Annotated in this window: 51 protein-coding genes, 1 pseudogene and 2 other annotated features (1 of these 54 running past the window's edge); of the genes and pseudogenes, 36 read left to right on the forward strand and 16 right to left on the reverse strand. The window is 30.7% G+C overall.

Annotated elements, in window-relative coordinates:
* Positions 1-164 precede the first annotated feature (164 nt).
* From KPL54_RS10520 to KPL54_RS10535, 4 genes are all read left to right on the forward strand, one after another.
* Positions 165-305, forward strand: coding sequence for a glycerate kinase (locus KPL54_RS10520; RefSeq protein WP_253203429.1), 141 nt, complete (start codon positions 165-167; stop codon positions 303-305).
* Between the two features lie 25 nt (positions 306-330).
* A complete protein-coding gene (locus tag KPL54_RS26495; protein WP_216106539.1) occupies positions 331-1179 on the forward strand; it encodes a methyl-accepting chemotaxis protein in 849 nt (282 codons plus the stop codon).
* Between the two features lie 391 nt (positions 1180-1570).
* The gene (locus KPL54_RS10530; protein ID WP_216106540.1) at positions 1571-2287 is read left to right on the forward strand and encodes a CoA transferase subunit A; all 717 of its coding nucleotides are present in this window, start codon (positions 1571-1573) and stop codon (positions 2285-2287) included.
* Between the two features lie 34 nt (positions 2288-2321).
* A complete protein-coding gene (locus KPL54_RS10535) occupies positions 2322-2981 on the forward strand; it encodes a 3-oxoacid CoA-transferase subunit B (protein WP_216106541.1) in 660 nt (219 codons plus the stop codon).
* A gap of 148 nt (positions 2982-3129) precedes the next feature.
* Here the strand turns inward: KPL54_RS10535 and KPL54_RS10540 are convergent, their stop codons facing one another.
* Positions 3130-4077 carry an L-lactate dehydrogenase gene (locus tag KPL54_RS10540; protein ID WP_216106542.1) on the reverse strand — a complete coding sequence of 316 codons (948 nt, stop codon included), beginning with the start codon at positions 4075-4077 and terminating at the stop codon, positions 3130-3132.
* 236 nt (positions 4078-4313) lie between these two features.
* Here KPL54_RS10540 and KPL54_RS10545 point away from each other — a divergent pair, with 236 nt between their 5' ends.
* The 6 genes from KPL54_RS10545 (at position 4314) to KPL54_RS10570 (ending at position 13642) form a co-directional block, all read left to right on the forward strand.
* On the forward strand, positions 4314-5909 hold the full coding sequence (locus KPL54_RS10545) for a DUF1430 domain-containing protein (RefSeq protein WP_216106543.1): 1596 nt from the start codon (positions 4314-4316) through the stop codon (positions 5907-5909).
* A gap of 3 nt (positions 5910-5912) precedes the next feature.
* A complete protein-coding gene (locus tag KPL54_RS10550) occupies positions 5913-6548 on the forward strand; it encodes a putative bacteriocin export ABC transporter (protein ID WP_216106544.1) in 636 nt (211 codons plus the stop codon).
* A 137-nt stretch (positions 6549-6685) separates the two neighbouring features.
* Complete coding sequence (locus KPL54_RS10555) at positions 6686-8320, forward strand: ABC transporter ATP-binding protein (RefSeq protein WP_216106545.1); 1635 nt, start codon at positions 6686-6688, stop codon at positions 8318-8320.
* A gap of 101 nt (positions 8321-8421) precedes the next feature.
* Positions 8422-8647: a binding site (T-box leader), on the forward strand.
* A gap of 62 nt (positions 8648-8709) precedes the next feature.
* Positions 8710-10479, forward strand: coding sequence for a threonine--tRNA ligase (gene thrS, locus KPL54_RS10560; protein WP_216106546.1), 1770 nt, complete (start codon positions 8710-8712; stop codon positions 10477-10479).
* A gap of 122 nt (positions 10480-10601) precedes the next feature.
* Positions 10602-10827, forward strand: a binding site (T-box leader).
* Between the two features lie 175 nt (positions 10828-11002).
* Positions 11003-12292 (forward strand): aspartate--tRNA(Asn) ligase, encoded by a 1290-nt coding sequence (gene aspS, locus KPL54_RS10565; protein ID WP_216106547.1) that lies wholly within the window; start codon positions 11003-11005, stop codon positions 12290-12292.
* Between the two features lie 300 nt (positions 12293-12592).
* Positions 12593-13642, forward strand: a complete 1050-nt coding sequence (locus tag KPL54_RS10570) for a PTS transporter subunit IIC (RefSeq protein ID WP_268038338.1) — start codon at positions 12593-12595, stop codon at positions 13640-13642.
* Between the two features lie 166 nt (positions 13643-13808).
* On the opposite strand, the gene KPL54_RS10575 is transcribed toward KPL54_RS10570, so the two are convergent.
* From KPL54_RS10575 to motA, 3 genes are read right to left on the reverse strand one after another with little or no spacing between them, the layout of a single operon-like run.
* The gene (locus tag KPL54_RS10575) at positions 13809-14129 is read right to left on the reverse strand and encodes a winged helix DNA-binding protein (protein WP_375372988.1); all 321 of its coding nucleotides are present in this window, start codon (positions 14127-14129) and stop codon (positions 13809-13811) included.
* A gap of 34 nt (positions 14130-14163) precedes the next feature.
* On the reverse strand, positions 14164-14901 hold the full coding sequence (locus tag KPL54_RS10580) for a flagellar motor protein MotB (RefSeq protein WP_216106550.1): 738 nt from the start codon (positions 14899-14901) through the stop codon (positions 14164-14166).
* The gene (gene motA / locus KPL54_RS10585) at positions 14876-15691 is read right to left on the reverse strand and encodes a flagellar motor stator protein MotA (protein ID WP_216106551.1); all 816 of its coding nucleotides are present in this window, start codon (positions 15689-15691) and stop codon (positions 14876-14878) included. Before motA ends, KPL54_RS10580 begins: the two co-directional genes overlap by 26 nt.
* Before the next feature lie 410 nt (positions 15692-16101).
* On the opposite strand from motA, the gene KPL54_RS10590 reads away from it, so the two are divergent.
* Positions 16102-16650 (forward strand): undecaprenyl-diphosphatase, encoded by a 549-nt coding sequence (locus tag KPL54_RS10590; RefSeq protein WP_253203430.1) that lies wholly within the window; start codon positions 16102-16104, stop codon positions 16648-16650.
* Between the two features lie 110 nt (positions 16651-16760).
* Here the strand turns inward: KPL54_RS10590 and KPL54_RS10595 are convergent, their stop codons facing one another.
* From KPL54_RS10595 to rpiB, 5 genes are all read right to left on the reverse strand, one after another.
* Entirely contained in the window at positions 16761-17492 is a 732-nt protein-coding gene (locus KPL54_RS10595; RefSeq protein ID WP_216106552.1) for an ABC transporter permease, read from the reverse strand.
* Positions 17485-18408: an ABC transporter ATP-binding protein gene (locus KPL54_RS10600; protein ID WP_216106553.1), complete on the reverse strand. Its 924-nt coding sequence runs from the start codon at positions 18406-18408 to the stop codon at positions 17485-17487. The genes KPL54_RS10595 and KPL54_RS10600 overlap by 8 nt, the downstream gene beginning before the upstream one ends.
* A 192-nt stretch (positions 18409-18600) precedes the next feature.
* Entirely contained in the window at positions 18601-19941 is a 1341-nt protein-coding gene (locus KPL54_RS10605) for a sensor histidine kinase (protein ID WP_216106554.1), read from the reverse strand.
* Positions 19938-20657 (reverse strand): LytR/AlgR family response regulator transcription factor, encoded by a 720-nt coding sequence (locus tag KPL54_RS10610; RefSeq protein ID WP_216106555.1) that lies wholly within the window; start codon positions 20655-20657, stop codon positions 19938-19940. The genes KPL54_RS10605 and KPL54_RS10610 overlap by 4 nt, the downstream gene beginning before the upstream one ends.
* Positions 20658-20875: 218 nt before the next feature.
* Positions 20876-21346: a ribose 5-phosphate isomerase B gene (gene rpiB / locus KPL54_RS10615; RefSeq protein WP_171295985.1), complete on the reverse strand. Its 471-nt coding sequence runs from the start codon at positions 21344-21346 to the stop codon at positions 20876-20878.
* A gap of 260 nt (positions 21347-21606) precedes the next feature.
* Here rpiB and sstT point away from each other — a divergent pair, with 260 nt between their 5' ends.
* The 12 genes from sstT (at position 21607) to ydjG (ending at position 36493) form a co-directional block, all read left to right on the forward strand.
* A complete protein-coding gene (gene sstT, locus KPL54_RS10620; protein WP_216106556.1) occupies positions 21607-22839 on the forward strand; it encodes a serine/threonine transporter SstT in 1233 nt (410 codons plus the stop codon).
* A 475-nt stretch (positions 22840-23314) separates the two neighbouring features.
* Positions 23315-24748, forward strand: coding sequence for an oligosaccharide flippase family protein (locus tag KPL54_RS10625; protein ID WP_216106557.1), 1434 nt, complete (start codon positions 23315-23317; stop codon positions 24746-24748).
* A 130-nt stretch (positions 24749-24878) separates the two neighbouring features.
* Complete coding sequence (locus tag KPL54_RS10630) at positions 24879-26753, forward strand: hypothetical protein (protein ID WP_216106558.1); 1875 nt, start codon at positions 24879-24881, stop codon at positions 26751-26753.
* A 286-nt stretch (positions 26754-27039) separates the two neighbouring features.
* Positions 27040-27798: a DeoR/GlpR family DNA-binding transcription regulator gene (locus KPL54_RS10635; RefSeq protein WP_216106559.1), complete on the forward strand. Its 759-nt coding sequence runs from the start codon at positions 27040-27042 to the stop codon at positions 27796-27798.
* Between the two features lie 116 nt (positions 27799-27914).
* Positions 27915-28082, forward strand: a complete 168-nt coding sequence (locus tag KPL54_RS10640) for a hypothetical protein (protein WP_216106560.1) — start codon at positions 27915-27917, stop codon at positions 28080-28082.
* Between the two features lie 204 nt (positions 28083-28286).
* Positions 28287-29657, forward strand: coding sequence for an MFS transporter (locus KPL54_RS10645; protein WP_216106561.1), 1371 nt, complete (start codon positions 28287-28289; stop codon positions 29655-29657).
* Positions 29658-29997: 340 nt separating this feature from the next.
* Positions 29998-31074 carry a zinc-binding dehydrogenase gene (locus KPL54_RS10650; RefSeq protein WP_216106562.1) on the forward strand — a complete coding sequence of 359 codons (1077 nt, stop codon included), beginning with the start codon at positions 29998-30000 and terminating at the stop codon, positions 31072-31074.
* Positions 31075-31201: 127 nt separating this feature from the next.
* Complete coding sequence (locus tag KPL54_RS10655; protein ID WP_216106563.1) at positions 31202-32572, forward strand: MFS transporter; 1371 nt, start codon at positions 31202-31204, stop codon at positions 32570-32572.
* Between the two features lie 42 nt (positions 32573-32614).
* Positions 32615-33667, forward strand: a complete 1053-nt coding sequence (locus KPL54_RS10660; RefSeq protein WP_216106564.1) for an NAD(P)-dependent alcohol dehydrogenase — start codon at positions 32615-32617, stop codon at positions 33665-33667.
* A gap of 19 nt (positions 33668-33686) precedes the next feature.
* Positions 33687-34532 (forward strand): class II fructose-bisphosphate aldolase, encoded by an 846-nt coding sequence (locus KPL54_RS10665; protein WP_216106565.1) that lies wholly within the window; start codon positions 33687-33689, stop codon positions 34530-34532.
* 2 nt (positions 34533-34534) lie between these two features.
* Entirely contained in the window at positions 34535-35500 is a 966-nt protein-coding gene (locus tag KPL54_RS10670; RefSeq protein WP_375372987.1) for a carbohydrate kinase family protein, read from the forward strand.
* Positions 35501-35512: 12 nt separating this feature from the next.
* On the forward strand, positions 35513-36493 hold the full coding sequence (gene ydjG / locus KPL54_RS10675; protein ID WP_216106567.1) for an NADH-dependent methylglyoxal reductase: 981 nt from the start codon (positions 35513-35515) through the stop codon (positions 36491-36493).
* Between the two features lie 228 nt (positions 36494-36721).
* Here the strand turns inward: ydjG and KPL54_RS10680 are convergent, their stop codons facing one another.
* Complete coding sequence (locus KPL54_RS10680) at positions 36722-38017, reverse strand: SH3 domain-containing protein (RefSeq protein ID WP_216106568.1); 1296 nt, start codon at positions 38015-38017, stop codon at positions 36722-36724.
* Between the two features lie 484 nt (positions 38018-38501).
* Between KPL54_RS10680 and KPL54_RS10685 the strand changes: the two genes are divergently transcribed.
* The 3 genes from KPL54_RS10685 (at position 38502) to KPL54_RS10695 (ending at position 42951) form a co-directional block, all read left to right on the forward strand.
* A complete protein-coding gene (locus KPL54_RS10685; RefSeq protein WP_216106569.1) occupies positions 38502-40280 on the forward strand; it encodes an ABC transporter ATP-binding protein in 1779 nt (592 codons plus the stop codon).
* Positions 40267-41925 (forward strand): ABC transporter ATP-binding protein, encoded by a 1659-nt coding sequence (locus KPL54_RS10690; protein ID WP_216106570.1) that lies wholly within the window; start codon positions 40267-40269, stop codon positions 41923-41925. Before KPL54_RS10685 ends, KPL54_RS10690 begins: the two co-directional genes overlap by 14 nt.
* Positions 41926-42150: 225 nt before the next feature.
* Entirely contained in the window at positions 42151-42951 is an 801-nt protein-coding gene (locus KPL54_RS10695; RefSeq protein WP_216106571.1) for a zinc ribbon domain-containing protein, read from the forward strand.
* 105 nt (positions 42952-43056) lie between these two features.
* Here the strand turns inward: KPL54_RS10695 and KPL54_RS10700 are convergent, their stop codons facing one another.
* Positions 43057-44460 carry a sensor histidine kinase gene (locus KPL54_RS10700; protein ID WP_216106572.1) on the reverse strand — a complete coding sequence of 468 codons (1404 nt, stop codon included), beginning with the start codon at positions 44458-44460 and terminating at the stop codon, positions 43057-43059.
* A 300-nt stretch (positions 44461-44760) separates the two neighbouring features.
* A complete protein-coding gene (locus KPL54_RS10705) occupies positions 44761-45582 on the reverse strand; it encodes an SH3 domain-containing protein (RefSeq protein WP_216106573.1) in 822 nt (273 codons plus the stop codon).
* Between the two features lie 274 nt (positions 45583-45856).
* Here KPL54_RS10705 and KPL54_RS10710 point away from each other — a divergent pair, with 274 nt between their 5' ends.
* The 6 genes from KPL54_RS10710 (at position 45857) to KPL54_RS10735 (ending at position 51667) form a co-directional block, all read left to right on the forward strand.
* The gene (locus tag KPL54_RS10710; RefSeq protein ID WP_216106574.1) at positions 45857-46861 is read left to right on the forward strand and encodes a potassium channel family protein; all 1005 of its coding nucleotides are present in this window, start codon (positions 45857-45859) and stop codon (positions 46859-46861) included.
* A gap of 134 nt (positions 46862-46995) precedes the next feature.
* On the forward strand, positions 46996-47586 hold the full coding sequence (locus tag KPL54_RS10715; RefSeq protein ID WP_216106575.1) for a sugar O-acetyltransferase: 591 nt from the start codon (positions 46996-46998) through the stop codon (positions 47584-47586).
* 169 nt (positions 47587-47755) lie between these two features.
* Positions 47756-48535, forward strand: a complete 780-nt coding sequence (locus KPL54_RS10720; protein WP_216106576.1) for a GDSL-type esterase/lipase family protein — start codon at positions 47756-47758, stop codon at positions 48533-48535.
* A 25-nt stretch (positions 48536-48560) separates the two neighbouring features.
* Positions 48561-49046, forward strand: coding sequence for a DUF4358 domain-containing protein (locus KPL54_RS10725; protein WP_216106577.1), 486 nt, complete (start codon positions 48561-48563; stop codon positions 49044-49046).
* A 29-nt stretch (positions 49047-49075) separates the two neighbouring features.
* Entirely contained in the window at positions 49076-50482 is a 1407-nt protein-coding gene (locus KPL54_RS10730; protein ID WP_216106578.1) for an MBOAT family O-acyltransferase, read from the forward strand.
* A gap of 21 nt (positions 50483-50503) precedes the next feature.
* On the forward strand, positions 50504-51667 hold the full coding sequence (locus KPL54_RS10735; RefSeq protein ID WP_216106579.1) for a DHHW family protein: 1164 nt from the start codon (positions 50504-50506) through the stop codon (positions 51665-51667).
* Between the two features lie 149 nt (positions 51668-51816).
* On the opposite strand, the gene KPL54_RS10740 is transcribed toward KPL54_RS10735, so the two are convergent.
* Both KPL54_RS10740 and KPL54_RS10745 read right to left on the reverse strand, forming a co-directional pair.
* The gene (locus KPL54_RS10740) at positions 51817-52737 is read right to left on the reverse strand and encodes an AEC family transporter (RefSeq protein ID WP_216106580.1); all 921 of its coding nucleotides are present in this window, start codon (positions 52735-52737) and stop codon (positions 51817-51819) included.
* A gap of 67 nt (positions 52738-52804) precedes the next feature.
* On the reverse strand, positions 52805-53011 hold the full coding sequence (locus KPL54_RS10745; RefSeq protein WP_216106581.1) for a hypothetical protein: 207 nt from the start codon (positions 53009-53011) through the stop codon (positions 52805-52807).
* Between the two features lie 650 nt (positions 53012-53661).
* Between KPL54_RS10745 and KPL54_RS10750 the strand changes: the two genes are divergently transcribed.
* From KPL54_RS10750 to KPL54_RS10765, 4 genes and pseudogenes are all read left to right on the forward strand, one after another.
* The gene (locus KPL54_RS10750; protein ID WP_216106582.1) at positions 53662-54876 is read left to right on the forward strand and encodes a hypothetical protein; all 1215 of its coding nucleotides are present in this window, start codon (positions 53662-53664) and stop codon (positions 54874-54876) included.
* 12 nt (positions 54877-54888) lie between these two features.
* Positions 54889-55218, forward strand: a pseudogene (locus KPL54_RS26830) (hypothetical protein); the annotation flags it as partial.
* A gap of 84 nt (positions 55219-55302) precedes the next feature.
* The gene (locus KPL54_RS10760) at positions 55303-56133 is read left to right on the forward strand and encodes a pyridoxamine kinase (protein ID WP_216106583.1); all 831 of its coding nucleotides are present in this window, start codon (positions 55303-55305) and stop codon (positions 56131-56133) included.
* 68 nt (positions 56134-56201) lie between these two features.
* On the forward strand, positions 56202-56855 hold the full coding sequence (locus tag KPL54_RS10765) for a TIGR04100 family radical SAM protein (RefSeq protein WP_216106584.1): 654 nt from the start codon (positions 56202-56204) through the stop codon (positions 56853-56855).
* Between the two features lie 68 nt (positions 56856-56923).
* Here KPL54_RS10765 and KPL54_RS10770 read toward each other — a convergent pair whose 3' ends face one another.
* Both KPL54_RS10770 and KPL54_RS10775 read right to left on the reverse strand, forming a co-directional pair.
* Positions 56924-57304, reverse strand: coding sequence for a YsnF/AvaK domain-containing protein (locus KPL54_RS10770; protein ID WP_253203431.1), 381 nt, complete (start codon positions 57302-57304; stop codon positions 56924-56926).
* A 70-nt stretch (positions 57305-57374) separates the two neighbouring features.
* Positions 57375-57671, reverse strand: the 3' portion of a protein-coding gene (locus KPL54_RS10775; protein WP_216106586.1) for a YsnF/AvaK domain-containing protein. 165 nt of this gene lie beyond the right edge of the window; only the last 297 of its 462 coding nucleotides appear in the window; its start codon lies off the right edge, out of view — the gene reads right to left on this strand; the stop codon is at positions 57375-57377.

Consider the following 57671-nt stretch of genomic DNA (forward strand, 5'->3'; position numbering starts at 1 on the left):
TAAAAATGAAAATTAAAGAACGTATGAAACTTATTCCATATGAATCTATGGTTGGTGGATCTATGATGATTACAGCAACTATAATATATGGGTTTTTAAAATAACAAGAAAATATGGATTTATACTTATTTATCCAATAAAAATATAGGTTAGGCGTGATATATATGAAACAGGATTTAGTTATTGTATTAGCATCAGATTCTTTTAAGGAAAGTATGACAGCTAAAAGAAGTTTGCACGGCAATGGAAAAGTATATTCTTTAAAAGTAGTTAGATTGCTTTGGAAAAAGGTATCGAATCAATAATGAAAATTTATACGAGGGGGCTAGTATGACAAATATTTTGCTAAGACTAATTGATTTTATTCGGGAGTTGGCATTTTCTATATCATCAGAGGTAGATTGCAATGTTAATATCATGGGTGATGGTGGAGAAATTATCGCATCAACTTCTATTGAGCGTATTGGAACAATTCATGAAGGGGCCAAAAGAATAATGTCTGGAGAAGTATTCGAGATTGCAATCTCAGCAGAGGATGCACATAAACTTCGAGGAGCTAAGCCGGGATATAATATGTCAATTATGTATGAGAATAAGGTAATAGGTGTTATTGGAATAAGTGGGGAACCTATCATTGTAAAACCTATTGCTAGAATAGCTTGTTCATTCATTGTTTCTCAAATTAAACAATATATGAAAAATGAATTGATAAATAAAACAATCGTTGAAATAATGTCTAGTATACAGCAAGTAGCAGAGGATGTCCAACAACAGGCAACTGCATCTCAAGAACAAGCATCTAAATTAAATATATTATCCGAAAATGCTGAAACTATAAAATCTAAACTAAATAATACTAATAAAATATTGTACTTTATAAAAGAAATTGCTGACCAAACGAATCTGTTAGGGCTTAATGCGGCGATTGAGGCGGCAAGAGCAGGCGAAAATGGAAGAGGATTTACTGTTGTTGCTAATGAAATAAGAAAGCTGTCAAAGGATAGCTCAAATTCTGTTGCTCAGATTAATGCTACCCTGAAAGATTTTAATAACTATATTACACTAATAACTAATACAATTGTTAATGTTTCTAAAAATTCATACAGTTTCTGGCAGTCAATGGAAGGTATTGCGAGAGAAATGGAAATAATTAAGAAAAATATGATAAATATTCACTGATAATAATGATCTTAAATGTGTGGGTTCTTAGTAGACTTTTAAAGTTGGATAAAATAAACATTATATACCGTGAAATCTTATTGATTAATATATAAGATTTTACGGTATTTTTTAGGACTATAATCTAAAGGTCTTTGTATAATTTATAAGTATATAACAAGTAGTTAATAATTCATATAATATAATATATTATGAAGATAGGGGAAATGCTAGAATAAATAAAATAATATTTTGAGGTAAGGTTGCAATGTAAACCTTTTAGGTATACAATAAAACTATACGGTTCAAGTATACATTTAAGAGCAATATTTCCAAGTATGGTTGATGGAGTAAAACGTATTAGGGAAGTTTAAGTTTATACAACAAGCTATTAATGAAAGGGGATAATTTCATGAATAAAGTTATGGGTTTAGATGAAGTGATGGAAAAGGTTCACGATGGAGCGACGATTATGTTTGGTGGCTTTCTAGGGGTGGGAGCACCACTTAAAGCAATTGACAAATTGGTAGAAAAAGGTGTTAAGGATTTAACTATAATATCAGCAGTTAATGCCTATCCTGGTCAAGATTTTGATATTGCGAGGCTTTACAAAAACAAGCAAGTTAAAAAATTAATTACTGCTCATTCTGGTACATGTCAGCTTGCACTGGAACAATTTAAGAACGGAGATATTGAAATTGAATACTTTCCAATGGGTAGTCTTGTTGAAAAAATTAGGGCAGCGGGTTCTGGATTAGGTGGAGTACTTACTCCTACAGGTGTAGGTACATTAGTTGAAGAAGGAAAACAAAAACTTATAATAGAGGGTAAAATGTATTTAATTGAATTGCCACTGAAGGCTGATTTTGCATTTATTAAAGGTTATAAAGGCGATAGATTAGGAAATATACAATATCGTGGCTTAGCCATTAATACTAATCCAATTATGGCAATGGGTGCGGACTATACAGTAGCAGAAGTGAATGAAATAGTTGATGTTGGTGGTATTGAACCTGAATGTGTAGGTACACCAAGCGTATTTGTACAGGCTGTTGTACAAGGATATTCATTTGATGAGCATAAACAAGTATATACTGATTTGTGGGTTAATTCTAAGCAATTAAAATAATTGATTATTTATAAATCTAAGGAGGTAATTGAATATGGAAGCAAGAGAAATAATTGCTCGCAGGGCAGCTAAGGAACTAAGTAATGGTCAAGTGGTTAATTTAGGGTTTGGAATGCCTACAGCAGTTGCCAATTATTTAGCTGAAGGTGTGGAAGTAATATTGCAATCAGAAAATGGTGGTTTACTGTTTGGGCCTACGCCAAAACTTGGTAAGGAAGATCCGGATGTTGCAAACGCTGGTGGTCAACCGATTAGCTTATTACCTGGAGCTGCAGTTTTTGACTTGGCTACATCATTTTGTATTATTCGTGGAGGGCATGTTGATGCCACAGTACTCGGAGCACTTGAAGTAGACCAAGAAGGTAATATTGCCAACTGGGCTATGCCACTTGCTCCAGAAAAATTTGCACCAGGTATGGGTGGCGCAATGGATTTAGTAAATGGAGCTCGAAAAGTTATTGCTACATTAAAGCATTCTAGTAAGAGTGGATCTAAGATATTAAAAAAATGTCTTCTTCCAATTACAGGCAAGGGAGTAGTTGATATTATCGTTACTGAAAAAGCAGTATTTGATGTAACACCTACTGGGCTTGTACTTATTGAGATGTTTGAAGGCCTAACTGTTGAAGACATTCGGAGCATTACAGATGCTGATTTTACAGTTTCTGATAAGGTAACCGTATATAGGGTATAGATGTAAAAAGCAGATAATATAACAGACAAGCAAGTTAAATATTCCAAACTGTAAAATGAGGTGTCTCAAAATGATTTTTTAATCATTTTGAGACACCTCATTTACATATATACAAATATTTAATTGTGAAGTAAGTAGAGTATAGTAATTATATTTTTGATTCTTTTATAATTGCTTTGAGTACCTTGGCAGATTCGACAAGTTGATTGTTTTCATCTTCATTGAGGTTAACTTGTAATATTTTCTTTGCTCCTTCTCTACCTAGAATTGTTGGAACTCCCATATAAACGTCCTCTATTCCATATTCACCTTTTAGTAGAGAGGACACTGTAAGAATAGAGTTTTCATTACTTAATATTGCCTCAACTATCCTTTTTACAGCTAGAGCGACAGCATAATAAGTTGCACCTTTTTTTTCAAGCACCTTATATCCTGCTCTTTTTACATCATTATGTATAGTAGACTTCATATCACCATTACATGTTTTAGAACTAATAGCACAGTACTCATCAATATTCATACCTGCAATACTAGTTAAACTCCAAGTAGCTATTTCTGAATCGCCATGCTCACCCATTATATAGGTATGAATATTCCTAGCGTCAACTTCAAAACGCTGACTAAGAAGATATTTAAGTCTTGAAGTATCGAGAACCGTACCTGATCCAATTACTCTATTACTTGGAAAGCCTGAAAGCTTATAGGCTATATAAGTTAATATATCCACAGGGTTTGATACGATTACTAATATAGAATCAGGGCTGTATTTTACAACCTCTGGAATTATACTTTGGAATACTTTAAAATTATTCGCTATACAATTAAGTCTTGTTTCTCCTGGTTTCAAACTAATTCCTGCTGTAATAATTACTATATCTGAATCTTTTGTATCGGAATATTCTCCGGAAGTTATATCTATAGGTTTTACGAAGGAAGCACCATGTGATAAATCCATCGCCTCGCCTTCAGCTTTATCCTTATTTATATCTACAATTACAATTTCAGATGCAAGTCCACTAGTCATTAGAGCAAAAGCTGTAGTAGAACCTACAAAACCTGCTCCAATTATAGAAATTTTATTTCCTTTTGTTCTCATATAAAAACGTCCCTTCTTTAGTTAATAGTATATAAATATTATATACTAATTAATAGCTATTATCAATATTCTCAATAAATGGTGAAAATTCTATTTTAGGCTTCTGTTTATGCCTGAATAATGACATTTAAGGAATTTAGTGTTGAATTGTAATTGGATACTATATATAATTGTAGTATCAAATTTTGAAACCAAGTAGATTTATTTACTTGGTTTTTATTTAAGGAGAGATTACATTGAAAAAAATATTTGTAATAATCTTGTCAATTATTTCAATAAGCTCATTTTTTATATTGTTAAATATTCAAGATAAAAGTGCTAATTGTATGCAAGTTTATATAGTAATAATAATGTATGCTATTCTAATTTTAATTATTTTTTATAAATTGCTAAACTCTTATAAAGAGTTTGGAATAAAGAAAATGTTGGGCTTTACAACCGTAGATATTTGGATTAAAGATATTACATGCTTAATAAAATTGCAATTAATAATAAATGTAATAATAGACATTTCAATGTTTATTATTATGTTAAAGGGATCATCTAATTATTTAAATTCTTTTATATTTAAAGTTTGTATGAGCTTAATTATTCAATTAATAATTTCATTTGTGTTTTTATCTATTCCATATATATACATATCTAAAATTACCATTTCTAATATGATAAAGGATAAAAAAAACATGAAAGCGATTGTGACTTTTAATAGTATTATAAAGACTATATTGATAATTAGTTTTATATTAGTTTCATCAATAGCATTAAATGAATATGATTCAATCCATTCATTTTATAATATGTCTTTTGAAAAATGGGAAAAAACAAAGGACTATGCATTTATAGGTGGTCTTAAAGCAAAAGACTATGAAGAACTCCAATCAGACGCATTTAATTTGAAATTAAAAAAATTATATCTTTATTTGAATGCTAAAGGCAGTATATTGGCAGATTTTAATGACTTTACTCAACAAAGTATGAAAATGAATAAAAATAATGATATACCTAATGAGGTTAAAGCATTCGCAACTGTTAATCCTAATTACTTAATAAATAATAAATTTTATGATAGTAAAAATAAAAAAATAAATATTTTAGAATCAGAAAGAGACAGTATAATAATTATTCCACATAGATATATAAACTCAGAAAAAGAAATAAAAAATTTCTTCTCACATTTAGGAAAAGATATAAAAATAATATGGAGCAAAGATAATCAAAAGTTGTTTTCTTATGATATAGATGTAAACTCTAAATATGGGAATATGGTAACAGATCCACTTTTAATGGTAATAACAGAAAGTAACGGAGACTTGCATGATTATGCTAAGGTAGCTGGGGAAGAAGGGGCTCCATTTAAATTTAAAAGTAATAATAGAGATAATCCTCAAGGGACATTTAAAAATAAAGCTAAGGAATTAGGTATTTATAATAAATTAGTTAATGTCTATTCTGTATATGATGAAGTATCACTTGAAATTTATAAATTAAAACAAAAACTTTTTGTAATTTCAGTTGTAATGTTTTTGTGTGTAATAATAATTATTTTTATTATACTGCAAAATATATTTAATTACTTTGAAAAAAATAAACAATTATTAGCTATTGAAACTTTTCATGGATACAAACATTATGATAAGTACAGAGACTATTATTTGAAAATCTTATATTCATGGATTATAATAGCCATTTTTATAATCGCTAAAAATGGTGTTAAACCTGATAATAGTTGGAGTATTTTTATGGGGGCATTAGTTATGGAGATAATGATTTCATCCATAAGCATTAAAAAAATTGAAAAAAGGAATATTATTAAGGTTATAAAGAGGGGATAATAGATGAATATTATAGAACTTAAGAACGTCACAAAATGTTACGAAGAAAAAATGATATTAAATAAATTTAATTTAAGTGTTAAAGCTGGTGAGATTATTGCTATAAAGGGAGTCAGTGGAAAAGGTAAAAGTACGTTGCTTAACATAATTGGCTTAATAGAAAATTTTGATAATGGTGAATTAATTATCCATGGTGTTTCAGGATTAACTCCTACAAATAAGAAAACACCAAAGATGATTCGTGAAAAAATAGGGTATTTATTTCAGAATTTTGCTTTAATAGATAATTCTACTGTTGAATATAACCTTAATATAGCTATGAAATATATTAAAATTAGTTCTGCGCAGAAACATGAAAAAGTAATTAAAGCTTTAGATGATGTTGGATTACAAGGATATGAAAAGAGAAAAGTATATGAGCTAAGTGGAGGGGAGCAACAAAGAGTTTCAATTGCAAGAATAATGGTAAAACCTTGCGATATTATTTTAGCTGATGAACCCACGGGATCCCTTGATGAAGAAAACAAAAATAGGATACTAGGTTTATTAAAATCGCTAAATGAACAGGGGAAAACTATAGTTATAGTCACCCATGATGAATCTGTGACCCATATTTGTACGAGAGTAAAAGTAATTTAGGGGGAAACATGAAATTTAAACTAAAAAAACATGGTCACTAGTATTTATTTAGTTGTATATTATGTATTAAACTACCTAGAAGAGTATTTCAACTGAATAAAGTATATAATCAATAATAAATATTTAAAGGAGATATGATGGGCAAAATTAGTAGCTTATTAAAATTAACACCGTTTATAAAAAAACATAGGTTGGTTTTTATAGCAGGAATTATAGGTATGTTATTAGGTTCAATTATCGCTACCCCAATTCCATATATAATAGGAATTATTATGGATAAGGTGCTAATAGCGAAAAAGGGATATAATCAGCTCTATTATTATATTGGTATAATAGCTGTATTTTATGTTTTGCGTTATTTTATTTCAATCTTTTCAAACTACATGTTTGTAAAGATTAACAATTTAGTGGTTAATGAGCTTAGATGTACTGTAATGGATAAAGTTATGGAACTACCTATGAGTTATCTTGCAAATACTGAGAAAGGATATGTGCAGAGTCGAATAGCGGAATGTAGCACTGTTGGTAGTATATTTTCACCATCTTATGTTGGCATAGTTTTAAGTCTAACAGATGCTGTACTTGCATTGGTAACAATGTTTGCTATAAACTATAAACTATCTATAGTAATTCTTATTTTGACACCATTATTTTTCTTTTCATCTAAGATGTCTATGGGCAATTTCATGAAGAATACAAAAGAAATGTTAGAATATAATGCAACTCTAAATGGAGAGTGTTTTGAAATAATCAATGGAATCGAGGACATAAAAATACTTAATGGAAAAAGCAATCATCTTAAAAAGTTTAATGATAAATTATCTATGCTTGTAAAGAGTAGCTTAAAGCAAAGCAAATCTATGATTATATTTATGGGAAATATAACGTTTATTAATAATTTTGGATCTCTTTTGGTATTACTTATTGCAGGAATTTTGATTTTAAAGGGACAATTTACAGTAGGATTATATACATCTTTTTCTTTATATATAACTAAGGTTTTTAGTAGCATTCAAGGAATAGGTACTATGGGAACTATGATAAAGCCAGTATGTCTAAGTATTGAGAGGGTTTACGAACTTTTAGATATGGATGATGAGAATAGTGGTAAAAACCAAAACTTAAATGAAGAAATTAAGAGTATTAAACTTGAAAATGTGGCTTTTAAATATAAAAATAATATAAAAAATGTGCTTAATAATATAAATTTTGAAATAATCAAAGGTGAAAAAGTTCTTATTAAAGGGGAAAATGGTTCTGGTAAATCTACAATTATAAAATTACTGCTAGGCTTATATAATCCAGTAGAGGGAAGAATATTATGCAACAATATAGATCTGTCTATGATTAATACAAAAAGTTTAAGGGAAAGAATAGGAATTGTTTCTCAGAGTATATTTCTATTTAAGGGAACTGTTTTAGCTAATATATTGTATGGACAAACTAAAAAGAAACTTAAAGATGTGGAAGAACTTATAAAGAAATTAGGACTTCAGGAATATATTAATCGATTATCTAAAGGTTTGGACACTGAAATAACTCAGAACAATTCTGGAATTTCAGGTGGACAAGCACAGGTAATAGCTTTTATAAGGGTTATTCTTTCTAATAAGGATGTAATAATTTTAGATGAACCAATTTCAAATGTAGATGTTGAGACAAGAGATTTAATTCTAGGTATTTTAAGGAACAAGAATTTTGAGGGAATATTAATTGTTGTTTCTCACGTCATAGAAGGTATGAATTTTCTTAATAGAGTTATTGAAATATGATAATGATTTGAAAATTAATAATTTATAGGTTTAATATACATATTTATTTAATTAAAACACATATTGACAATGGAGGCGATTTAGAATATACTAATTTTAAATTAAAAACTGTGAAGAGGAAAAGTAAATATTATGCTGTTCTAAGAGAGAGAAACTCATCGGCTGTAAAGTTTCTTGAGCAAGCAATATTGAAAACCACCTCTGAGTTGATTACTGAACTTAAGTAGGTAATTCCGCTAGCCGGCGTTAATGGTGTTGCGTGATAGAAGTGTTTTTTTATTATGCTTTTGTAATTTGGGTGGAATTGGGACAAAAGATGTCCCTAAATCGCGATAAAACTCGTCCCTTACTTTGGGACGGGTTTATTATTTTTTGAAGGAGGAATATTTATGTTAAAAATTGTAATGAAAGATGGCACTGTAATAAATTCTAATGAAGAAGAAGGAAGAAGGGCACTTAGACACACCGCCTCTCATATACTTGCTCAAGCAGTAAAGAGATTATATCCAAATGCTAAATTAGCTATTGGTCCTGCAATAGATAGTGGATTTTATTACGATTTTGATGTAGTAGAACCCTTTACGATGGATATACTCGAAAAAATAGAAGTAGAAATGAGAAAAATAGTTAAAGAAGACTTAAGATTAGAAAGATCAGTAGTTTCTAGAAAAGAAGCTTTGAAAATCATGGAAGATAAGGGGGAAATCTATAAAATAGAACTTATTAATGATTTGCCAGAAGGCGAAGAATTAGTTTTTTTTAAGCAAGGAGATTTTATAGAACTTTGCGCAGGACCTCATGTTTTATCAACTTCAAAAGTAAAAGCTTTTAAACTATTATCAGTTGCAGGGGCTTACTTTCGGGGCAATGAAAAAAACAAAATGCTTCAAAGAATATATGGAACGGCATTTGCGAAGAAAAGCGAACTTGATGAATATTTGAATATGCTTGAAGAGGCAAAGAAAAGGGATCATAGAAAACTTGGGAAAGAGCTGAAGTTATTTGCTTTAATGGATGAGGGACCAGGTTTTCCATTCTTTTTACCCAATGGCGTAGTTTTAAAAAACAAGTTAATTGAGTACTGGAGAGAAATTCATAAAAAGGCTGGTTATGTTGAGATAGAAACTCCTATGATATTAAACAAAGAACTCTGGGAAACATCAGGGCATTGGTCTCACTATAAAGAAAATATGTATACTGTAAATATAGATAAAGAAGAATTTGCTATTAAACCAATGAACTGTCCAGGAGGAATGCTTGTATACAAATCAGAAACTCACTCCTATAGGGATTTACCAATAAGAGCTGGAGAACTAGGCAAGGTGCATCGTCATGAGCTATCTGGAGCTTTGCACGGCCTTATGAGAGTTAGAGCATTTACACAGGACGATGCTCATATATTCATGTTACCTGGCCAGATAAAAGATGAGATAAAAGGTGTTGTAAAACTTATAGATGAAGTGTATGGAAGGTTTGGTTTTAAATATAAAGTGGAACTTTCAACAAGACCAGAAAATTCTATGGGTAGTAATGAAGAGTGGCAATTAGCAGAAAGTTCACTTCAAGGAGCTCTCGAGGAAATGAACATGGACTTTAAGATAAATGAAGGAGATGGAGCATTCTACGGTCCTAAAATTGATTTTCATATACAGGATAGTATAGGAAGAGAATGGCAATGTGGAACTATACAACTAGATTTACAGCTTCCACAAAGATTTGACTTGAAATATATCGGCAGTGATGGAGAAAAGCATAGACCTATTGTTATACACAGAGTAATTTTTGGTAGTATAGAAAGATTTATTGGTATTTTAATAGAACATTTTGCAGGCAAGTTTCCAACATGGATATCACCTGTTCAGGTTAAAATACTACCTATATCTGAGTTGTACAACAATTATGCAGAGGTCGTAAAAAACAAGTTAGAGAGGAGTAATATTAGAGTTAGTTTAGATTGCAGGGCAGAAAAAATAGGGTATAAAGTTAGGGAGGCTCGAATTGAAAGATTGCCTTATATCATAGTCATTGGTGAAAAAGAACAAAACTCAGAAAGTATTTCCCTCAGAAGTAGAAAAAATGGTGATGAGGGCAATTGTTCACTAGAAGCCTTTATTGCAAGGATAACACAGGAGATTGATGGTAAAATGTTAGATAATTAGTTGTATAATATGAGTTATAAATAGGAGAAAAAGCATACAGCATAATTTTTGTTGAATTATGTTTTTTCTTCCATTTACCTATTGATTTAATATACAATAAGTAATATAATGTAATAAATATTCATAATTCTGTGAAGAGAAGAGTAAATGTTATCTGAGTATCTAAAGCGAGTGGGGAAGGGTGGAAGCTCCATGAGAAAAGTAATATTGAAAGACATCTCTGAGAAGTTTATCTGAAATTTAAAGTAAGATAAATCGGATTCCTCCGTTATAGGGAGTTGAGATGGCGTAGTTTAATAAACTTTGTCAAAGTAGGATGGTACCGTGAAAAAAGTTTTCACTTCTATATATAAGAAGTTAAGGCTTTTATTTTTTTATTCAGAATAGGGCCCATTCTGAAGGGTTCATTACTATTTTGCAAATTTTATTAAAGTAGGTTAATTAGGGTGGCACCACGAATTCCGTCCCTTGGGTTTATTACTCAAGGGACTTTTTAATATCAATTTTAAAGGAGAGCTGGTATATGAAAAGATTTATGATAAATGAAATAGGTAATTTAATAGGTGAAAAAATACAAATTAAAGGTTGGGTTTATCGAGTAAGGAAATTAAAAACTATAACATTCATTGTAATGAGGGATAGGACTGGTTTTGTACAATGCATCGCAGAGAATAAGGCTATTGATATGAGTACAATAAAGTTAGAATCCGTAATATCCATCGTTGGAGAAGTAAAAGAAGATAAAAACACATTAAATCCTTATGAGATAGTAATTGAAGAATTTGAAATAATTAATAGTGTAACAGAAGAATTACCAATAGAAATAAATAAAGCTACCTTAGATATTAATTTAGATACCATGTTAGATAATAGAGTTTTGAGCCTACGCCATGAAAAAATTAATTCAATATTTAAAATACAAAACCTGATTGCACAAGGGTTTAGAGAGTTCTTATCTAGGGAAGGTTTTACAGAGATTTTCACACCTAAAATTGTAGCTGAAGGTGCGGAGGGTGGGACTGAAGTATTTGAATTAAAATATTTTGAAAATAAAGCATACTTAGCTCAAAGTCCTCAGTTTTATAAACAGATGATGGTAGGTGCAGGATTTGAAAGAGTTTTTGAGGTTGCTCATGTATATAGGGCAGAAGAGCATAATACTAGCAGGCATCTTAATGAGTATATTAGCATGGACTGTGAGATGGGATTTATTGAGGATGAAAAAGATATTATGGATTTGGAAGAAAACTTAATAATATTTATAATAAACAAAATATCTCAAGAGGGGGAAAAATATTTAAAAATATTAAATGTAGATTTGCCTAAATTAAATACAAAAATTCCAAGAATAAAATTTAGTGAAGCATTAGAAATATTGAGCACTGAATATAATAAATCAGATTTAGATGGAGATTTAGATCCTGATGCAGAAAAATTGATTTGTAAATATTCAAAAGAGAAACTTGGGTGTGATTTTATTTTTTTAACTCATTATCCCAGAAAAAAAAGGCCAATGTATACAATGCCTTTAGGTGAAACTGAAACCCATAGCTTTGACTTATTATTTAGAGGTGTAGAAATTACAACAGGTGGTCAAAGAATTCACGATTATAACATGTTAATTGAAAATATTAAATATAAAGGATTAACGCCAGAGGTTTATCACAATTACACTTCTGCTTTCAAATACGGAATGCCACCACACGGAGGGCTTGCAATTGGACTTGAGAGAATCACAGCGCAATTACTAGGATTAGAAAATGTAAGAGAAGCATCTTTATTTCCAAGGGACAGAACAAGATTAGCACCATAAGTGTAAGGAGCGCATAGCCAATACCCCTTAATATAACAGATTATATTAAGGGGTATTGGCTATTTATGTTTTTTAAGTATTGTGAATTTAAAACTAATTGACTATAAAAATATATATTATTTCAATTATCTGCTAAATAACTTTACAAAATTGGTTTATTTCTGTATAATTCATAATCACAACATAATTACCTAATTTTATATTTTAGAACTAATTATTTCAATATAAGTGTAGTTCAAATTTATGAATGTGATTTTGATGTTTGTAATATAGTTTTTAAATTATAAGGAGATGACTAAAGTGGAAACTTCCCAAACCACTATAAAGGTGGTAGAAAATAAAGAATCAGTAAGAGAAATGGCTAATAAAGTAGCAGCAGGGATTGCAAATGCAGTACTTGTTATGCTTGGAATTGGACTTCTTTGTGAAACCATAGGGAAATTTATGCATTGGCAAGCATTTGTTGGAATAGGAACTATTGCAAAATCGATGCTTGCACCTGCCCTTGGAGCTGGAGTTGCATATCAGCTTAAGGGAAACACACTTGTTATATTTAGTGCTATGATTGCAGCTACAGTTGGAGCTAATGCAGTCCACTTTACTACTCTTGGACTTACTTTTGTATCTGGACAACCCATAAGTGCAGTAATAGCAGCCATTATAGCTGTATATGTAGGAAAAAAGGTAGCCGGAAAAACAAAACTTGATATGATGGCCATACCATTTTGTGCAGTTGTAGTTGGAGGTGTTGCGGGCCTTGGTCTTGCAGCTGTAGTAACACCAGCACTTAATTGGCTTAGTACTCAAATTGCATATACAATAAACATATCTCCATTAATTGGATCAGTATTAGTATCTCTTAGTTGGAGTATTTTATTAATGACACCTGCATCTTCTGTAGCAATTGCAATTGCACTTAAACTTGATCCTGTATCAAGTGGAGCAGCACTTATAGGATGCACCATCCAGTTTGTAGGCTTTACAATAATGTCTTTTAAGGAAAATGATTCTGGAGCTAATATAGCACAAGGACTAGTAACGCCAAAAATACAATTTCCTAATGTTATAAAAAATCCGAGGCTTTTAATACCTCCATTTATTGCCGCAATTATATGTGCACCTATAGCAACGGTTTTATTTAAATTTACTACTACATATGAACTTGCAGGGCTTGGACTTAATTCATTAATTGCACCACTTAATATTTTAGCGACAAGAGGGATAAAAGGAATTTTAATTTATATATTTACTGGTATAATTTTGCCTTCAGCTATAATAATGCCTATTTATCTTGCAATGAAAAAATCAGGACTTATAAAGACTGGGGATATGCATATGACAATACAGTAAACATTAATAAACCAGATAGGATGGTAATAGTCATTACAGTAGCAAGTATCTTTTTATTCATTAGTTTTATGCTTAATATTAATGATGCAATTGTAAAGGCTACTCCAACTACCTGGCTAATTAATTCTCCTCTATTTAGAAAAATGTCTTATTTTCTGTTTACACTTCATTCTTTAATTCTATTTTTAAACAAAGACATTAAGATTAAAAAAGATTCTGAAATCTTTGCTAATTCACCCGAATTAAGAACTTCTACTTTTTTGAGCATTGATTCATCCATGTGATTAAAGGAGCTTTGCGCCAAATCTATTCCTTTTAAAGATAATTCTATATGTGTTATTCTTTTATCAACTTTGTCCTTTACTTTTATTACATATACCATTTTTGTAAGACTATGCAGGCATCTGCTGGTATTAGGTATTGTGATAGATAATCGTTTGCTTAAGACAGAAGGTGTGATATATTCATCAAGATAAATCTCATGCAGAGCGTTAAAAAGAAGCGGACTTAGCTCTGAAGTATTACTTTGTAGCTACAGGATATTTACGGGCAACGAAAATTTCTACTCTTCTGTTCTTAGCTCTGTTAGCCTCTGTAGAATTGTTATATTTAGGATTATATTCACCATATGCTTGAATCGAAACATTTTTAGGATTAAGTCCTCCTGAATTAACCATATATGTCATAACATTTATAGCGCGAATTGAACTTAAATCCCAATTTGAACGGAATTTCGAATTGTTTATAGGTTTATTATCTGTATATCCTGCAATTTTAATATCGTTATCCAAATTTTTAAGCATGGCTGAAATTTTTAAAAGCAAAGGAGTTACATTTTTTAATACTGATGCATCACCAGAAGCGAAAAGAGCAATGGCTTCTATTGAAATATCTAGTCCATCTTTATTTACAGCAACTTTAATATGACCTGAGTAACCATTTTTACTGATTTCTTTATCAAGTGTACTTTTCAATGAATTCATAGTATTCTGCTCAAGGGAACTAGCTGATGAGGCAGGTGAGGCAGATGAGCTTGGGTCGATAGAAGCAATTGTGCCACTATCTTTTTGCAAAATTCCACTACCGCCTGAAAAAATTATGTTAAATTGTGAACTTAATTTCTGAAGTTTTGCTTTATCAACCTGACTCATAGCAAACATTACAATGAAAAGTGCAACTAGAAGTGTGAGCATATCAGAGTATGGGAGAAGCCATGACTCATCAACATGCTCATCAAAGTGTTCCTTTTTCTTTCTCATTACTATTCTCCTCTACGCTAATTTGTTGGAACTTTAATCGGTCCTTAGGCTCTAACATACATACTAATTTATTTTCAATATTTTTTGGATTTTCTCCTAACTGGATACATAAAACTCCCTCAAGCACTATATTCATAGTATTCACTTCTTCACTAGACTTTCTTTTTAATCTAGATGCAAAAGGATGGAATATTACATATCCAAAGAAAATACCATAAAGGGTAGCAACAAAGGCCGATGCGATACTTTCACCAAGTTTTTGAGTATCAGCTAAATTGCCTAGTGCACCAATTAGGCCTATAACCGCCCCTAAAACTCCTAATGTAGGAGAAGATGCTCCTGCCGTTGTAAGAATTGAGGCCCCCAAACGGTGTCTTTCTTCTAGACCGTCAATTTCAATTTCTAAAATCTCACGTACGGTTTCTGGATCTACACCATCTACTACCATTTCCAAGCCTTTTTTCATGAATTTATCATTAATATCTTTAATCGTTTCTTCAAGTGATAATAATCCGTTTTTTCTTGTTACTTGTGACATTTGAACAATTTTTTCTATTGTTTCAGCAGAGTTGTCTCTTTTTTTTTCTTTAAAAAGAACACCTAAAAGACTTGGGATTTTAAGAAACTCTTTCTTAGGAAAAGAATTCATTACGGCGGCAGTAGTACCAACAAGAATTATAATTGCTGCTTCTGGATTTAGTAATACTGAAATGCTTGAACCCTTTAGAGTCATTCCGGTAACAATTGCACCGAGACCTGTAATAATACCTATAATTAAAAAAATATCCATTGTATACCCCCAAAAAAATGTTTTATAAATACTAAAAAGGTGGTTCTTAAACATAAATTCACATATATTATCTAATATCTTGTTTAAGATAAAATATAAATTGATTTTTAATAATAACCACTATAGTAATATAATAACATAATAGTTATCATTTTATAATTATATTTATTTAATTATACAGTGAATTTTGTATAAATACTTCAAATTAAGGGCATATGTTTTAAAAATAGGGTATATATACACTAAATATAGAATGTCATAATTAACAAGTAAACGATATATAGCAAATTTACGGTAATAATAGTATAATTTAGTAAAGGTAAAATGATATATTAAAAAACATAAAAAGGAATTTTAATATATGAGGGTACAAGCTCTTTATTTTTTACTAAAGATGGGAGATTGAAAACATGAATTTGACTTTATTTAGACTAATAAACAATTTAGCAGATAAAAACGCATTTTTAGATACTGTTATGATTGTATCTTCAAAGTATGTTATCTATTTATATGCACTATTATTAGGAGTATATCTAATAATAGGTTATGCGGGTAAAAATAAAAAAGCAAAGGAGATTGTGACTCCAATTATAGTATTGATTACAATAAACTTTATATTAACATTTATAATCGGGATTATGTGGCATGAACAAAGACCATTTAGTGAGCATACAGTAAACCTATTATATACGCATAAAAATAATGCTTCATTTCCAAGTACTCACGCAATAGGGGTAATGACTATAGCATTAGGAGTTAATAATAAAACAAAAAAACTAGGAAAACTTTTAATTATCCTAGCAATTATTGTTGGTATATCAAGAGTTTATGTAGGCCAACATTATCCGTTCGATGTTTTAGGAGGATTTTTGTTAGCTATAATTAGTAATTATATATATATAAAAGGCTTTAGTAAAAGAAGTATTTACAATAACAAAAATAGAAAATACTTAGGATGAGAATGAAAAGTTAAACTATGAACATGGGATTTCTATGTTTATAGTTTAACTAAAAAGTATAATAATATCACCAATGTAGTATGAAGCAATTCCTAATGAATCTGAAGCTACTACTGTACTATATCTTTTTTGTTTATAACCAATGAACTTATAAAAGAAAATACTATTATATATATAACAGCAACTATTGCAAATGAAAATATACTGTGTGGACCGCTCTTATTTATGTAGGATGCAGCATACATTCCTCCACCTGGCATAAAGTAAATTACATTTTCTTGTACGGATATAAGCGTACTTAATATAACAATAATTCCAATTCCTAAACCAATCATAGCACCACTATTATTAATAAGCAAAGCAAGTAAACTTATCATTGCACAAAAGGATAGTAAGGGAAGTATTAAAACACCATAACATTTAATATTGTAAACAAGATTTTTTATAGTCTCTTCTTTTCCACCCAGTCCAAATATAGTAGTCCCTACAATATAGCTAAAAATAAAACTAATAGCCATAAATATCAATGCATATAAAGCTATAAATAAAAGCTTTCCAATTATAAAATCACTTTTCTTTATAGTTGTCATCAAAGAAAATTTCATAGTTCCAAGGCTGTAGTCATCTGTTAAAACTTCTACTATAACCAGTACCATAAATATTGGTACTATAGGTTTCATCACCATACCATCTAGAGTTGATAGCATAAAGTTATTTGCATTAATTCTAGGATTTTTTACTGTGCCCATGAGGATTATACTGAAGATTAATATAGCGCACAGTAAATAAAACTTTTTACTACTAACCATTTTTATTATCTCATTTTTAAAAATCTTAAGCATATTTTCTATCTCCTTCCATTAGATTTAAAAAGTAATCCTCCAGAGAGTTTTCCTTGCAGCATATATTTTCAATATTTATTTCATTTGAAACTAGTAGCTTATTTATCTTCTGGAAATTACCCTTTTTAAGCCTAATTCTTATACCACTCTCAAATTTCTCGATTTTCATTGAAATGTCCATGGCCGTGAGAAGCCTTACAGTCTTTTCCTCTTCCCTAGTATGAATCTCTATTATTTCCTCGTCAGTATTTAATAATTCCTCTACATAACCTTGAACCCTTAGACAACCGTTTTCTATAATTCCTATTCTGTTACATACGGCTTGAATTTCACTCAATATATGAGATGATATCAGAAAGGTTACTCCATATTTTTCGGATAAATCGTGTATTAATTTTCTTATGTCTTTTATGCCATGAGGATCTAATCCATTGGTAGGTTCATCTAGTATAACTATATTGGGATTGTTTAAAAAAGCTCTTGCAATTCCAAGTCTCTGTTTCATACCTAATGAATATTTTGAAACCTTTTTATTTGCGGCATCAGTCATATCCACCATTTCAAGCACTTCATTCACCCTCTCCTTTGGAAGTTCATAAAGATTAGCCATAAGAAGAAGATTTTTGTAACCTGATAATCCACCATAAAAACTTGGTGCTTCTACCATGGCACCTATCCTTTCAATAGCCTTTTCTCTTTGACTATGAACGTCATACCCGTTTATAATAACCTTTCCTGATGTAGGCTTTATGAGACCCATAATACTCTTTATAGTCGTACTTTTCCCCGCCCCATTTGGTCCAAGAAATCCATAAACATCTCCCTCGTATACTGTAATACTTAGATTATTCACCACTTTTTTACCCTTATATTCTTTAGTTAAACCCTCTGTTTCTAATAAATGTTTTTGCGTCATATATAATCAGCTCCATTTCTACTTGATGATTATATATTACCAATATTTTAGTACTATATTGATTAGCTCTTCCTAAGTGACATTTAATCCTTCATAAAAAAGCTTATTTTTACTATAAGGCTTAAAAAATTAACGTTTATGAAAATTGAATAAATTCTCCTGCGCAAAAAAAACATCCACATAGGATGCTTTTTAAATATATTTTATCCACAATTCTTGAACAAACATCTTACCTTCAATGCTTGTATTTAAGAATGCATTATGATATTTTTTATCTAAAATCTGTTTTACGCTATATAAACCTAATCCTCGTCTTTTACCATTTGTGGAATAGCCTTCTTCATATATCTTATAAATCTTAGGTTTTTGACCAAAAAAATTATTTCCAATAACTATGGTCACATAATTATCTTTGTTTACCAAGCAAACATAAAGCTTAGGATATTCACTTTTTTGTGCAGCTTCAATAGCATTATCTAGCAATATTCCTATGATTCTGCATAAATCCATTATATTCATAGCTATATTCTTTATATCTTCAATTATTTCCACTTTTATATCAATGTTAAGTCCTGCTGCCTTTATTAGCTTTGTAGATAGGATGGCTTTAAGGCCATCTACCTTGATATATTTTAATTTATCAATATTGCTATTACTCCACTTTATGTCCTTGTCCATGTCAATAATATTATCATAAAAAAACTCCCTTAATCCTTCTATATCAGCATTATCTATGTATTCTTTAAGAGGGGTCAGCATATTCATATAATCGTGCTTAAATCTTCTGGTTTCTCCGTACATTTCCTCTATCATATTAGAATATTCCATTATTTCTTTTTTTTCCTCAATCTCTCTTTTAAGCTTAACACTATATTCTAAGCTCTTGTCATAGTTATACACAATTATAGTTATAAGAATAATAGCTATTAAAGGCAATACTGCTGGTATAAAGTTACCTTTAATAAAATCTACTTTCCCCTTATCTATTATGTGATAGCTCAAAATATACCACAGTCCAAATATCATCAAAGTTAAGGGTAGGCTAATAATTAATATAATTCTAAATCTTAATTTATCCGCTGTATGCTTCTTATAGCATTTTTTCCTTTTTACAATACTCTTTATTATTAAACAGCTTAAAATAACTACTGGCAACAATATAATAAATTCTAAAAAGTTGTATCTTGTTGGTGGTATATTATATAAGCTTTTACCTGAAAAAGTATATACGAAAATGTATAGCGTATGCAATAAATAAACCACATAAATTGTTAGCAATGCTTTTATATTACTTCTATTATTTTTTAGCTGAAAAATAGTAATTATACAAAATGCAGGAAGAATGATTAAATAAGAACCAGTACTAATGAATATTCCTATTATAAAAGATATAAAAAAATATTTTCTTATCTCTTCTTTCCTTATTAATTCCTTATTTAAAATATATATAGAAATGCAACATAAAATGCTAATAAGTATGGAAGGTATAATCAGAGAACTTAAAATTACCATTATAAAAGTTTCAAAGCTCATGCTAAAAGCCCCTTCATGTATCTAAAGGAAACATAACATTCTTCTCCATTTTCCATTATTATTTTATTGTTTTTCTTGTCCACTTCTTTTATTTTATCCTTATTAACAATATAAGACTTATGACACCTGTAAAAGTTTGGGGTAAGCTTTTCATTAATATTTTTTAGATTACCATAAAAGGCAAATTGCCTATCTTCCTCATGAACACATATCTTATGAGCTACTACTGTAGTTTCAATAAATAAAATGTCAAAAAGCTTTATATTTATTATTCTTGATTCATCTTTTATGGATATGTATCCATTTTTATTTTCTGATTTATAATAAGTGTTATAAGCCTTTAAAATGCAGCTGTTAACCCTATGCTTAAAATCTTCATCATCCTTTATTACATAATCCATAGCCTCCACCTTATATTTGAATGCCAAATAGCTCATCTCTAAATGAGTTGTGACAAATATGATAAAGCCTAGTGAATCCATTTCCCGTATCGTCTCGCCTAGCCTTATGCCATTTATATTGTTTTTCAAATCTACATCTAAAAAATATATACTTGTGTTTTGATTTTTTTGTACATAGCTTATCACTTCTTCAGGACTCGCCGTGCAAACGGCTACTTCCAAACTTAACTCTTCTCTTAAAATAGTATTTTCTATAAGATTGTTTAGCTTGCCTCTATGGACCGCATTATCTTCACAAATTATTACCTTAAGCATAACATTTCTCCTTAAGGTCATTGATATATTTCATACATCACGCCTTTTACCTTTATTATATCATTAGCAGATATAAACTTCCAGTTTATGTTATGACCTCAATGGACCTAACAATACGAATTTTATAAGTATTCTTGCTGCAGCCTTTCTTATCTTAGTTGATAAAGGGAGCCCACAAAATGGACTCCCTTTACTTATATATAAATATTTTAATTATGTTATATTTCGGAGAGCTTTTTCAAATGCTTTTCAGAAATTTCGTTTATTTTGTCCACTCGTAATTTATATTTTTTAGTGTCAACAAGAAAATCTGTAGTTAACCATGTATTTACGATTTCAAGTGCTATCCCTGAACCAATTATTTTTGCACCAATACAAAGGACATTTGTATTAGAATGTAAACGTGCTAATTTTGCACAAAATGGATCTTGACAAACAGCAGCATATAAACCATATATTTTATTAGCAATTAAAGCACTTCCGTACCCAACTCCGTCAATAAAGATTCCTCTATCAGCTTCACCATTAGCAACAGCTAAGGATGCAGGATAGACAAAATCGGATAAATCACTGGCTTCTTCATTATATGTTCCATAATCTTGAACCTCATATCCTTTTGTTTCTAAAAATGTTTTTATCTCTTGTTTTAAAGCAAATCCAGAATGGTCACTTGCAATAGCAATTTTCATATTTAATATAACCTCCGTTATTTTTCTAGTTTAATTAATATTAACATTTGTGAACTTCAAAAGTAAAGTAATCATTTAGAACTTAAAATTTTTACCATTATATGTTGCTACTTAACAAGGTCTTTATATTAAATTTTACGAATAGTGTGATAAAAGCTAATTTTGTGTTGAATTAATATATTATAAATGTTAAAATGAATTATTATATACACTAAACTTGCACTATTTCGTTATTATTAATTATTGGAGGGGAAATTATTTTGAAAAATCTATTCAAACAGTGGAATCAAGTAAGCCTAGTATTACGAATAATTATAGGGTTAGCTGTTGGTATTTTCTTGGCTTTAGCGATTCCACAACAAGCAAAATTCGTCATTATTTTTGGTTCTTTATTTGTTGGTGCATTGAAATCAATTGCACCTATATTGGTATTTTTCTTGATCATGTCTGCCATATCCAAACATAAAAGTGGTCATCAAACTAATATGAAATCAATTATCGTTCTTTATCTTTTAGGAACATTTTTAGCTGGACTTACAGCTGTTGTTGTAAGCTTTATGTTCCCAGTAACACTTACACTTGCAATTGCTAAAGAGGGTTTGACACCACCTGGAGGTGTTGTAGAGGTTCTTAAAGCATTGTTAATGAACGTTGTTGATAACCCAGTAAAAGCGCTTTTTAATGCCAACTACATTGGTATATTGTCTTGGGCGTTAGTTCTTGGCGCTGCATTAAAAAATGCACCGGATACCACAAAAACGATGATTACTAACTTTTCAGATGCAGTAACTCAAATAGTTAAATGGGTTATAGACTTTGCGCCACTTGGAATAATGGGGCTTGTATTTGAGGCGATTTCTACAACTGGAATGAAGGTTTTAGCTAGCTATGGGCATTTACTTGCAGTTTTGATTGGATGTATGCTTTTTGTGGCTCTTGTTGTCAATCCAATTATTGTTTACATTTATATTCGAAAGAACCCATTCCCACTTGTGTTGATGTGCTTAAGGGAAAGTGGTATTACAGCATTCTTTACACGTAGCTCAGCTGCAAATATTCCTGTAAATATGAGCTTGTGTGAAAAACTAGGTTTAGATAAGGATACGTATTCTGTATCTATTCCATTAGGATCTACAATTAATATGGCTGGAGCAGCAGTTACGATTTCTGTTTTAACACTTGCAGCAGTTACAACACTTGGAATTAAAGTGGATCTGCCTACAGCACTTATCCTTAGTGTATTGTCAGCAGTATGTGCTTGCGGTGCTTCAGGAGTGGCTGGTGGTTCGCTATTGCTGATTCCTCTAGCATGTAGCTTGTTTGGTATCCCAAATGATATTGCTATGAAGGTAGTTGGTGTAGGTTTTATCGTAGGTGTTTTACAAGACTCTTGCGAAACGGCACTTAATTCATCTACGGATGTACTTTTCACAGCATCAGCTGAATTTGCGAAGATGCGTAAAGAAGGAAAAGAGATCATTATTAATAAATAAAAACACTATATGAAGTCTGAGTTGTTGTAAGGTAAGGTTTTAATTAATTAAACCTTATAATATAATTTGAAGAGTATAAAACAATATAGTGCAAAAAAAATAGCTAGATAATTTTTAAATTATCTAGCTGTTTTTTTGTTTTTATACTATTATGCTGAGAATTATTAATAAAACTTAACAAATTTTCCAACAGGCTTTCTATAACATTATTATTATGAGAATAACTAAAAATAAAAAATAATTATGTGAATTTTTCATTGAAAGATTGACCATTTTAACTAATTTGTGTAACATTATATAAGTATTTGTAATTATATACAGGAGTTACTAAGTTTTTGGAAATGGATCCCTAAAATATTGAGAAAATTATTTATTTAAGATAAAGAATCTAAAGGAGATAAGTTATGCAAATATATAAACAATCAACATATGGAAATATAAGAGAAATTTCTATGATATTAAAGGAAGGTAATTTATGATTTCAGTAAAAAAGGTTATTAAAAATGCAGGGATATATGGTACTGTTCAGGTTTTGCAGGGAGCTATAGGATTTTTCATGCTTCGTGTATACACAGAGTATCTAACTCCTAATGATTATGGAATATTTTCTATAGTTACATCTATAACGGGTTTTCTTGGGGTGTTTTATTTGCTTGGATTAAATGGTGCTATTTCTAAATATTATTATGAGTATGAAGATGATGAGGCTTTATTTAAAAAATTTATAGGAACAATAATCACGACAATTTTAATGATTTCATTAATCTTAACTATATTTTTATTTGTTACTCATAAATTTATATTGGATAAATTTATAAAGGGAATAGACTTTTATCCATATATGGCAATTGGATTATTAACAGTAGGTCTTTCAACGCTATTTCCTATATACCAAAGTATATTACAAATGCAACATAAAGCCGAAAAATATGCGGTGCAACAATTCTCAGTGTATTTAGTAACATTGTTACTAAATATAGTTTTTATTGTGGTTATAAAGTTAGGAGTTACAGGACAATTATTAAGCCCATTTATAGTGTCTATAATAACTTTCATCTATGCATTTATAGTATTTACTAAGTTTACAAAATGGAAAATTGATAAAAAGATAATAGTGAGAAGCATGAAGTATGCTATGCCTCTGGTGCCACATTCACTAGCAGGATGGACATCGACAATGGCTGATAGATTAATACTAAATAATATTAAAGATCCTTCTGTGGTAGGGATTTACAATGCGGGATATCAATATGGAAATATAATTAACCTGGTTGCTACGGCTGTTAATAGTGCTTTTATACCATGGTTCTTTGGTATTATGAAAGACAGCAAAAATGATAAAAATCAAATTTATAGGTTTGGAACTGCTTTTATTTTACTATATTCACTAGGAGCACTTTGGTTATCAATTCTGAGCCCTTACATTTTAAAATTTATGGTTCATAAAAGCTTTTATAGTGCAGTAGATTGTATACCTTATATTGCATTTGGTTATGTTTTTAATGGAGTTTATTATTTTTTCGTTGCTGGTCTATTTTATAATGAAACAGGAACTAAATATATATTTATAGCATCAACTCTATCAGCTGCTGTAAATGTAGCATTAAACTTTTTACTTATACCAAAATATGAAATAATAGGAGCAAGTGCAGCTACTCTAATTTCATTTGCACTGTCCTCTGTTATGGTTTTATGTTTATCAAGAAGAATTAATAAAAAAGATGATCTTAAGTGGAACTATAAAAAAATATATTCTATAGTTATAATTTCTATGATTATTACATTTATAATAAAAAAAATGATGTTAAATTTTATAAGTAACTTATGTTTATTACTAATATCTACTATAATATTATATTTTGTTTCCGGATTGAAATTTAAGGATATTGTAAATCTTAAAAATAAATAGTATAAACTACATATTACTTTAGTGAAATATTATCCCCTTTAAACAAAAGTTCTTATGTTGAAGGGGATGCATATAATTATATTATTAATGGAACTCTGTAAGCACTGTAATGAATTAGGGGGAAATAATAATGGTTGAAAATGAATATACTAATATTAGGCATATAGATCTTAATTACTGGTTTAAAGAATGGCCAGTAGAAATAATTAATGGTTCTTTATTTTATGATGCGGCATGCGACAATGTTGTTCTTCAATTAAAAATATGTAATATATCAAATGAAAACATCTCATCAGTATATATTTCAGTTGAATGTTTTGACGATGCCGGCAACCCAATGAATGAAGATGGTAATACCATTAAGCATTCTTATCAGGACTTGGATGTAAAACCAAATAATACTTTTGGTGATAATGTTGCTGTACATCTTACAAATAAAAATGTAAGAAAGGTTAAATTATATGTTGAAAAGGTAGTTTATAAAAATGGAGATATTAAGGAAATAAATATAGATGAGAAAGTAAATAAAATACCTGAAAGAACAAAAATAGATGTTTTAGGAAATGTGTTAATGGGAGAACTAGATAGAATTAAGTTAGAAGAGAATCCTTACAGTATCGAGTTTATTCCAAAAGTTGTAGAAGAATTAGGATGGATATGTTGCTGTGGGAGATTAAATAAAATTTCCGCTTTAAATTGCTGCAGATGTGGACGAGATAAAGTAGGGCAGTTTAATATTATAAGAAAAGAATATTTAGAAAAGTCCTACAATGATTATCAAATCTATCAAGAAAAAATCAAGGTTGAAGAAGATATGAAACAAAAACAAAAAGTTAAAAAGATACGAATAGCTAAAATTACTTTGGCATCAATATTATTAGTCTTTATTATATTTATATCTATTAGATATATAAAACCAGCAGTAATAAAAAAACAACAATATGGAAGTGCGATAAAATTATTAGGCAGTGGCAAATATGATGAAGCATTATTGCGGTTGCAGCAAATACCTGAATATAAAGACAGTAAAACATTAATAGAAAAGGCAAATTACCAATTTGGCATGAAATTAATGGATGATAAGGATTACTGGAGCAGCATAGAAAAATTTAAAAAAGTAACAAAAACAAATGTTGAATTTTATGCTAATGCACAAAAAAATATAGAGTTATGTACAAAACAATTTATAAAATTAAATGTAACATTAGCAAATAAGGCTATAAGTGGCAAGAGATATGAGGAGGCTAACAAGTATATAAAGGAAATTGTAAAGCTTGATAGTAACAGCAGTGAGGCTAAAAATTTGAAGAGTGTCATGACTAACAAAATTGCATATTTAACCGCAATTACTTTGAGTGCTGACCATAAATATAAAGAAGCTGCAGAAACTTATGCTACATGTAGTAAATATGACATTGACATGGTAAATAACACTGAGTATATTAATGCTCTTGGAAAATATGCAGATTCATTAGTTAAAAAAACATATATAAACCAAGAAGATCCATCTAATTATTATACACTGGGTGATATAGATAACGATGGATTGCTTGAAGTAGCGGTATATGAAAGAAACTCTTCATTATTTTCAGAAATATATATTCCAAATAGTATTAAATTATTTAAGTACATTAATGGTAAATATAGTTTAATGAGTGCTGTGCAAAATGATTCCGAGGATTGTATAAAAATGAATATTTCAAAAGCTAAAGGTGATGTTAACGGATTATTTGTATCCGGTGCTATAGGGTCACATAGCGGATCACAATCTCTTTATATAATAAAAGATGGAGAACTTGTTTCAGCTCTAGATAAAAGCATAAACTCAGTTTATCCTTCTCCTATTAAAGAAATTGATGGAGGTAAAATATTAGAACTTTCCTCTTTAGAGAGGGATCCTAAAGATCCAGATTCAAGTAATATAGATGGTTCTAAAATTTTAACTTGGTATAAGTGGGATGGAAAAAGAGGGGTAACTACAGCAAAAGTGGAACAAACACATTAGTTGAAAAAATGAAGAGGGTATACCATATAATGGTATTTTCTTCTTTATAGGTTGTATTCTAAAAGAAAATTATTTAGTATCGGAACTTACTTTAAATACGTTAATATTTCTGTATTTACAACATTTTTTATTTGTTTGAGTTATTTTTGATTATCTGATACAATGAATAAAAGAATAAGAGAATAAAAAAGATATACTGATATTTGTTGATTTAAAGAATACTTGGATATAAAAGAAATTATTAAAAAACAACAATTGTAATACTTATTAAAAAAGGAGAATAATAATGGCGGCTAGAGATAGATTGGATATTATAGAAGAAATGGTGATTAATGAAAAAAAAGTAACCGTATCAAAATTGAGTCACATGTTTGATGTTACGGAAGAAACAATAAGAAGAGATCTTGAAAAGTTGGATGGAAAAGGTATAGTTATAAGAACTTATGGAGGAGCAGTACTAAATATTGAAAATAAAAGTGAGGGTATACCGTTTTTTAAGAGGGCAAGTATTAACATTGAAAGTAAACAAGTCATAGCCCGCAAGGCGCTTGAACTTATAAAAGAGGGGGCAACGTTGTTTGCAGATTCAAGTTCTACAGTGATGGAGGTATTGAAATTAATTAAGGACAGAACTGACATTACTGTCATTACAAACTCTGTAGAGGTATTGCATGAATTAAATCAATCCGATTTGAAGATATTGTCTACTGGTGGAGCTTTTAAAAAAAGTTCATCATCATTAATAGGAATTATAGCAAAAAATGCTATTAAAAATTATCATGTTGAGATAGCTTTAGTCAGTTGCAAAGGTATGGATATAAATGAAGGTATTATGGATTCTAGTGATGAAGAAGTAGAAATTAAAAAACAAATGATTGAGCAAGCTAACAATGTTATATTGTTAATAGATCATACTAAATTTGATAAATTATCGCTAGTTAAACTTTTTGATTTTAATAATATAGATTATATAGTTACAGAAAAAGAGCCAGGAATTGAGTGGAGAGAATTTCTGAAAAGCAATAATATAAAAATACTATATTAATATTATGAAAAGAGTTTGTTTTTTTAAAAATACATATAGCTCAAACAAAAAAATGCTTCCCTTAAAGTAGAAAGATTAAATAATAAAAATCTTATACTAGAAAGGAAAGCATTTTTTTGTCTAAAAGAACTAAATATACAACAGAACAAAAGTATGAAACATTAGATGCTTATGGGAATGGAAAGGCGTTCGACATAGATACCAGTTTGAAAATAACAGCTTTCAACTATATATTTTTGAACCAAAACAATAAAAGTTGTCCTAAACAAATATTAAAATGTTGACATACAACAAAATAAATATTATTATATATATGCAAGTGATTTTTAACAAAAGGTGTATACGATTTCTTTTGAAAAATATATAAATGGATTAAGTTAATATGGGTAATCAATGAAAAAGTTATTTATCCTTAATGAAAACGATTATAAAAAAACATATTGGTTATAGTTATATATTATAAAAAAATTTGTGGGGGAGATGTTTGTATGAACATGCAAAGTAATATAGGTGCTAGGATTGATCGGTTACCTACTTCGAAATGGCATTATAAGATTTTTTGGTTGATTGGGCTAGGTCTATTAATTGATGGATTTGATAATTGTTTAGGTGGAATAGTTTTAGCCCAATTAGTAAAGAATGGTTGGTCTAACAATTATTTAAATGCAGCGTTTACTTCGTCTACTATGGCTGGACTTTTTATTGGATCTCTGTTTGCAGGCTTTTCAGGGGATCATCTTGGAAGAAAATTTGCTTATCAAGTTAACCTTCTTATATTTGGAATAGCTTCTATAGCAGCGGCATTTGCAACTAATATGACTATGCTGATTGTACTTCGTGGATTAACAGGTATTGGCCTGGGGGCGGAGATTGTCGTTGGGTTTGCTACGTTTACTGAATTTGTTCAGGCGAAAGAACGTGGTAAATGGGCTGCTACATTATCATTGGTGGGGAACTGTGCACCGCCACTCGCAACGTTGATTGGGGTTATAGCAATGCCCCTTTTAGGTCCCAATTATGGTTGGCGTGCAATGTTTATTATCGGTGGAGTTGCTGCACTAGCTCTATGGGTTGTACGTCACGGGTTCCCGGAATCACCACGATGGTATGTAGCACGTGGAATGGAAGAGAAAGCAGACAATATACTCACAAATATTGAAAAAGAAATAGAACTAGAGAAGGGAATTAAGCTACCACTAGTAGCGGAACAAAAATTAAACAAATCTCGTGATGATAAAAAAATGCCTTTTACAAGTCTATTTAAGGGAGCGTTATTAAAGAGAACAATACTAGGATGTTTTGTGCTTATAGGGATGAATACAGCGCTTTATAGTATTACAACTTGGATTCCAACAATATTTGTAAAATCTGGTATAACTGTTACCAAGTCAATTATTATGACTACTTTGATTATGTTTGGAGCACCACTGGGAGTATTTATTGCAACAAGGATAATAGACAAATTTCCACGTAAGTGGATGGGGGTTACACTGTTAATTGTAATTGCTGTACTTGGGTATATTTATGCAATTCAGAGGTCTGAAGTGCTGATTGTTATATTGGGGTTTTCACTTATTCTTTTTCTCTATATGTATGTTTGTTTTGCATCGGCAGTTTATGTTCCTGAATTATGGCCAACTGAAATTCGTCTTAGGGGTTCGGGACTATGCAATTCAGTTGGAAGAGGCGTAACGATTTTTACTCCATATGGAGTGGCATGGATTATGACGAACTATGGATCGGTTGCAGTTTTTATTACGCTTGGAGGGGTGCTCGGTCTCGTTGCTTTGGTAATTGCTACTATAGGTATTGAAACTAAGCAAAAATCACTTGAAGAGATATGTATGGAAATAAAGTAATCAACAAAATTATTATGTTTATTTCATGAGTTTTTCCTGTATTCTTATTTGAAAGTTTGAATGCCTGACATTTTAGTGTGGGTTTGAGGACTTTCAGTATGTTTATTAGGAATAACTCTTTTTTTATTTGGGTGAAACCGAATAAAAATGTACTATTTTAATTATTAAATGGAAATAATATTTAAATAAAATCATATTTTAGAATGAAAATATTTGTTTAAATAAAAAAATGTTTATAACAAAATAAATTTGTTGACAACAAAGATTTATAATAGTATTATATGCGTATAGACAAAAACAAAACAAATATGAAAACGTTATATTAATTAGGAGGGATCTTATGAAAGCATTAGCAAAGTATGGTACACCAAGTCAATTTGGAAGTTATAAATGGATCGATGTTCCAGAACCCGTTTGTGGTGATGACGATATCATCATTGAGGTAAAAGCAGCAGCAATTTGTGGTGCTGATATGAAACATTACAAAGTAGAAAATGGTTCAGATGAATTTGGATCAGTAAGAGGGCATGAATTATCAGGTGAGATTGTTAAAATAGGGAAAAATATTACTCAGTGGAAACTTGGACAAAGAGTTGTTTCTGATAACACAGCCCATGTATGTGGTGTTTGTCCATCATGTGAATCAGGTGACTTCTTAACATGTCCTGAAAAGGTAAATTTAGGATTAGGATATGGTACAAATGGTGGATTTACAAAGTATTGTAAAATACCTGGTGAAATTTTAAGTATTCATAAACATACAATATGGGAAATACCAGAAAATATAAGTTATGAAGAAGCAGCTATTTTAGATCCTATTTGTAATGCTTACAAAGCAATAGCTCAACGTTCTAAATTTCTACCAGGACAAAATATTATAGTATTTGGGACAGGTCCTTTAGGACTGTTTTCGGTACAAATTGCGAAAATAATGGGGGCTGTTAATATAGTTATGGTAGGTTTGGACGATGATACTAAAGTTAGATTTGGAGTTGCGAGTGATCTTGGTGCTACACATATAGTTAATGGTTCACAAGAAGATGTTGTTGCTCGATGTCAAGAAATTTGCGGCAAAGATGGCATAAGTCTGGTTGTTGATTGTGCAGGTGCTAACATAGTATTAAAACAAGCGATTGAAATGTGCAGACCTAATGGTGAAATTGTCAGAATTGGCATGGGATTCAAACCAGTTGATTTCTGTATAAATGATATTTCAATGAAAGCGATTTCTATTATTGGGCATATGGGTTATGACACAACTTCATGGAGAAATGCTATTAATTTGTTAAAATCGGGAAAAATTCAAGTTAAACCTATGATTACACATAGATTAGGTCTTTCAGAATGGGATAAAGGCTTCGCTTTAATGGAGAGTAAGGAAGCAATCAAAGTTATTCTAACATATGATTGTGATTAAAATGAAAAAATTAATGGTTGCACCTTAATTAGGCTGTTGTTATATGTTTAAAATGGAAGAACAAATTAAAATTATTGATGTAGTAAGCGATATTCTAAAATAATGTAAAACAAAAGGAGTGAACAAAGTGGAGACAATAAAAAAACCTAATTGTGGTGCACGACTTGACCGCCTGCCAAACAGCAAATGGCATTTGTCAATATTTTCAATTGTTGCTTTTTCATTATTGGTATGCTGGAGTAATGCTATTGGTGGTCTTGTTCTGGCACAATTGAAAGAGCTAGGTTGGACAAATAACAATATAAGTGCAATATTTACTTCGCTGACGGTAGCAGGCATGTTTTTTGGTGCTCTTTTAGGAGGAATTATTGGTGATAAAATAGGACGGCGTAAAAGTGTTTTAACTTTTGAGATTATTCACATTATTGCAATGATAATTGGATCATTCTCACCAAACATGACATTTTTAATTGTTTGCCGTTTTTTTATGGGAGTTGGACTTGGTGCTTTGCTTGTAACTTTGTTTGCAGGGTTCACAGAATATATGCCTGGGCGTAATCGTGGTACTTGGTCTAGTAGAGTTTCCTTTATTGGAAATTGGTCTTATCCAATCTGTTCACTGATTGCTATGAGCATTACTCCACTTATTGCTGCAAATATGAATTGGAGAGTACAGTTTCTTGTTCCAGCTATTTTATCTATAATAGCTACAGTTATTGCCTATAAAAAATTCCCGGAATCACCGCGTTGGTTAGAAGTCCAAGGAAGATACAAAGAAGCGGAAAAGATTATGTCTGAGATTGAGATGTTAGTGGAACATCAAACTGGTAAAAAGTTGGAACCAGTTACCGATGTTTCTGCGGACAAAAAAGAAAATGTTATTCCATACTCTGCTTTGTTCAAAGGGGAACTGCTCAAACGGGTTATACTTGGGTCTTCCGTTTTGATTGCAATGAATGTGGTTCAATATACACTAATTAATTGGCTTCCTACAATATTCATGTCACAGGGCATTAATTTGAAGAATTCTATTGTATTAAATACTATGAGTATGTTTGGTGCACCTTTTGGTATTTTTATAGCTGTTCTTGTTATTGATAAAATTCCACGTAAAGTGATGGGTGTCGGATTACTTTTGATGATCGCTGTGCTTGGATATGTGTATTCCCTACAAACTAGTATGGTTATGATTACATTAATGGGATTTTGCTTAATTACATTTGTTTATATGTTTGTCTGTTATGCATCAGCAGTATACGTTCCTGAAATTTGGCCAACGGAAGCAAAACTCCGTGGTTCGGGTCTTGCAAACGCTGTTGGACGTATCAGTGGCATTGTTGCACCATTTGCTGTTGCTTATTTACTTGATAAACAAGGTGTAAAAGGTGTATTTGTATTGCTAGGTTCTGTAGCAGTAATAGTTGCAATAGTAATTGCCACTATTGGTATTGAAACAAGAGGCGCTTCTGTTGAGGCTATTGGATCAAAAGCAGAATAGTAGATTGTAAGTTTGGTAAATTTTGAAAGGGGTCGAATTGAAATGAAAAATGAAAAAAAAAATACAGAAGCTATTTTAGTTGTTCCTGGAAAGATGGAGATAAAAGAATCACAAATACCTGATCCAAAGGATGATGAAGTTCTAATTAAAGTAGAATATGTAGGAGTTTGTGGATCGGATGTTCATGGATTCGAATCGGGCCCATTTATTCCTCCATCAGATCCAAATCAAAAGATTGGGTTAGGGCATGAGTGTGCTGGTGAAGTTGTAGGAATCGGTACTAAAGTGACTAAGTTCAAAATAGGGGATAGAGTTTGCATTGAACCAGGAGTTCCTTGTGGAAAATGTAGGTTCTGTCTAGAAGGAAAGTATAATATCTGCCCGGATGTAGATTTCTTGGCAACACAGCCGAATTACAAAGGAGCATTGACAAATTATATTTGCCATCCGGAAAGTTTTACATACAAACTCCCGGATAACATGAATACCATGGAAGGTGCGTTAGTAGAGCCTGCAGCAGTGGGTATGCATGCAGCAATGAGCGCAGGTGCAAAGCCTGGCAAAAAAATTATAATTTTAGGTTCAGGTTGTATTGGGCTAATGACTCTTCAGGCATGTAAAGTTATGGGTGCAACAGAAATTGTAGTAGTAGATGTACTTCCAAAGAGACTAGAAATGGCAAAGAAATTAGGGGCTATGGAAGTAGTCAATGGTATGGAAGATGATACGGTAGTAAAATGTAAAGAAATTTTGGGCGATTTGGGAGCTGACATTGTGTTTGAAACAGCGGGTTCGCAGGTAACAGCGAAACAGACACCATTGTTGGTAATGCGTGGCGGTAAGATTATGATTGTTGGTACTATTCCTGGTGCAACACCAATTGATTTTCTAAAAATTAACCGTGAAGTAACGATCCAAACCGTATTTCGTTATGCTAATCGTTATCCAGCTACAATAGACGCAATTTCATCTGGTCGTATTGATGTGAAATCAATGGTTACTAATATTTACGATTATAAAGATGTTCAAAAAGCATTCGAAGACTCTGTTAATTGCAAAAAAGATATTATCAAGTCCGTTATAAAAATTAATTAAAAATAAAGGAGAGATTATTATGTTTGTTTCAATGAAAGATATGTTACTAAAAGCTCAGAAGGAAGGTTATGCAGTACCAAATTTCTGCATTTGGAATACTGAAATGCTACAAGGAGTTATGGATGCTACTGAAGAGGCGCAAGCACCAATTATTTTATCTTTTGGTAGTGGATTCTTAGAAAACACAGATATAGATCACTTCATAAAAATGATGGTTTCTATGGCGGATAAAGCAACTGTACCCGCTTGTATTCACTGGGATCATGGCAGAAACTTTGAAATAGTAAGTCATGCTGTTGATATAGGATATACTTCTATTATGATTGATGCATCTGCAAATGATTTAGAAACTAACATTAAATTAACAAAAGAGGTAGTTGATAAGTTCAAACCATTAGGAATTCCAATTGAGGGTGAATTAGGACATGTTGGTGCTGAGACGATTTATGAAGAAGCTATGGCTGCATACGGATATACTGATCCATCAGAAGCTGCAGAATTTTGTGAAAGAACTGGCATAGATTGCTTGGCAACTGCTATAGGAAACCAACATGGAGTTTATACCTCTAAACCAAAAATTAATTATCCCGTATTAGAAGCTGTTAGAGCGGCTGTTGATATTCCATTGGTACTTCATGGTGCATCAGGGATTTGTGATGAAGATATTAGAAAATGTATTGCCATAGGAATTACAAAAATCAACATTCATACTGAGTTATGCCAGGCGGCAATGATCGCTATTGAAGCAAATCAAGAGAGGAAGCTTCCTTATTTGAAATTGCAGCAAGAAGTTAGAAAAGAAGTTGCAAAAAGAGCAATGGAAAAAATAAAATTATTCGGATGTTATGGAAAAGCGAGGAGTTAATTGTGAATAATAAATTAGATGTAATTTGTATTGGGGCTGCAATTGTTGATATACCTTTACATCCTGTAAGCAAAAATATATTTGATAGTGAATCTTATCCTTTAGAAAAAATATGTATGACTATAGGTGGAGATGCAATTAATGAAGCTACTATAATTTCAAGGTTAGGATATAAAGTTGCATTAATGAGTCGCATTGGGAAAGATGTAGTAGGAGATTACATTCTTAAATTCTGTGAACAAAATAATATTGATTGTTTTAGTGTAAATATTGATCCAGATATTGATACTTCTATCAATGTGGGTTTAGTAACTGAAGATGGTGAGCGAACATTTGTTACAAATCGTAATGGAAGCTTGTGGAAGACCAATATTGATGATGTTGATTTTAAACGATTTAAAGAAGCGAGATTACTTTCATTAGCAAGTATATTTAATAATCCATTAATTGATGGAGAGTCACTTGTAAAGATTTTTACAGAGGCAAAGAAGAACAATATGCTAATTTGTGCAGACATGATTAAAAGAAGATTTGGTGAGGGGTTTGAAGATATCCGTGAAGCTTTAGGATATGTTGATTACTTTTTTCCAAACTATGATGAGGCTTGTTTGATAACTGGCAAAACAAATTTGGATGAAATAGCAGATGTTTTTTTAGGCTGCGGCGTTAAAAATATAATTATAAAGACTGGCAAAGATGGATGTTTTGTAAAAAATTCAAATGAAACATTAATTGTTCCTATATATAAATATTCTAAATTAATTGATACTATTGGTGCAGGGGACAACTTTGCTGCTGGATTTATTACAGCTATTTTGGATGGAAAATCACTCAAGGAATGTGCCGAGTTCGCTAACGTGACAGCATCCATTTCCGTTGAATATCTAGGGGCAACAACTGGAGTGAAAAGCAAACAACAGGTAGCTGAAAGAATGAAAGAATATATTATTTCCAAAATAGAAAACTGAAGGAGTGTTGAAATGAAAACAATGAAATTAGGAAAAACTGATATAAATATTTCAAGAATGGGTCTAGGAACTTGGCCTATTGGTGGAGGTCCTGCATGGAACGGAGACCGAGAATTACAATCATCCATAGATACTATAAGAACTTGTCCGTCCATTGGGGTTAATGTAATTGATACAGCTCCAGGTTATAATTTTGGTAACAGCGAAGTAATTGTTGGCAAGGCTTTGAAAGGTATGAAAAGAGAGGATGTTTGTTTAATTACAAAATGTGGTATAACATGGAATAGAAAAGGAAGTTTGTTTAACAAAGTAGGTGACGTACAGCTTTATAAGAATCTTTCCAAAGAATCAATTATGGAAGAGATTGAAATGAGTTTGGAGCGGTTGGGAACGGATTATATTGATGTTTACATGACTCATTGGCAATCAGTAGAGCCTTACTTTACTCCAATCAAAGAAACAATGGAAGCATTAAATGAACTAAAGGCAGCCGGAAAGATAAAAACCATTGGTGCTGCAAACATGACACCTGAACATATAAAAGAATATTTAAAGTATGGACAATTAGATTTGGTGCAAGCTAAATACAGTATTTTGGATAGAGCAATTGAACAGGATTTGGTTCCAATTTGTAGAGAAAATAAAATTACTCTTCAAGCTTACTCTCCTTTGGAGCAAGGGTTATTGAGCGGGTGCCTTCCAAGAGATTATGTTCCAACAGGGGCGCAGTGTAATAAAAAGTGGTTCCAACCTGAAAATATGCAAAAGGCAATGAATATGATGGATAGTTGGAAAGAGTTGTGCAAAAAATACGATTGTACAATAGCCAATTTATCTCTTGCATGGGTTTTGGCACAGGGTGATTTCTTTAATCTGCTAAGTGGAGCAACTACCGTAGACCAAATTAAAGAGAATGTAAAATCTGCTGAAGTTGAACTTTCAAAATCGGATGCTAGATTAATGAGAGAAATGGCAGAAGCAATTGACGACTAAAGGAGCAAATGTAGTTTTGAATTGGTATAAGTGGAACAAACACATTAGTTAAAAAGTATGAAGAGGGTATACCATATATAATGGTACCTTCTTCTTTTTTTATGATCGAAAGCAATTTGCTAATAAATATTAATATGGTAACTTTACAGGCAATAGAGTAATTGTAAAATGTCCATAAATGTGATTTTTCGGAACTGAGATGGAAAGAGCATCTACTGCATATTTAGTTTATTGATAATGTACTGCAGAAGTGAATTTTTGTATAAAAGGGGTTCCGCTTGCTGATATCAGATCTATGGTCGAAATGGCAACCTGTAAAGCAGAACGTGTTTCGTAATTAGACCCATTTTTAACACTATATCCTGAAAAGCTGTGAATCATATAATGAGCATTCTTATATTTGCCAAGGTACATCATTACATGTCCCTCTAAAAATAGTGCAGCACCTGGTTTTAGTTTATCCATTAAGGTGTATCTATTTTTTAGTGAATCATCTTTTTTAAATTTAAAAGAATTATCTTTATTAAAAAAACTATTTTCTTGTTGGTCAGCATTGCGTGGAAGTAAGAGTCCGAAACATTTATAAATTGTTAGTATAAAGCTGGAACAGTCTTTTCCGGAAAATTTATCTCCCCAATCGTATGGTGTATCGATAAATTTAAGAGCCTGATTTATTATATTATACCTTGTATATGGAAGGTTTCCATATACAAGGTCTTCAGTGTTATCTATAGTAGCATTTTTAAATATAAGGTTGCCACTGATATCACTCGTTGGATATTTTATAATATAATTATCCACTAGATTAGATTCATTATGCTTTAATAAGAACAGCTTTGTACCCATTCCACATTTTATAGTTATTGAGGGTGAGTCTTTTTCATTAATAGTTAAAGTAGCTTCTTTTGCAATAACCATTAAAAATTCTTTGCTTTTAGAATAATTTGAAATTTGTTTTTTATTTTTGGCTAATGCTATATCACTGCTTTTAACCCAACCAAAATAATTGTAAAATTTTACGAAATACCACTTTTTATCTCGACTCTTATGGAGTATTAGAACTGGTTCATAGGGAAAGGAACTTGTCTCTTGAAACCTGTCAAAATTATTTATTTTACTATCTTCTAAAGACGAAAAAATAGGGTCTTCTATGGGGAAACTTCTCACTGAAGTCTTTTTTATGCTTATACCGTACTCAATAGTAGTATAATCTTTTATTTTATTTAAATTTGTATTGCGTATAATCTCTTCAAAGTAATCAGTGGGGATTAACTTTCCATTAGAATCAAACATATCTTTAGTGAATAGTTTATATGATTGTATGAGATCAATGAGAGGTTTAGAAGCTATAGTATCCTCTTCATTATCTAAATCATATAAAGAAGGTATTGTAGATTTAAGATTATTATTAAACTTTTTAATTTCATCTATAGAAAGTATTATTTTTGTAGCGTCAGTAAGATCACGCATCCAAAAGGAAGCGGAACACATAAAATTTGGGAATATATAATCATCTTTATACATAAATACACCTCACTAGTTACATAATTATTTACATTATAATACCAATTTTAAATATAATCCATATAAAAGATGTATCAAATTAGTGCTCTAAAAAGTTATGCTCCAGCTGTTATGATTCAGAATGGTAATTGACAATTACGTAATATTTAGGTATTATTAGAATAAATATTATATTTTACAAATATAAGGCATAATATTAAGGAAATTGTTAAAAAAGGAGCCTGACAAAAATCGGGTGCTTTTTAACTTTTTTGCAATCATATTAGCAACGTGATTATCTGTAATTTAAATTTTTCACCTATCTTGTAGATAGGTGATTTTTTACCATTCAGCTCAAAAGATATATTAAGCTATTAGATAAGTGATATACCACTTAAAAGTGTTTATGGTAATCGTTTTGAAAAATTCGAATGTTACTGAAAATTAACACTAAATGACTCAACTGAAATAGTTAAAATTGATAAAGTAAGGAGAGAAAACAAAAATGAGAAAGAATAATGTATTTCGGAGAATAGCTATACGGTATCTTCCCTGGATGGTTGTGGAATTGATTGCAGCATATGTGCTGACCTCAATTATTGTGAAGGGTAGCAGTCTAATATCCAATGCCATTGATGTACTTCTTTCTGGACAAGTGTCGGGTATTGTAAGTACAAGTTTTATGATGCAACTTTTCCTCTTTGTGGGAATTGGTTTTGTGGCATCTCTGGTTAGGGATGTGTGCGCGTCACAATTTAGTGTAAATATTCAGACACAGTTTCGCGAGGAGGCTGGGAGAAAACTGGTTCATCTAGAATTTAAGTATTTTGACAAGAACTCCTCTGGTACCATTTTGAACAAGTTGATTTCGGATATTGGCCAAGCTGGACGGTTCTTTTCAGAAACACTTCCTGATATTTGTCGAATATTGGTTGAGGCTGTGACTATTATTATTTCCATCGGTAAGATTGATGGCATGCTGGTGGTATTTATAGCGGTTGGGTATCCAGTGGTGCTTGTGGTGTCTCATTACTCATCTAAGCGAATGGCAAACTTAGCCAAGAACCGATTAAAGAAAATTGATGTGCTTAACTCCATTGCCTATGACAATATTCAAGGCATCATTGTGGGCAGAAGCTTCAATCTGATGTCAGTGATGCAGAAAAAAATCTACAAAGCTAACGATGAAATTCTGGAGTTTGAATTTATGCGTAATAGATTGTCATCAATATCATGGATTATGCAGGGCGTGATTAACTGGCTACCAAATATTATTTTGGCCACATTGGCACTAATGAGGGTGTTAAACGGTTCACTTACTGTGGGAGAGATGACTTTCTTCATTCTTATGTTGGACCGAATTATTCATCCTTTAAGCGAACTACCTATGTTGTTTAATGATGCACGTGAAATAGGTGTGTCCATCCAGCGTCTGGAAGAACTGATGGGGCAAGCGGACGAACCCAGCGGAACTTGGGCTGGGAGTCACTGCGTCAGAGATTGTGATCAGGTACTGGAAACTGTTATTGAATTTAAAAATGTAAATTTTGCTTACAATGAAGATTGCCAAGTGTTGCACAATGTGGATTTCACCATTCAGGTTGGAAAAAATGTGGCCTTCGTAGGTAGTTCTGGGGAAGGTAAGTCTACTATTTTTAAGCTACTCTGTGGATTTTATCAGAAGCAATCAGGAAATTATAAGCTTTACGGCAGAAATTTTGAAGATTGGAATTTGAATGTGGCGAGAAATCTATATTCTTTGGTATCCCAGAATGTGTTTTTATTTCCCAAAACCATTGCTGATAATATTGCCTATGGACGACAGGGAGCTACCATGGAAGAAATAAAGCAAGCCTGCCGCCTAGCCAATATTCATGACTTTATTATCAGTCTGCCACAGCAGTATGATACTTTGGCAGGCGAGCGTGGAACACGGCTTTCAGGCGGTGAACGGCAACGTATTTCCATTGCTAGGGCCTTTCTTAAAAATGCGCCAATCCTTCTTTTGGATGAACCAACCTCCGCCATTGATGTAGGTACAGAAGATTTGATTAAAGAGGCCATAGAGCGTATTTCTCACGGAAAAACAGTCATCACCATTGCACATAGGCTGTCCACCATTGAGAACGCAGATACCATTATGGTACTGTCAAAGGGTCAGATTGTAGAGAGTGGAACTAATGAGGAGTTGTTGATGAAAAAAGGTGTTTATCACCATCTTTACCAGGTACAACGGCAGACTCAGGAGGAAAGAAAGGAGGAGACATTAAATGAAATTATCTAGAATACTTATTAAATTGACTAAGACATTCATGGGGAGGCGTGCTCTCATATATTTTGGAGCTATTCTTGTAATGGCGATATTCGAAGGACTATTCAAGACTATTAGTTCTTTTTTGATTCGAGATTTATTCACCATGGCTGGGCATAGAACAACCAATGGGTTGGTCTTACTTCTTGTGAAAAATTTATTGATAGGTGTTGTGGTCATGGTGATTCAGGTGGTGGCAACAGTCATCTATAACAATGAGTCTAAACGGGCAGTTGCAAAGATTAATCAATTGGTGTATATGAAATCAGTGTGGTTTCCTATAGAATATTACGATACTCATCATACCGGCGATTTTATGTCAAAATTAATGTATGATGCAAGCAAAACCGGAGACATTTTTGGTTCTAGGCTTCGTCGTGTTATTATGCCGATTATTATGGTTATTCTGTTTCTGATTCCTATGTTTTATCTATGCCCACAGGTGACAGTGGGATTGCTAGCGGTAAGCTGCATTTCCCTGCTAGTGAATACATTAATGGTAAAGCCCATGAAAAAGGTTAGTTCCAAAATGTCAAAGGTAAACAAAGGGATGATACAGAATCTGACCAACATTCTGCAGGGTATAGAAATGATTAAGATTTTTGCGGTGAAGGATATAATTATGAAGGAATACGATGTTTCAAATAAGCAGTGTGCAAAGGCACAGAAGAAACAGAATTGGTATTCAGCACTGCTGACAGGTTTGAATAATGCCTTTAATTTGCTCTGTTCACTGGTATTCTTAGGTGTGGGAATTTATTATGTTGAACAAGGCGTGGTGGATGTTGCTTCGCTGACGGCATTGTATATGTTGTATGGAACCTTTAGTTGGTATTTCTTACAGATTGGGCGGTATATTCCAGAGCTAGTCAATTGTTTGGTTAATGCTCAGCGAGTATTTGAATTTATGGGTATGCAAGAAGAACCGAAAACCTATGTGGAACATAGGCAGGAAGGTACAGAAAATGAGTCTTCTAAGCGTGCTTATATTTCTATGGAAAATATTACCTTCAGATATACGCAAAGTGATAAGAAAGTTCTAAGGGATTTCAATTTGTCTGTAAAGAAAGGAACTTCAGTAGCAATTACTGGTCATTCTGGACGTGGTAAGAGTACGTTAGCTAAGCTTTTATTGGGATTCTATCCAGCAGAAAAGGGACAAATATATATTAATGGTGTACCATTGGAAAAACTGGGATTACATAAACTTCGTGAGTTGATTGCTTACGTGCCACAGGATACTTATTTGTACAACGTAAGTATTGCCGAAAACATTTCATATGGAAGGGCTGAGGCTACTATGGAAGAGGTTGTGCAGTCGGCAAAGGCTGCCAATGCACACGAATTCATTATGAAGCAGTCAGAAGGATATGATACCCTGGTAGGCGAGCGTGGTAACAAGCTGTCTGGCGGGGAGAAACAACGTATTGCAATTGCCAGGGCCATCCTTAAAAATGCGCCCATTCTTTTACTGGATGAGGCAACTTCAGCACTTGATAACGAGTCAGAATATTTGGTTCAAGAGGCAATACAGTCGCTCATGAAGGACCGAACCACGATTATGATAGCTCATCGGCCGAGCACCATTGCCACAGCGGATACTGAGATGGCAATGTAGAGGAAAGTCATACTCAAATTAGAAAAAGTTGGTGAAAATGTATAATAAAATATGGTATACTATGATAAATGTCGTTAAAAAATTATGAATTAAAATTAAATTGGAATCTGGATCTGGATAGTAGGCTTACAGTATTTCAGTATTTCCGTATTATCTTATAATTTATGGTTGCATTTTACTTATCAAAAGTGAATAAAGAGATATTCATATTAAAGGAGTGTTAAAATGAAATATTGTATAAAATGTAACACAGAGCTGACAGACAAAAGTAAATACTGCAATGAATGTGGAAAAAACCAAGCGACAGATGAGTATGACAATCAAGATAGTTATGATGAGCAGGAGGATAGTTACACAAGAGAACCTGTATATACTACTAAGCCAGAGTATAGAGAAAACTCAGATTACGAAGATGCTAATAACTTTCGTGCAAAACGTAAACATAGTCCAATGTTAATAATAGTCTTAGTAGTAATAGTAGGAGTTGCTGCACTTGGTTTAATGTCAACTAATAAAGATAAATCAGATGATCGTAAATATCAGGATATACAAGCTTCAACTAAAAGTGTTACTCCCGAAGCAACTAAAACTGAACCAGCTAAAACAGCTAAATCAGACATAGTAGGAAAATTACATCAGAAAGTTATTGTTCCAGATATTCGGTATGGAACATATGAAATTACAATTAACAGTATTACATTAACAACAGAAAGAAATAAATATAGCAAGGTTAAACCAGTAGAAGTGTATAAGATTAATTATACCTATAAATTATTGTCTAGTGGAACTTCAACACATGGTTTATATGTATCGAGTTTCGCTTCATTTGACAGCACAGGAGAGTCAGGAGAAGGTTATCCAGGTGGGGCTGGTAATTACCCTAAGCCATTAACTATTATAGGGACTAAATGTTCAGCAGATACATTTGTAGCAGTTAAAAATAAAAGTTCTTTCATAAATTTAGTTTTAGACTATAATGTGACTAATGATAGCGGACATATGACATTTAAAATACCAACTAAATAATTGCTTATACACTTTAGCCATTGCTTAACTAGTAGCAATGGCTAAAGTTATATTTATATTTAGTCATTGATAATTTAATCATATTTTTTCTGCTAACGTCTTGAATTATTCTGTATATATATCAGACAGCTCAATATTGATTCGGTCAGTTATGTCTTTTTTTATCTCGTTTGCACCTAAGGAATTATCAACTTGTTTTACTGGAAGAATGATAATAAATTCACTTCCGATATTCGCTTCACTTTTAAGGATTATCTTGCCTTCATGTAGTTTCACAAAAGATTTAACTAGAGAAAGTCCTATACCAGTTCCTTCATTATTTCTTTTTAAGGTCTTGTCCACCTGCATAAATCTACCGAAAATTATTTCCTTTTTATCATCGGGGATTCCTACTCCGGTATCTCTAACTGATATCTCAACATTATCCACTTTATCCAATACGGTCACATATATTTTGCCGCCTCTGTCTGTAAATTTTAAAGCGTTTGAAAGTAAGTTAAGTATAATTCTCTCTATTTTATCGCCGTCAAACGCCATTAACTTTTCTTCAACATTAGTGTCAAATATTATGTCTATACCTTTATTTTCAGCGATAGAAATTATAGACATGGTAATATCTTCAATCAAATAAACAATGTTTCCATTCTCCAAATGTAGAGTAATAAATCCCGAATCTAGTTTCGTCATGTCTAATAAATTGTTAATTAATCTAATAAGTCTATTAGAATTTTTCTTCATTATTTGTAAATACTTTCTTCTCTTCTTAATAATTTTTTCTTCATTGCTTTCATTGTACATATTCATCATCTGCAGAGAAGCAAAAATTACATTTAATGGAGTTTTCAATTCATGCGATATGTTACAAAAGAACTCTGTTATAAATTTAGTATGTTCTTTTGTTTCGTTTAATAGTTCAATAGTTGTTTTTGCATCTTCTTTTAACTTTAGCATTTGTAATTCCATTTCTAATAGTTTTACTTGATTGCTTTCAAAAGTTACGTGTTCCCCCAATATCCATGCGATAATGATAAATCCTACCGATAACACCAAGTCATTTTCAAAATAGGTGTTTACTACTAAATTAGAAACGAAAGTCAAATCTATGGATAATATAATAGCTGACGATATATAAGAAAGTATCAAACCACGCCTCTTACCTTGAGATATGGTTGTTGTTATAATGCAAAAGAAAAACAGATATTTATATTGGCTCTCATAAGTGCCAGATAATAAAATAAATAAAGATAGAATAAAAATAAATAAGATATCTTCTGCAACTAAAAGATTCTTTGATTTTTTAAAGTTATTTTTAAAATAAATAATCCACCATAATAAATAAAATAATGATAAAAAGATAAGAAATATTGCCAAATTTAATTGTACACGAGTTATGGAGTTTGTTTTATTATATGGAATATTGAAAATAAGTATTAATATAAATAGTAAAATAGCGAACTTAGTAAATGTAATTATTGCTAAAATGTTACTATATTTATCATTGTTATTCATGTTTCACCTTCTATTTACCTATAGACAACCTAACTGGTTTAGCTACAGATAATTATATTTTTTATATCTTCTATCATGTTTTGGTACTTCATTTATATTATCATCAGGTTTAACATCTAAAACAAACATTTTATTTACATTTATTCTAAATAAAAACATTTATATATAACATAATACATTAAAAAAGATGATAAATCCATACTTATTTTGAAATACATGACAATTTGATATATTAAAAGATGAAGACTTTAACATCGTTAAAGTCTTCATCTTATATTATAAAAGTTTCAAGTTTTTTACTTAATCTGTTACCTTACTTCCGACGGGAAGTACATAATCTGCACTTACATATCCTATTTTGTCATTGTAAGCTATCTTATAAAAATTATTTATTTCTCCACTTATCATAACTATTGTTGATGATTTTACACTTCCGATTATAGAATAGTTTGTACCTGCTCCACTTCGTACATTCAAAGTTGAATATACTCTACCACCGTAAACTGCTGGCAATACCACAGGTTTAGCTGTTATTTTTACATATTGTGCACTTATGTAGGCTGTTTTACTATTATAGGTTACTTTATAAAAATTGTTTGTTTTACCAGTTATAATAACTTTGGTCCCACTTGCCATACTTCCTAATACAGCATAATTTGTTCCTGCTCCACTTCTTACACTCAAAGTATTTGTAGTTGTTACACCATATTGTGTTGTGTATTCCATAGGTGGTGTTACTACTACCACAGGCTTAGCTGTTATTTTTACATATTGTGTACTTATGTAAGCTGTTTTACTATTATAGGTTACTTTATAAAAATTGTTTGTTTTACCAGTTATAATAACTTTGGTCCCGCTTTTCATACTTCCTAATATAGCATAGTTTGTCCCAGCTCCACTTCTTACACTCAAAGCACTTGCAGTTGTTACACCATATTGTGTTGTGTACACACTACCCAACACTTTTATATTTTTATCCATACTGCTTGTACTATTTTTATAGTTTGCATTATTGAAACCACCTACAGATACAAATGTGATACCCATTGCAGCAATAGCTATAACAATCTTTGTTTTTAATGAATATTTTCTAAATTCTGTTAAATTTTTAATATTTTTCAATGTTAATCCTCCTTTAAGTATATATTACCCATACTATTCTACCTTATTTTAGTATAAAAATAAGTCTTATTCTAAATTTAACATTTCATACATCTTTAATTGCTATATATAATAAAAAATGAAACATAATATGTTAGTTGAAAATATCAGCAATCAAACAACAATTATTCAAGAAGGACTATTAACTGGATGAAACAAGACCTATATTTTTTCTTTGCATAGCTATGACACCTTTTATGGTATAATTTTTTTAAAGGAATTAGGGGGCGGAGTTATGGAAGGTTACCGTAAATTTAACTTGGTTATCACAATACTAATAGCGTTGCTCCTTATAGGAACATTAGGATATAAACTTTTATTAGATGTTAGTATGGTAGATGCATTATATATGACTGTTATAACCATATCAACAGTAGGATATACTGAAGTGGCTATTATGGATGCAAAAGCTAAGCTTTTTACTATATTTCTTATTTTTTTAAGTTTAAGTACTGTGGGGTATATATTTAGTAGCATTGTAGCTTATTTTTTAGAAGGAGATTTAAAAGATGCATGGAGGAGGAGACGTATGGAAGTTGGTATCGCTAAGCTAAAAGACCACTATATAATATGTGGAGGGGGTGAAACAGGGGGAAATGCTATAAAACAATTTCAAAAAAGCAATGTTCCATTTATTGTGATAGATAAAGATGAAGAAATAATAAAGGGACTAATAGAAAATAAAATATATGCTATTCAAGGAGATGCCACGGAGGAAGAGGTATTAGATAAGGTAAGAATAAAGTTTGCTAAGGGTCTTATTTCTTCATTGTCTACAGATGCGGATAATGTTTATACTGTCCTAACCGCAAGAGAAATGAATAGCAATTTATATATTGTATCTAGAGCTATAAATAAAAATGCAAATGAAAAGCTAAAAAAAGCAGGTGCAAATAATACAATTTCTCCAAATGAAATAGGCGGAAGTAGAATGGCAGCTCTAATGCTTAGACCTACCGTTATTGCTTTTTTGGATATAGTAACTCATGATGGAGATCTAGTTTTAGACTTAGAGGATGTAACTATTTGTGAAGGGTCCATTATAATAAATATGAGTCTTATGGAAGCTAGAATTCCTGAAAAAACAGGACTAATAGTTTTAGCCATTAAAAAGGATAGTAATAAAAAACTAGTCTTTAATCCAAGTTCTAATCAGGTACTAAAAATTGGTGATACCATGGTAGTTCTAGGAACAGAAGAACAGGTTAGTAAACTTAAAAAAATTGCTAAAGAACTATAAAACATATAAAAAGCAATCTCTATACCTTAAAGTTACTTGAGGCAAGGCATTTGCTTTTTTAATACTTGTATTTATTGTATAATAAACATAATCTATGTTTTAAAAAATACTACAGTAGGTTTGGAGGTTATCTTATGAATTTAGAAGAACAGAAACAATTTATGTTATCGGGTAAAATGTATAATGATTTATCACAAGAATTAATTCAAGCAAGAGAAAATACTATATTTCTTACAAATGAATATAATAATAGTTTTGGTGGTCAGCAGCAGGAAAGAGAAGAAATATTAAAAAAACTACTGAAAAAGATCGGAAAAGGAGTTCATTTTGAACCAACTCTTCGATGTGAATTTGGTTTTAATATTACAATAGGCGATAATTTTTATGCCAATTTCGATTGCATAATGTTAGATGGTGGAAAGATAGACATAGGTAATAATGTTTTATTTGGACCACGAGTTGGAATCTATACATCTAATCATGCAATAGATGCATTAGAGCGAGTAGCAGGAGGATGTTATGCAAAACCTGTAAAAATAGGCAATAACGTATGGATTGGAGCAGGAGTTAGTATAAATCAAGGTGTTACTATTGGAGATAATACAGTCATAGGGTCAGGCAGCGTTATTACAAAAAATATTCCAGCGAATGTGGTTGCAGCTGGTGTACCATGTAAAGTAATTCGGGAAATTACGCAAGAAGATAAAACTGGATTTAAAGTATAGAATAAGCACAATTACAATAATTTTAGTTGTAGTGATAATCTTTTATCCATAATTTTTATTATTTTTTATAAAAGTAACTATTTTGTAATAACTTCGTTTCTAAAAAGAGTTATAATAAACTTCGTTGCGACAAAAGATTCATTAATATATGTTAAATAAGGTGATGATTATGAATAATAAGTTAAAAAAAAGGAAACTGAAAATTATAATTGGAATAATTATATTAATACCATGTTGTTTTTTAGTAAAGTCTTTAATAAATAGTAATGAAGAAAAAAGAATAATAAAAAATAACTATATTAGCTTGGAGAAGCTAGGAAATGTAAATATTGCTACGGTAGAGGAGAAGATAAATAAAAAGCATAAGCTAAATGATGAAAAAAGTGGTGATAACTCAAAAGAAATAAGTAATAAAATGTACTTTGAAGAGTCCGTTTTTATGGGAGATTCTATTACTGAAGGGTTAGACTTTTATGATATAGTAAATAAATCTTCTGTATTAGCTAAAAAAGGGCAAGGATTGGTACAAGCAAAGGAATCAGTAAGTATTTTATCAAACATTAATCCAGAAAGAATATTTCTGCTTTATGGTATGAACGACTTACAAAGTTCTAAAAACAGTGATGATTTTAAATCTAACTATATTAAGCTTGTAAAAGATATAAAACAAACAGTTCCCAGTGCTGAAATATATCTTCAATCTTTAACTCCAGTGCAAGCTAAAGTACAACAAAAAAATAATAGCTTTTCACAAGATAGATTAGATAAATTTACACAAGCAATAATTGAGGTTGCAAGGGAAGAAAATGTACATTTCATAGATATAAGACCTATGCTTAAAGGTAAAGAAGATTTGTTTGAACAAGATGGCATTCATTTTAAGGTCGACTTTTATGGTTTATGGTTAGATGATTTAAAGAGTCAATTAAAAAGTCAATCAAAGACTTAGTATTAAGTAAATAAGGATGATGAATATGAAGATATTTGATAATATACAAAAGAAGGTGTTGATTTTAATTTTGGTTATTAGTATTGGTGTTATATTTCAAGGATGTGCTTTCATTAGACCTAAAAGTCCTGAAATTAGTGAAATAATAACTAATATTCAAAAGGTTACAGATTTATCAGCAATGAAGAAAGGTAGCAAAACTAATCTTAGAAAAAATTATTCTATAAACACTAAAGGATTGAATGATTTTGTTTTGTATGCTCCAAAAAACAATATGCAGGCAAATCAAATACTTATATTAAAAGTTGTAAATGAAGACGATATGGATGGATTATTAGAAAACCTTGAAAATATAATTGAAGCTCAATCAAATAGCTTTAAAGAGTATAGTCCTGATCAATATGAAATTTTGGAAAATCACACTTTAAAAATAAAAGGAAATTATCTTATATTAATTGTATCAAAAGATGTAGATAAAATAACAAAAGTTGTTAATGACAACTTTAAATAAAAGGTCAACATGAAGTGGAGGAACTATAATTGGTTTTTAGCAGCTTAGTATTTATTTTTATATTCTTACCATTAACCCTTGTCATATATTTTATTGCCCCAAAGAAAAGAAGAAATTTAATTCTCTTAGCTATGAGCCTTATATTTTATGGATGGGGCGAACCAATATACATAGGCCTTATGATCTTCTGTATAGTTTTCAACTATTTGAGTAGTTTATTTATACATAAATATAGAAAACTTAAAAAGCTTTCAAAGAAAATATTTGTAGCCACACTTGTGATTGATTTAGGAATGTTAGCTTTTTTTAAATATTTGGGTTTTATAATCAACAATATTAATGCACTATTTGGATTAAATATATATTTTGAAAAGCTTGCTTTACCGGTGGGAATATCATTCTATACATTTCAAATTATATCTTATGTAGTTGATGTTTATTTAAATAAAGTTAAGGTTCAAAAAAATATTATAGATTTTGGAGCATATGTAACTATGTTTCCACAGCTAGTTGCTGGACCCATAGTGCAATACAATGATATATTCCTCCAATTAAAAAATAGGAAAGAAAATATCAATCAATTTTCAGAAGGAATAGATAGATTTATACTAGGTCTCGGAAAGAAAGTGTTGATTGCTAACAATATAGGGATGGTTTGGACAATCATAAAAGCGACTGAAGTTTCAAGAATATCTGTCATTTCCGCATGGATTGGAATAATAGCTTTTACTTTTCAAATATATTTTGATTTTAGTGGATATTCTGATATGGCAATAGGTCTTGGAAAAATGTTTGGATTCGAATTTATTGAAAATTTCAACTATCCATACATATCTAAAAGCGTAACTGAATTTTGGAGAAGATGGCATATATCCTTAGGAAGTTGGTTTAGAGAATATCTTTATATCCCTTTAGGGGGTAATAGGGTTTCTTTGATAAAGCAACTTAGAAACTTATTTGTAGTATGGTTTATAACAGGATTATGGCATGGGGCCAGTTGGAATTTTATATTCTGGGGACTATATTTCGGCTTTTTTATAGCTTGCGAAAAGTTTTTTTTAGGAAAGCTGTTAAATAAACTTCATAGGTGTATTTCAAATTTATATACTATGATAATTGTTATAGTTGGCTGGGTATTTTTCGATAGTAATAAATTGAGTAATGCATTAAATTATATAAAAGTAATGTTTGGACTTAGTGGAAATGTCTTTATAGACAATACTGCTAAATATTATTTTCATGCAAATTTTATCTTGTTTGTAATAGCAATACTTTGTGCAACACCAATTATATATTTTTTCCATAAAAAGATTAAAAGTAAGTTTAATGCAAGAGGTGCTATAGCGATGGCGTTAGGTCGTATTTTTATATTGTTTTTATCTACAGCATACCTTGTAAATCAGAGCTTTAACCCATTCTTGTACTTTAGATTTTAGATAAAAAGGATGATGATAGATATGAAATATAATAGTGCAAGAAAAAAATATAATAACATATATATAAAATCTTTAACTTTAATGTTTTTATTTTTCATATTTAGTGTAATGATATTAAATGTTATAGTTCCAGACAAGAAGTTTTCTTCTCAGGAAAATAGGAACCTTAAAAGTAAACCTAAATTATCAGTAGATAATTTACTATATAATAAATTTACATCAAAATATGAAAAGTATATTGCTGATCAATTTATACTAAGAAACTTTTGGATAAATGTAAAGTCAAGATCAGAAATATTTGCTGGTAAAAAGGAAAACAATGATGTATACCTAGGCAAAAACAAATATTTAATAGCTAAGTTCAAGAAGCCTAGCAAAGAGGCCTTTGATGAGAAAGTGAAAGCTATAAATGATTTCAGTACTGAAAATAAAAAAGTAAATAAATACATTATGTTAGTTCCAAATAAAATAAAAGTATTAGAAGATAAATTACCAGAATTTGCTCCAGTAGAGAATCAACTTGAATATATAAATAAATTTTATTCTGGGTTAGATAAATCAATAAAAACAATTAATGTTTTTGATGCACTAAATAAAAACAAAAATGAGTACATATATTATAAAACTGATCACCATTGGACAACCAAGGGAGCATATTATGCATATTTAGAATTTTGTAAAAGCTCAGGTTTAACACTAAAGGATGCAAATTATTACAATATTAAAAAAGTCAGCAATGAATTTTATGGAACTCTTCATTCAAAAGCGGGAGTTACAAATGTTGATAGTGACACGATAAATGTATATTTACCTAAAAAACATGAAGATTTACTAGTTAATTATGTGGAAGAGAAAAAAAAGAGTAGCAGTTTGTATAATTCGAGCAATTTAAATACTAAAGATAAATATTCTACATTCTTAGGTGGAAATCATCCTATTATAAAGATAAGCACCATGAGCGATAGTAGTAAAAAACTCTTAGTTATAAAAGATTCATATGCTAACTGTTTTATTCCTTTTTTGACTTCTCATTTTAGTGATATAATAGTTGTTGATTTAAGATATTACTCAGATAATATAAGTACTCTAATTAAAGACTACAAGATCACTGATGTCCTTATGCTTTATAATGCAAATACATTTTTTGAAGATGAATCAATACTTAATATTAGTGACTACGATTAGAGGTAAAAGCTCCTAAGCAAACTGTAATCTCTTAAATTAAAATTAGTAATTTTGACCTAAATTTACTAAACTTTAAAAAGCCTTATAAAATAATAAGGCTTTTTTTATGTCCCTGGTGAATTTGATAATCATCTAATGGTCGATGGTATTTATTTTATAAAAAAATCTATTACTGACATAATAACAGGTATCGTGATTATAGATAAGATTGTAGTTAAAAAAGCACATTTTGAAGCAGTTACTTTATCTCCATTATATTTTTCTGCCAAAACTGCGATTAAACTTGCAGTCGGCATTGCTACTAAAATTACACATATATAAAGAAGTGTTTTACTAGCACCTAAAAGGTTAAGTACAAAATACGTTATGAGTGGAGCGACTATTAGTTTAACGAAATTTACATAATATATGTCAAAACCTCTAAACACATCTTTTAATTTAACATCTGCAAGCATACTTCCTACTATAAACATTGAAAGGGGAGTCGTCATATTTCCTATGCTGCCTAAAGTTTTAAGTAATGGTGATGGGAGTTTTATAGAAAAAAGAAATATTATAATTCCTAAAAGAGTACATATAAGAGGTATATTTATAAGATTCTTTTTTATATTCTTTAAGTCACTTTTGCCCGTAAAAAGTATCACACCATAAGACCACATAAAAATATTAAAAGGAATTGTATAAATGGATGTATAAAACACTCCTATATTCCCAAAGATACCTTGAATTACAGGATATCCTACAAATCCACAATTAGAAAACACGGTTGCAAATATAAATACATTCTTCTTAGAGTTTTCGAATTTAGAATATAATAATTTACTTAAAATTATTAAAATAATGTGTATCAAAATAGAATAGAAAAGTATCATGCTAGCACCTTTTAGCATATCCATTGAGAATTTGAAATTAAAAGAATATATAATCATACAAGGCATTGTTACATTAATTAAAATGTTTGAAAACCCTTTATTCACTTCATCTGTAATTGTTTTTGTTTTTCTTAATATAACTCCGACCATCATCATAAGTGCTAATATAATTACTTGATTCATAACATTAATATTCAAAATATTACCTCCAAAGATATTGACCTAATATAAATATAGAGTAAAAACCACTTGCATCAAATGGATATTATTCATCCATTTTTCCTATAAGCTTTTCCATATTATTTAGAGTTTCGTTTAACAATATGAGATCATCTGTATTAAATTTTTGTATGCTCTTACAAAAGGCCACTTTCATAGTTTCTGTACGCTTTTGTAAAAAATTGCATACAGTATCTGTTAGACCTATATATATCACACGTCTGTCTTTTTGATCTAATTTTCTTTTAACCATATTAATTCTACAAGTTTTTCGACTAATATAGTTACAGTTGGCTTTGATACATATAGAATTTTAGCTAAGTCTTACATTTTGCATAACTCTTGAATTTTTAAGAAACGCATTAAAGATACATGAGCTCTTGTTATTTCTTTATTACTAGTTACGACAGAACTTATGTTTAAGAGTTTTTTGTTAATATGGGAAATTTTAATAATAATCCATTAAATACCTCATCAATATTTTTATCTTTCATACCTATTCTCCTTTATTTATATTTATGGTTAATCCAAGATTCTAATTTAAATAATATTATTGGTTAGTAAATATTTCATTAATATAAGTAACAAAAACAAAAAAAGTTAGTACATACAATAGTTAATTTAACTAACTGTTGTATATACTAACTTCACAAGAAATATTTGTCAAGAAAACATGGTATAAATGGCTTAGCCATAGTAGAAAAGGAAGAATATAAATATTAGTAGAAAATTTTAATTTGAAATATATGTTATATATAGTATAATTGACTAAAGTAGTAATACAAATTTAGAAAAAGATTATTTAAGTATTGGTCTTACTAGAATTTAAAATTAAATCAATTAATTAAAAATCTTATCTAATAAAGTTATTCTTTAATCTTTTCACAAAGGGGAGTATTTTAAATGACAAAAAAGAAATTTTATATGATGACAACATTTGCACTTACATTCTCTTTAACTTTTGGTTCAACAGTTTTTGCAGATTCGTTGCGAGGTATAACAAGCACAAAAAATATTTATATAAATCATGCAAGTAACAGATTAACTGATAATCAGCTTTATTCTAAAAAATCAAATAATGCAATCTCAAACTTAATATCGATAGGATCACTTCATGACATAACAATACATGAACCTACTACGGGAAGTAATTTGAACTTACAGTCAACTATTTTAGTTAGAACTACAGAAGGAAATATGTTAGTACCAGTAGAGTGGTCTAATTATTCTGGCTTAAGTATAAATACAACTACAAAGCTAAGTGGTAAAGTTGTATTACCTACAAGCATTTTAAATCCCTATAATATACAGTTAGACGTAACTCAGACAGTAACCTATAAAGGGGATGGACTTTGTAGTAATCTAGGTGCAGTCAGATATAAAAACATAACTGACATACCTCCAGCTACTACCGCAAGGGAACTTATAAGTAACTTAAGCTACAATGGTAAAGCTCTCACAAGCGAAATGTCTCCAATCATCGTAGACAATCATAACAATAGATTAGATGGCAATAGTATCGTAAATGAGGAAGATTCTTTAGAAATTATAGATGGAGAATACACGCGTACTTATAATCTTAGTATTCTAGTTGGAACACCATCAAATTCAAGTTCGTTATTATCTATAATTCCACCGCAACATATAGCTGTACCTATTACTGGTATGGAGAGTAGTTTAAATTTACCTTCAATTATACGGATTGATACTACAACTGGAGTTGTAAACCTACCTGTTCAATGGAACATACCGGTAGATTTAAAAATATCAAAGAATGTCGAAATATCCGGCAACATTGTGCTACCAGATAATATTTATAATTTAGAAAGGGTACAGTTACCTGTTTACCAACAATTAAACTATCGACCACTTGGTATTTCTAGTTCACTTGGTAATATTTATAATAGGATTATATTAGATATACCAGTAGGAACTTCTGTATCAAGTTTAATAGAGGGTTTAACTAATGATGATTCATATACCATAACTTTGAAAGATAAGGACAATAATATTTTAAAAGCTGATGCTACTATTGTAACAGGAGACGTACTTGTGGCGACTAGCGGAAATACTGATTATAATTTTTATCTATCCACTAAAACTTCCAATACGCGTTAAAGTTTTGCATTTGAAAATTGGCATAGTGTTGTGGAAATGAAACGATATATGCAACATTTTATTCATTTACTTTCTATTCTTTTGTTATTTAATTATTCGCTTATAGATTTTTCCTGCTTAAGGTTTTTTATCACTTTTCGGTTCTGTCACCAGAACCTTAAAAATCTTAGCGGACATATCATTGAGCCAGTTTTCTTATTTTTCATAATTAGAATATATTTTACGAATGACGTGATTCATATTAGTTTGCCGCAAATAATCTTTTTACCATTGCCTATCAACTCTTCTAGTCTAACTATTTCCATTTGTATTATTGATTTCCCTAAATCAGTTATTTCATAAAAAGCTTTAGGCTTTGTATCCGTACACTTTATTTTTTGTCTTGATTAGATTATAATGAAGGTTATTAGAAAAGGTGGTGAGATAATGAGCTTAAACAAACAAAAAAAAATCGCTATTGTAAATGATTTTACTGGATTTGGACGATGTTCCATAGCGGTTGCATTGCCTATTATATCAGCAATGAAGATACAATGTTGTCCATTACCTACTGCAATATTATCTGCACATACGGGGTTTTCAAATTTCTTTTTTGATGATTATACTCCTCATATGAGGGATTACATGAATAATTGGAAAGAGCTTAATTTACGATTTGATGGAATCTGTACTGGATTTTTGGGTTCAAAAGAACAAATTGATGTTGTTGTGGAGTTTCTTTGCAATTTTAAAACAAAAAATACTATTGTTATGGTTGACCCTGTAATGGGTGACTATGGTAAGCTTTATTCTACATATACACAGGAAATGTGTGATGAAATGAAGAAGTTAATTAAATATGCTGATGTAATGACACCTAATCTTACTGAAGCCTGTAGACTTCTTGATATTCCTTATCCAGAAAAAACTTTGAATCCTGAGCAACTTGAAAACATTGCAAAAGAGCTTTGCAAAAAAGGCCCAAATAAAATTGTTATCACTGGACTGCAGCATAATGGGAGTATACGAAACTTTATATATGAAATAGGAAAACCATATACCATAATAGAAGTAAAAAAAATTGGTGAAGATCGTTCAGGTACTGGAGATGTGTTTTCTTCTATTGTAGTTGCGAATATTGTAAAGGGAGTAGATATCGTGACTTCGGTAAAAAAAGCCACAGATTTTATTAGTAAAGCCATTGATTATACTGCTAAAATAGGAACTCCAGTACATGATGGTATTTGCTTTGAAGAATATTTGACTGATCTGCAATAATTTAAGTATATTTACTTATTAATATTAATTATAAATTTAAAAATATAAAGAAAAGAGGATGATAGGATATGGTTATTTTATATACATATAACAATGGTGTTTATATCAATTTAAAAGATGTTGATACTACGAGTAAAGAATTGAGCCACAAAAATATTTATGTTAATTTAACTAACAACTGCCCTTGTTCTTGTACCTTTTGTTTAAGAAACACTAAGGAAATGGCTAAATCAAATAGTCTATGGTTAGATAAAGAACCTACCGCTCAGCAGGTTATAGAAGAGTTTGAAAAATATGATTTAACTCAGTTCAATGAAATTATATTTTGTGGATTTGGAGAACCTTTAACACGTCTTGATGATCTAATAGACGTGGCAAAATACTTAAAAAATAGAAGTAGCAATAATCCAATTCGTATAAACACTAATGGACTCGCAGATTTAGTTAATAAAAAAGAAACTGCAACATTTTTCAAAGACTTGATTAATACAGTATCCATAAGCCTTAATGCATCAAATGCGAAAGAATATTTAAGATTAACTCGTAGCAAATTTGGTATAGAATCTTATGACGCCATGCTTAAATTTGCGATAAGCTGCAAAAAATATGTTCCAAATGTAGTTATGACAGTAGTAGATTGTATTGGACAAGAAGAAATAGATGCTTGCAAAGCTGTATGTGATGATATTTGCGTACCTTTAAGGGTGCGTCCTTTTGAATAAATGATACTGTTATCGTAAATAAAAAAATTACTATTTATAATTTCAATATAAATAGTGATTTTTATAAATTAGTTATTAATACTAGAAAATGGAATATTAGGAGCGGAGATTTTAACTTTAAGAGACTCCCTCTTTAATGTCTCTTCAATGTGTTTTATATCTTGTATCTGCTGTTTATAAATGGATACCTCCTCTAAATTAACTTTATGCTTGGTGAATTCAACATGTTCCTCACTAAGAGGTATACGGATAATCTCTGTTGGCATATTTTTGATTTCTGAATCAGCTGAGGCAAGGACTTTCTTCTTTATTACAAGCTCTTCTCGTTTAACTGGTACCGTAAATGTTTTTTCCTCTGTAAAAGCCTCCCTATAAATATTTACTTCCCCTGTTCGTAACCATTTTTTTGCTATATCAAGCTGTTCTTTTTTTATTTGAAACGTTGCCATACATACTCCCTCCATTTGTTAAGAAAAACACCTCACGAGTCATGAACTTCGGAGGTGTTTTCTACTTCATTTATTCGTGATGACCACCAATATCAACTACATCAGGGTTACCAACTTTATTTATTTTTGCTTCTTCTCGTTTAAGTGTTTCCTCTACATGCTCTGTATCTTCTATAGCATGTTTGTGAGCCGAAATTTCTCCTGTTACTACTGTATGTTTATCTACATGAACTTTTTCTTCATTAACAGGAATTCGAATGCTTTGTTCATCAGTGATTGGTGAATCACTTGCTTCATTGTTTAAGCTCTTTCTTTCAATAACTACTTCTTCACGTGTTACAGGAACATCAACTGTTTTTTGTTCTTC

Origin of the sequence: Clostridium estertheticum (assembly GCF_018861295.1) — a bacterium.
GTDB classification, from domain to species: Bacteria; Bacillota; Clostridia; order Clostridiales; family Clostridiaceae; genus Clostridium_AD; species Clostridium_AD estertheticum_D.

Coding starts and splice junctions, on each gene's coding strand:
- KPL54_RS10520 (WP_253203429.1), top strand. CDS start 165: ATGAAACAGGATTTAGTTATTGTATTAGCATCAGATTCTTTTAAGGAA.
- KPL54_RS26495 (WP_216106539.1), top strand. CDS start 331: ATGACAAATATTTTGCTAAGACTAATTGATTTTATTCGGGAGTTGGCA.
- KPL54_RS10530 (WP_216106540.1), top strand. CDS start 1,571: ATGAATAAAGTTATGGGTTTAGATGAAGTGATGGAAAAGGTTCACGAT.
- KPL54_RS10535 (WP_216106541.1), top strand. CDS start 2,322: ATGGAAGCAAGAGAAATAATTGCTCGCAGGGCAGCTAAGGAACTAAGT.
- KPL54_RS10540 (WP_216106542.1), bottom strand. CDS start 4,077: ATGAGAACAAAAGGAAATAAAATTTCTATAATTGGAGCAGGTTTTGTA.
- KPL54_RS10550 (WP_216106544.1), top strand. CDS start 5,913: ATGAATATTATAGAACTTAAGAACGTCACAAAATGTTACGAAGAAAAA.
- KPL54_RS10555 (WP_216106545.1), top strand. CDS start 6,686: ATGGGCAAAATTAGTAGCTTATTAAAATTAACACCGTTTATAAAAAAA.
- thrS (WP_216106546.1), top strand. CDS start 8,710: ATGTTAAAAATTGTAATGAAAGATGGCACTGTAATAAATTCTAATGAA.
- aspS (WP_216106547.1), top strand. CDS start 11,003: ATGAAAAGATTTATGATAAATGAAATAGGTAATTTAATAGGTGAAAAA.
- KPL54_RS10580 (WP_216106550.1), bottom strand. CDS start 14,901: ATGAGAAAGAAAAAGGAACACTTTGATGAGCATGTTGATGAGTCATGG.
- motA (WP_216106551.1), bottom strand. CDS start 15,691: ATGGATATTTTTTTAATTATAGGTATTATTACAGGTCTCGGTGCAATT.
- KPL54_RS10590 (WP_253203430.1), top strand. CDS start 16,102: ATGAATTTGACTTTATTTAGACTAATAAACAATTTAGCAGATAAAAAC.
- KPL54_RS10595 (WP_216106552.1), bottom strand. CDS start 17,492: ATGCTTAAGATTTTTAAAAATGAGATAATAAAAATGGTTAGTAGTAAA.
- KPL54_RS10600 (WP_216106553.1), bottom strand. CDS start 18,408: ATGACGCAAAAACATTTATTAGAAACAGAGGGTTTAACTAAAGAATAT.
- KPL54_RS10605 (WP_216106554.1), bottom strand. CDS start 19,941: ATGAGCTTTGAAACTTTTATAATGGTAATTTTAAGTTCTCTGATTATA.
- KPL54_RS10610 (WP_216106555.1), bottom strand. CDS start 20,657: ATGCTTAAGGTAATAATTTGTGAAGATAATGCGGTCCATAGAGGCAAG.
- rpiB (WP_171295985.1), bottom strand. CDS start 21,346: ATGAAAATTGCTATTGCAAGTGACCATTCTGGATTTGCTTTAAAACAA.
- KPL54_RS10625 (WP_216106557.1), top strand. CDS start 23,315: ATGATTTCAGTAAAAAAGGTTATTAAAAATGCAGGGATATATGGTACT.
- KPL54_RS10630 (WP_216106558.1), top strand. CDS start 24,879: ATGGTTGAAAATGAATATACTAATATTAGGCATATAGATCTTAATTAC.
- KPL54_RS10635 (WP_216106559.1), top strand. CDS start 27,040: ATGGCGGCTAGAGATAGATTGGATATTATAGAAGAAATGGTGATTAAT.
- KPL54_RS10645 (WP_216106561.1), top strand. CDS start 28,287: ATGAACATGCAAAGTAATATAGGTGCTAGGATTGATCGGTTACCTACT.
- KPL54_RS10650 (WP_216106562.1), top strand. CDS start 29,998: ATGAAAGCATTAGCAAAGTATGGTACACCAAGTCAATTTGGAAGTTAT.
- KPL54_RS10660 (WP_216106564.1), top strand. CDS start 32,615: ATGAAAAATGAAAAAAAAAATACAGAAGCTATTTTAGTTGTTCCTGGA.
- KPL54_RS10665 (WP_216106565.1), top strand. CDS start 33,687: ATGTTTGTTTCAATGAAAGATATGTTACTAAAAGCTCAGAAGGAAGGT.
- ydjG (WP_216106567.1), top strand. CDS start 35,513: ATGAAAACAATGAAATTAGGAAAAACTGATATAAATATTTCAAGAATG.
- KPL54_RS10680 (WP_216106568.1), bottom strand. CDS start 38,017: ATGTATAAAGATGATTATATATTCCCAAATTTTATGTGTTCCGCTTCC.
- KPL54_RS10685 (WP_216106569.1), top strand. CDS start 38,502: ATGAGAAAGAATAATGTATTTCGGAGAATAGCTATACGGTATCTTCCC.
- KPL54_RS10690 (WP_216106570.1), top strand. CDS start 40,267: ATGAAATTATCTAGAATACTTATTAAATTGACTAAGACATTCATGGGG.
- KPL54_RS10695 (WP_216106571.1), top strand. CDS start 42,151: ATGAAATATTGTATAAAATGTAACACAGAGCTGACAGACAAAAGTAAA.
- KPL54_RS10700 (WP_216106572.1), bottom strand. CDS start 44,460: ATGAATAACAATGATAAATATAGTAACATTTTAGCAATAATTACATTT.
- KPL54_RS10710 (WP_216106574.1), top strand. CDS start 45,857: ATGGAAGGTTACCGTAAATTTAACTTGGTTATCACAATACTAATAGCG.
- KPL54_RS10715 (WP_216106575.1), top strand. CDS start 46,996: ATGAATTTAGAAGAACAGAAACAATTTATGTTATCGGGTAAAATGTAT.
- KPL54_RS10720 (WP_216106576.1), top strand. CDS start 47,756: ATGAATAATAAGTTAAAAAAAAGGAAACTGAAAATTATAATTGGAATA.
- KPL54_RS10725 (WP_216106577.1), top strand. CDS start 48,561: ATGAAGATATTTGATAATATACAAAAGAAGGTGTTGATTTTAATTTTG.
- KPL54_RS10735 (WP_216106579.1), top strand. CDS start 50,504: ATGAAATATAATAGTGCAAGAAAAAAATATAATAACATATATATAAAA.
- KPL54_RS10745 (WP_216106581.1), bottom strand. CDS start 53,011: ATGGTTAAAAGAAAATTAGATCAAAAAGACAGACGTGTGATATATATA.
- KPL54_RS10750 (WP_216106582.1), top strand. CDS start 53,662: ATGACAAAAAAGAAATTTTATATGATGACAACATTTGCACTTACATTC.
- KPL54_RS10760 (WP_216106583.1), top strand. CDS start 55,303: ATGAGCTTAAACAAACAAAAAAAAATCGCTATTGTAAATGATTTTACT.
- KPL54_RS10765 (WP_216106584.1), top strand. CDS start 56,202: ATGGTTATTTTATATACATATAACAATGGTGTTTATATCAATTTAAAA.
- KPL54_RS10770 (WP_253203431.1), bottom strand. CDS start 57,304: ATGGCAACGTTTCAAATAAAAAAAGAACAGCTTGATATAGCAAAAAAA.